Origin of the sequence: Maribacter corallii, from assembly GCF_047345415.1 — a bacterium.
Taxonomy (GTDB): Bacteria; Bacteroidota; Bacteroidia; order Flavobacteriales; family Flavobacteriaceae; genus Maribacter_C.
Genome location: NZ_JBLFEP010000001.1, coordinates 367,015 through 424,685 on the forward strand (window position 1 = coordinate 367,015; position 57,671 = coordinate 424,685).

Here is a 57,671-nt window from a genome sequence, read left to right on the forward strand (position 1 = left end):
ACAGGGTATTGCAAGGAATCGGAATACCGTAAAGGTAAGCTCACCCAATAATCGCGGTCTTCATCGAGGTATTCAGAATGTATGGTATGTGAGATGGTACGGTCTCTACAAAGCGTGTCTTGAGCCGTCAAAACATTCGCCAAGGATAGTATTATGAGTAGCAGGCTCTTTTTCATGAGCATTTCGAGGTGTTAACAGCACTCGAAGATACGTATTTCACCGTCTTAGGTATCGATAAACGACCCCTTTTTCCGGTTAAGGGTTTTTGGGGTCGAATACCGTTATCGGTGCTTTTTTACACTTTATCCGAACTTGGGTCGGTTAACGACTATTTTGTCTGGTTGGGCGAACGAAACCCCGATAAAATAGGGTCTGCGAGTTTTATATATATAAAACAAACAGTCATGAAAACTATCGCAACTTTAATCTTTGTTCTTTTTATCGGAGTAACCGCTCAAGCGCAAACTGCAACTGAAGAGATTACGATAGAGACTATTGAAATGACTGTAGTAGATGCCACCGAAAACAACGAGACTACTTTAGAGACCGCTCAAGAAGTTGCTCGTTTGTACATGTACAGCAACGCCCGTGTAAAGAAAGCTTTGTCTTTTACTACCAAAAGAAACAAAGCTAAAATGGCGTAAGGATATTTTCTTGGAAGGCTTATTATCTCTAATCTTTATCTGCCCAATTTATCTTCGTCGTTTGATCCAGATATAGTATTGCGTCGAATGCCTTACCGATTGATCCAGTTTCAGTGTCACTATTTCTTACTTGTGCACCAGCGCCCGACATGGAGGTCAGTGGCAGGCTCAAATAATAATGTAATGATTCATTTTCTTTTGCTTGCCGCAGATTAACAAAAGTGTTGGGGCTTCCGAAGGACCTCAAACATTCCGTAAACGTTCCCGCAACTATTTTATCCCTCTTATGAACTTCCATTTTCCAATCTCGGGAAAACGCAACATATTCCCCGAAACCAAAATCGGTCGCTATGTTAAAATAAGATTGTCCGTACATTTTTCTTAATTGGTGTCCAGCCACATCAACGATACCATTATTCACCCAATCACCCACGTGGGAATTATGTGCCCAATATAGTGATCTTGAACTATTTCCATGATACTCCATTATCCATTTGATGTTCGCACCCATATAAATATCTCGAAAATCATGCTTTCTTTGTTCTAAGTTTTGATTTATTGCAGTAGAAAATTGTCCAAGTACCTCAACGTGTTGCAAAGCCAATTCAAATGCCTTTTGGGATGAATTTTTCACGAAATCAACTTGGTTGTCCATAAACAGACGTTTTAACTTAAAATAGGAGGTGAAATAGGCCATTCGTTCATCATCTGAGATTTCTTGCCATAAATGCTTTTCAAAACCCGTAACCTCATAATCAGAACCTACACGATCTAAGTACTCCTTGATTTTATTTACATCTGAAATTACATACTGCATCTCGCAACCATAAATCGATATGTTTTCAGCATTTTGACGGTTGTAATCTCGAAGCCAATTCATTAAATCGTAGAATTCAGTTGTGCGATATCGCCAAGTAGAATTATGCGCTTCCAGGATTGATCTTAAGTCAGGGGATTTTCCTTGAATATAATCGTTAAGATATGCACCTTCTCCAAAACCTGTCTCTATTATTAGTATTTTGAACCCGTGATTTTCAGCAACATATTCCATTAGTTCTTTTGCGAGCACAGTGAATTCAGAGGTTCCGTGCGTATCCTCACCATAACCCAAAATCCGAACATCACTTAAAAGGTCGTCCAAGAATGAAAACGACGCAGAGGTCAACTGATTAAATCCAGTGCTGGATTTTTTAAGTTGTTCATTACACTGAGAAGAGCAATAAATAGAAAATAATACTATAAAAACAGTTAACGTTTGTTTCATTGTTTTGTTTATTTAATACTGTTCGAAGTCCTTTTAAGGAACCTGAAGGTAAATGAATTCAACAAATTACTTCGGATAATTTTATACCGCTGTATGCACGAAATGGAATAAGTGCGATATGCGGGTGAGATATGGGATGAATTTAATTTTGTCATGAGCAAAGGGGTCCTATAGAATCCGGTTCGTTCAGCCGCTTTTTCATAACAAGTCCACTTTCCTAGGTGTTTTTCTATCGTTCATAGCGTAAACAGATACTGTAAACGCGGTGATTATTTTCATGGCGTACTTCCGCTTTCCGAATTAAAGAGTGTCGGGCTTAATCCAATCCGCATTACGCACAAAAAAGATGTATTGCGCATAGTCCGTTGTGGATGTCCCCTCTATGATATCATAAGCATCCCAAATCGTTATCAATTTCTTTACTTTAGTGCCTCTTGTTGAGTTTAAGTAAGGTGAATTCTCCGCATCTAATTTTATCAAACTTATGGAATTCGGTTTCGTCACTTTTTTATAATCCGCTATGCCTTGGATGTACAAAAACAATCTATTGTCCTGAGAGTACCTAAATCTTGTAAACGCTTTCCCTTTATCTTGCATAAACCTCGGTAATGCGTTACTGTCCGCTGTTAGTCTTGAATCAACATATAGCGTGTTCATACTTACCATTTTGTCGGCATAAGGTAATGTGGTGTCTTTTTTAATTCGTCCGGCCAATGAATAGCTATAGGCCTGAAGTGTATGGAAAAAACCAAAGTTTCCATAAATATTCTTGCTTCCCCATTGATTTTGATTGAACAGCCTCTTGAAATTTTGATGCATGAACGTATCCCTATTCCTTGATTTGTCATAGTTGGAAAGATTGTATTCTATATTCTCTAGTAGATTAGTGGTATTGGTGTCAAATTGAGATTTCTCATGCTCTAGAATTGTGCTAAGCTGGTCCTTGGACCAAGCGATCAATCGGTCCTTCTCTGCAGGTAGATCTTTGTGGTATTTTTTCGGAAGTTTTTCTGTCAACAACTTTCGCGTTAGTTCAAAGTCAGCCGTTTTATCAATTCCGACGAGCTTAAATTTTCTGGCTTCAGGAAGTTGCGCATAGTAGTCCCTCAAGTTTTTCCATTTATCCCTGTATTGCTCAGAAATGCTTCCTATAAACACCGCCCATTTCTTGAGTATGTTTTCCAGTTCAAGTTCATCGGAACCCCTTAAATATTGTCTTAAATAATAGGCTTGGGCTATATCCATTTCGGCTAAATAAATATCTATGTTTATCGCTTTATCAAGCTGGGTAAACATGGCATAATCGATTTTTGGAGAAGATTCAACCTCATGCACTTCGCCTACTAAAAAGAGTTTGTTCTTATAAAAGTCTTCAGCAAGTGAATTAAACTGAAGTGAGTCTGTCGTCACCGTTTCCGTATTGCTCCTCAAATAATTTACATATCTGCTCGAAGAACAACTGGCAAAAAGTGCTAATGATACTACACTAAAAAGGGTACTTGTTTTCATTTGCTTTGTTTTAAAGTTCCCAACAAAGAGAATACATAAAAGCAAAGGCGAAAATAAAGTGTGACCAACCTGAAGATTTTGGTTTGAAAATGAAAGGTCTGGGCTAGTTTTGAAGTTCTTGGGGCGAATTTGAAAGCCTTTTTCCCAGGGCTCTGTAGTATATCTGGGAAATTGGAATGGTTTCTTCGGTTTTTGAAATTTTCATAAAACGCTTTCTGGCATTCCCCTCTACAGCTGTAAGATAATCTAGGTTTACCAAATAAGAACGGTGTACCTGCCAAGCCGTCGGCAATTGTTTCATGATATTGGATAATGTACTGCGAAAAGTCTTTTGCTGCATTCCACTTTCCGTGTTGAAGTAAATATCTACATAGTTCTGCTGGGCCCTCGCGAAAACAAAATCTGACTCAAAAATGGTTAACGTCTCAGATTTATTGTTTCCTGTGATCGTAACAGATGTACGCTTTTTATGGTTTTCCTTATCGTAAAGAGGTACTTCGATTACGCCATATTTAGAACGTAAATAGACCCATAAAGGCACTACAATCGGGATGAAAGGTACTCCGTAGTCTTTTATGAAGTCCCAAATAGAAGCAAAAGTAAATGACGATAGCCCACTAACGACATAGAAATGATAAAGAAAGGAAAAAAGGAATATGATAAAAAGTGTTGACACTACGTACAAAATCTCATTGATGATATACCATCGATTGGTTTGAAGTGTATAGAAATAATTTTCAATAGGGTGGACAAGAAGAACAGGAATTAGGATGCAAAGTGTATATCCTGAAAGGATGAAATACTTATTTGAAAAACTATTACTATTATCGAAAGGCTCCAAAGTGATCAACAATAGCGAGAGTAACACCCCTAATACTAAGGCAATCCAAAAGGTAGGCTTCCAGTTTTTGGTATATGCAATGGTTTTATTTAGTGAAATAGTCATTTGGTCAAACGTCTCTAGCTGGCCTGAAAATAAACTAATTCAACCTTTTCTTAAACTAAAAAAAGAGAATCTTGTAAAAAGATAAGTCTTACGCATATTTCTCGGAGCCATGCATCACTACTCTTGAGATCACAGCGCCTTTTTGCGCTAAGTGGTCGGTATTGATAAAATATCCTAAAGAATAAAGTCAGGTCTTTCTTTTATTCGCTATTTGAACCTTTGTTTTTCCTTGAGGTTATGGTTCCATTTATGGAGTAGGGACAAATTCTTCGGAAGTAAAGATTTAACGTTTGCAGGCGCCCATTGTGTAGTCGTCTATACCGCTACATGCTGCTGTAGAAGGATTTTCATAGGTAACACCATTGCATCCGCAAACCGGGTTGAGTTCAAACGTAACCGAACAACTTCCTTTCTTTTTCTCAACACAATTATCTTTGTTGCAGAAAATTAGCGACAAACATACTATAGTTACCAATACACCCTTTTTAACTCCCACAAATTCTAAATTTTAGATGTTTGCCTACTCATGTAGAAATCGTTTATTTGAATCTTTTCAACTAAAGAGACCATGGTTTTCTAAAAAGATACTAACGCCTATTACAACAAACCAAAAGAGTAAGCCTAAATAATAAACCTTCATTAATCTCGATTTATCTTCAACACTACCGCCCAAATTGGCAAAGTATTGTCTGCCCAGAATCGTAACGAATACAATCCCAAAGAAAAACATGATAATTTGCTCTTTTAGGCTAAGTGAGTGATTTGCTTTCTTTCGATTCAACAGTGCCTATCCTTTAGTTGAACTTTACCATTTGCCTGATCTTAACCGCTTTCTCGAAGTGGTCAAGCTCATTTTCGGCAATCCACCAAGTGGCTACCTCCATTAAGCGTTTTGGATTGTCATTTTTGTTCTTGAAAAATGCATAAAATGACAGCCCCACATGCTCTCCTTTGGCTTGTATTTTACTATCGCAAACGTCAATGATCTTCTTTCGCATTGCTTTATCCATGCTTTATTAAATTTTGCTTTCCAAATTGTTTTTATAAGATAATAGCCGTTTGATATATCTCTTGTATTTAAATGTCATAACAAGATAAATCACAGGGATGAATACTAAAGCGCATATCGCAGCAAATAGTACACCATCGAAGTAATCACTATCGTCAATCCAACTATCCCCATATCTTCCAGGTAGAATTGGAAAAAGCAAGATGAATACTAAAGAAAGCATAACCATCATAAGTCTACCCTTCTTGAGTTTTTCCAACTTAGCCTGATAGCGTACAATCTCCGTATTCGTTTTCTCTATTTCCTCAAATACGTTCAATCTAAGTAGTTTTGCGTAAGAAATATATTTCGGAGCTCATTAATCCTCATAATTGAGCTCTTATACCATTATGTTTCATTTGGAATTAAATTTAATAGTTCTATTATCGATGGAAGCTGCTAACCTAGGTGCATCGGGATGTTCTAATTCCATCGGTGTTGGAGAAACAAAAGTACTTTCCCTACCTTCAATCGAAATATGTCCTGATGGGTCGATGGTAAGGAAAGCGAATACCGAATCTTTGTATATCGCCATACTACCATCAGAACCATATCCTTCTCCTGCCCAATAATAGGAAGCACTGTTCATCTGGAAATAATGAACATTGTTTATAAAACTATGGTCGTCTAGGTGATGGTGTCCACAAAAACAGGCGATCACTTTTTGAAAATCGCTGCGATTGTTGGCATCATCGATTACTTTTCGAACAGCAAACCTACTGGGTGATGACCAACCGTCCCAAATTTCATCGAACGCCTGATGTGATATGATGATGCTCTGCCTGTCCGTAGCGGCCAAATCTTCCCTTAACCAAGCGATTTGATCCGGATGTACAAGACTGCGGTTCTCTTGGTCTATATAAAAATTACCATGGGCATAGTCCATGTATTTCCCTTCCTTTAAAATATAGTTTCCGTCAAGTATCACAAAATGAAAATCACCCTTGTCGAAAGAATAGTATTTATCTGTCATTCCCCAAAAAGACATCGTATCCTCTTTCGTTCCTTTGTCCATATCATGGTTCCCCAGAACGTGGTACTTTGCTCCTTTGTAAGAATTCCACAAATCAATGCACTCCCTTCCCGCTTCGGTGGGATGGCAGAAATCACCACCTTGGATGATGAAATCAAGATCTCGTCCCGAGGCTTCCTTCAAAAAAACCTCTAAACGCTTAAGCGCATCGGTGCAAAGACCGTGATGGATATCGGTAATAAAACCAATTTTCAGCGAATCTTTCTGTTCGAGATTACCCTTAGGGGCAAACGCGAACAAGGTCGAGTTGCTGACGGCAAAGGCGGCAGTACCTAATCCGAACTTCCTTATAAAACTTCTCCTATTCTCGTGCTCTTTAATCATTTCTTGTTTTCTTCTCTAAAATAAGCCTTGTTCAATAGCATCCTTTAAACTCAATACTACTACTTTTCCCTTTGTAGGCATCATATGTTCCCACACCCAGTTGTAATGTTCAATTACCTGTTTTGATGTCAAATGAGGTCGTTCTCCCGTTGTATGCCCATCAGAAATTACAGTAACATGAAAATCCTTTGTCAGTGCGGACTGTATTGTGGACTCCACGCAAAAATCAGTTGCGCATCCGGTAACTATTAATTCGGTAATATTCAGCTTTTCTAGATTTGACTCCAGTTTTGAATTATAGAAAACATCGTTTGCATATTTGTCAATCAACATATCGGAGGGTTCTATCTCTAGATTATCCAATAATTCCCATTCCCATGTATGTTTTTCAAATTCTCCGGTGCCAGATCCATCATGTTGAATAAAAACTACTGGCAATTTCATTTTTCTGAATAGAGAAGAAAGTTTATTTATTCGATTTACTACACCATCAGCATCGAATCTAGGGGTTGCTTCTGTAAAAGACCCCTTTTGCATATCAATAATCAATAAGGCTTTATTCACTTCATCCTTTATTTGAACTTTCAAGTTTACTTAAACAAAATATATGCTCCTATTCTGGGCGTATCGCTTCATTCAGCTAGTCGTGCAATTTGATTTTTTATTTTTTGGGCAAGTGGACTAGCGCCACCATCATAATTTGACATTACGACTACAACATAATCCTTATCAAGAAAGATATCCAGATTAGAATTAATGCCGGGAAAGCCGCCACTATGTCCGACCACCTTACCACCGCCCCCTTTTCCTAATGAGAAACCATAGCCATACCATGAATTTGAGTGGTCTGTCCAGAGTAGGTCCAATGATGGCTTTGAAACAAGTTTTTCATTGACCAAGGCCATTGCAAATCTGTGTAGGTCGCCTACCGTGGAGAAACCTCCTCCGGCGGGCCCTCCTTTGATTACGTGTTTGTAAAGATTGTTTTCCCACCCAGAGCTATTGGCAGCCGGTGAATATCCGATGGCAAGATTTTCAACAGGTTCATCCATTTCATAGGCGTCGGTATGGGTCATCCGCGCCGGTCGAAAGATGTTCACATCAACATACTCAAAATAATCCGTGCCGGTTACTTTTTCAATAATGACTCCCAACAAAAGCATCCCTGTATTACTGTAACTGTATCGCTCTCCCGGCTCGAACGCTGGGGTTTCTCCTTTGACCAGTTGCTTAAAATCATCCACATTCCTATATGACGCCCGTGAAGCATTCCAAAAATCCTTATTAAAATAACTTCCTAAACCACTGGTATGGGTAAGTAGGTGATGTATGTTGATCTTAGCGGTGATTTCCGAAGGGAGCCAACTTTCATCCACATACTTGCCAATAGGATCTTGTAGCGCTATCAATTTTTTTTCTACGAGCTGTAAAATGGCTACAGCAGTGAACATTTTATTCATTGATCCCAGATTGAATTTGGTGTCCGTATTGTTCATCACATGAAATCTTTTCGAAGCCTCACCACGCGCCTCCTGATATAAAATAGCATTCCCTTTCGCAATAAGGACAGCTCCCGAAAAAAGGTCTTGTTGTGCCAACCGATCTACGGTTTGTTTTGTTTCTTCAACGAATGCTGTTCTTGAAATTTCAGATTCCAGAATGCCACTGGGAATCTCAGCGGGAGAAATGCCCATCCCTTTTATTATAAGGTCTTTTTCGTTAGCAAATGAGAATGTTATTTTCTGCCATGAATCATAGTTTACATCTTTTAAAATAAGAACATTTTCTTGCGGATTTTCAGGGGTATAGGTTCTCATACTATGAAAGCGCACCCCCCCGGTTTGCCGATAATAATTTAAAAAAATATCCTGATGGGACTTCATAGGGGCGATATTTTGAAATTCTTCCGTGAATGAGTTTTCGATAAACGCCTTTATCTTATCTGGGTCGTTGGAATTTATGGCATTGATAATCGTTTCCGTTACTGTGCCTAAACGCCCTTTGGGAGTTGCGGTATCGTCTTTGTAGTTAATCTTATCAGCCTGTGCGTGACAGAGTATTGAGAAACTGAAGGCCAGCATTAGTATATAAAACTTCATAATTATTGTATTAAGGTTCCTAGTAAAGACTGCATAAAAATCTATAAGTTTCAACTATTTTGGTTTCTAAGACGGTCATTTTAAATGACGTATTTTAATGCTTCTATTGAACTTTGGTTAGTATTTCTTTAATTGCGTTTATAACCAGGTTTGGTTCATCCAACTGAATGAAATGACCGCTCGCTTTTGTTGAAATAAGTTTGGTCTGAGGTACTGATTCTTTAAAATCACGATAAAGTCGTTTCTGAATTTCAAGTAACAACTTACCCTCTTCGTCACCCTCTTCCACTTTGTTGGATTCTAATAAAGTGACCGGAATATCTGTTTGGAGCTTGATAGTTTTCAAAATGGAATCATGCTGGCGATATGCTTTTACTTCCATTTGAAATCCTTTAGATACCTTCTGAATCTGTGCAGCAAGTAGACTATCTTCTTTCTCTAACTCGACTTCCGATCTAATTTTTCTCCATTCGTCCTCCAAATATTCACTTCCCGGATCCACCAATACCAATCCTAATACGTTTTCAGGATAGAGATGAAGATAAAATCGGGCTACCGCACCTCCCATAGAATGTCCAACCAAAATTAGAGGGGTGCCATCGATGCTCTCTTTCTCAATTAAAATTCTTAAATCTTCGGTTACGTTCTCAAGTGTTCTTGGAATATTTATCAGTTCTGATTTTCCAAGTCCAGGCTTGTCATAAGATACCGTTTTTGTGGTTTTAGAGATTTCCTTTTGTACTGGATTAAAATCTTTCAAAGTACTTCCTCCACCATTGAGAAAAACAACTACAGGTTCACCTTTACCCCATGTTAAGACGTGTTGCTTCTTACCCTGAATTTCAATGAAGTGATAATTTGCTTTGTTGCCGCATGAGTAACAAACAGCCAATATAAGCAACAATAAAAATTGGTAAGTCTTCACACTATTTTTCGGTTTTTCAGTAAGAGTAAAACATCTTTTATTAGAATTTTTAATTTATAAGAGAGAAGCTCAAAATACTCAATGTAGCTATTACAATTCCTAAAACAACAATACATCCACTACCACCAGAGCTGTTTGATGACCCGCCACCAGAACTAGATTGTTGCATTTCCTTGTTTGCTCTTGCCCATGCGGCTTTTGTATCTCTTTTTTGTCTTGCTTCGTGCTCTCTCTTTAGCTGTTCATTTGATTCTGCCCCCATTTTTGTTTTATTTGTTGTTATCCTTTAATTGAACTTTGAGGCAAAGGCCCTTGTTTCAATCATCAAAAATTTGTGTTTCAAACCCATCAATGCTTTCCGTATTTTTATCTTTCCAATAGTCTTTAATCCTAGCTTTCCCTTGTTTGACAGCCCAAGTATTCAGGGTTGTTCGCTCTTCTTTGAAGTCCATAAAGGGTACGGCGTAACCACAAGAAATTTGTACTAAACTAATATCCATTTCAATGACTTGTCTAGAACCTACGTTTTCGGGAAACAATTCTAAATATTCGTGGAATTCGCTATCCCTTTCATGATAGATTTTAGATACTCCGTAGAGTCTTAAAATCATAGGTTTGCCTTCAAAAGCGCAGAACATGATCGTCATTCGATTGTTTTTTGCCAAATGAGCCGCGGTTTCGTTTCCGCTACCGGTCAAATTCAACCACACAATTTTAGTTTCGCTAATCACCCTGAAGGAGTCAGTGCCTTTTGGAGAAATATTAACGGTTCCCTCATTTGCAGCTGTTCCGACAAAAAAGATCTTTTGATTTTCAATAAATTTTTTGAGTTCCGGTGTGATATGCGCTAACCTTTTTCCCATTTGTCCAATTCGTTATATCGTCCAGGTAAATTTACAAAAGCGTACGTTTCTTTACGCGCACTCCAACCGTCATATGTAGTAATCCTGTATTCGAACTTTAGGAATTGGACACTTGTTTTGACAAGGGCCTTTACGGATTCGTATTTATTCCGCCACAAAACTATCATTGTCTTTATTTTCAATCCAATGATATTCAATTTCTTTGGCAACTTTTCTTGCAAAGTCAATGCCATGTCTATCCGCCAAGAATCCTAGTGACATATCCATCCCTGCACTGACTCCTGAAGAAGTATAATATTTTCCGTCAATGGCCCATCTCGCGCTCTTATCCCAATTAACCCTTGTATTTTGTGAAGCAACCCAAGAGAACGCTCGCTTATTTGAAGTTGCCTTTTTACCGTCTAGCAGTCCTGATTTTGCAAGAAGGGCACTACCTGTGCAAACGGTAAGCACATAGTCACTCGCTTGGGAAAGTTCTTTGATCCGTTCAATGAGGGGCAAATTATCTACTTCTTTTCTTGTCCCCATGCCACCAGGTATGACAACTATTTCAGGTGGAACACCCATGACATCTAGTTTTTCAGTCATAATCGGCACTTTATGCCTATTTGATATTATGCCCCCTTCCAGTGAGTAAAACTTGATGCTATAGCGATCTACTAATCGACCAAAAATTTCCGCAGGTCCGAAAACGTCTAGCGTTTCATAATCATCGAACATAATGAACGCAATTTCCATAATGGTATCTTTTTTAGTGGCATCGACCTCTTTCTGGGCATTTGCCGTACGCACTGTACTAAGGGTGAGCGTCAAAATGAGCGAAAGGGAAAATACTCTTTTCGAATTTAGTGTAAAATTCATCTCTTTTCTGTAGTCTTTATGTTCATCAATGGTTTATGCATCCTTGATTTGAACGTCGATGTCATAGACCAATTACTTATTTGATTTTGCATTGTTATCAAATGATTTATCAGGATATGGCGGTGGCGCAGGTACTTTACGGGGGTCTTGCTTTATCAATTTTTGAAGGTGCTGAATGGCAGCATCCAATTGTGCATCTTCACCCTTAAAAGTGGCATGCGGTAAATTGTCAACTTCAATATCAGGAACAAAGCCGTGGCCTTCGATCAACCATTTTCCGTTATCACCGTACACCCCGAACATTGGAGCTCTTGCAATTCCATTATCACTGAGTCTATTTTGGCTATGTAGCCAAATTTCACCACCCCAAGTTCGGGTTCCAATAGTGGTGCCCAAACCAAGTTTTTTGAAGCCATCGGCGAAGGCTTCCCCATCAGAGTATGTATTTTCATTGACGAGTACCACAATATGGCCTCTAAACGCATAGGGCATATTCCAATAGGGCTCTCCTGCTCTGGCTTTCCAGTACATCCATGCCTTTCTCAATAGTTTTTCAAGAATGAAGCTGTCAATATTACCCCCAAAGTTATAGCGGACATCAACTATCAACCCCGATTTATTAAAAACTGGATAGAATTCACGATAGAATTGGCTAATATCATTATTCCCCATGGCGCGTAAATGCAAATACCCTATTTCATCTTCACCCTTTTGCTCTACATGGCGGCGTTTGCCATATTCCCAATCACTGTACCGAAGGTTATATGCACTGCCTATTGGTTTAACAATGATATCTTTGACGATGGCACCTCTTTTCATACGTAATCGTACTTGCTTGCCCACTTGGTTTCTGATAAGAGCTCCGATATCAACCGCGGACAAAGCGTCGACTCCATTTACGCTCGTAATGACATCACCGGTACGAATATCTAAATAGGGGTCGTCCAATGGCGATTTTACATCAGGGTAGTCCGGGTCGACTTTGTAGATATAATCAATCTTATATCCGCCATTTTCTTCATCACGACTGAAAACACCCCCTAAACTGGCCACAGAAATATTTTTAGCATCACTTCGGCTATCACCGCCTCGAACGCTGGTGTGCAAGGCAGAAAGCTCACCGACAAAACGCCCAATAAGGTCTGAGAGTTCATTGCGGGTAGTGACCCTATCAACAAGGGGCAAGTATTTGGCATGCATTGCGTTCCAGTCTACCCCGTGCATATTTTTATCATAAAAATAATCACGTTCCATACGCCATGCATCGGTGAAAATCTGTTTCCAGTCTTCTCTCGGTGTCATCGAAAAACGCCATCCACTTAAATCGATCTTACTTTTTGACAGGTCTTTGATTTCACTTGCACCAGCTTCGACCATATACAGCGCTTGCTTTTTTCTAACCAAAATATTTTCACCTTCAGCGGTTAACTCAAAATCGGTAATATCGGATATCATTGTTTTAAGTTCGACAGCTTCGTTTCCGATTTTTACAAACGATAGATGGTTTTTGGCATGGAGACCGGTATCGCTCGAAATGAGGTAAATGGCTACTTTATTTACTTCCAGCCCATTGTAGTTTCCCGCCTTAATACGTACTTCTTGAATTCTCTCTTTAATACCATTTTGGTCGATCTTCACGACCACCGCACTTTCTTTGGCTTCGCCTTTATTCTTTTTGTTTTTCTTTTTATCAACGTCTTCGGTATCCTCTTGTTCAGGGGTGCCATTAAGTTCATCAGCTTCTCGAAAGGGAGATCTCGTTCCTTTTTGCAGCGCAACATGGTATAGCTTTTCACTGGCATCAAAATAGGGCTCTGGCTGCCGTGTGCCCCACGGACTGCGGACTAAAGAAGTAAAGCTTCTATCGGATAGGAAATAGATGAACTTCCCATCGGGGCTCCACCTCGGATTTAAACTGTTGGCCCTATCCGTAGTAAGATCGAAGGTGCTATTGGTATCAACATTGTAAATTTTTATTTGCGCCATGGTATTGGCCGCAGTTTGCACAAAGGCCAACCATTTGCTGTCTGGCGACCACTTATAATCCGAAATTCCTTCTTGATTCGTGGAGATTTTTTTGCGCGTGCCACTTTTGATATGTAGTGTGTACATATTATTTTCAAGGTCTGCATAAGCAATCCATTTACCATCTGGTGAGGGCATGCCGGTAAACTTAAGAACATCACCATCTTTGGTAAGCTGTCGTGACGCACCGATTCCTTTTGATGGCATACTTACGAATTCAAACTCCCCACTTTCATCTGATAAGGTGTAGATCTGTTTTCCATCAGGTGAAAAAACAGCATCCCTAAAACGAACATTTTTCTTTTCTGTAAACGAAACAAGACGACCTGCTTTTGTCGGTGCTACGAAGACTCTTCCTCTGGCCGTAATTACGACATGTTCCCCTTTAGCATCAGGATGCACTGAAGTGATATATTTTGAAGGATTATCCTCCCATTTCTCACGCAACTGATCCAAATCCGAGACCAGATGTATCGTAACTTTTTTAGCTTCGTTTGATGCAATGTTATAATGCCAAATATCCGCTCCCATTTGGTATACCAGATTGCCATTTGAACTATTCGCATAGCGTACATCAAAAGCTTTATGGGTGGTATGTTGTTTTAAATCGCCTCCGTTTTCATCGATAGACCAAATATTCATCATGCCGTCGCGATCGGAAATAAAATAAACGCGCCCATCAAACCACATCGGATGGTGACTTTCCCCTGGGTGATCTTGGGTCAACTTTACCGCCTCTTCGTCTCCTTCGGTAAATTTATACAGTTGTCTTGCGGTACCGCCTTGATAGCGTTTGGTCACGTTGTTATGATATGACGGTCTTACGAAATACACCGTATTGCCCGTGCGATTAAAAGAAGCTTCACTAGCCTGCGCTAACGGAATTATGGTTTTTTCTTTTGTTTTTGGGTCAATAGTCACCAGTTGATTATCGGGGACTTTGGAATAGGCCCGTGTCTGATAGACTACTTTATTATCCGGTGTCCAACCATTGACAATCGATGCATCTGCCTCATAGGTCCATCGGATGGGCAGCCCCCCTTGCGTAGGCATGGTGTAGACTTCCGTTGGTCCTTCATAACTAGCGGAAAAGGCAATTTGGCTGCCATCGGGTGAGAAGGTCGCGAAACGCTCTTCTTCTTGATGTGTGGTGAGCCGCTGTGCCAAACCACCCTGCAACGGTACCGTCCATAAATCTCCTTCTGCAGAAAACACGATGGTGTTGTTATGAATATCCGGATATCTATAATATCCTTCAAAGCCTTGCGCATTGGCGATAGCAGCGCTACCTAAAGAGAGAAATAAGCATAGAAAAATGTGACGTACAGCAACAGTATCCATAGTTTTCAAAGTGATCGTTTTAATTAAAAAAAGCCTTGACACTAAATATAACCATTCAAATTGGGTAATTTTTCCTTGAAGTGATTTAAACCATCCCCCAAAAGTGATTGCTACGGCAAGAAGAGGAAACAATTTATGCTTTATTTGAGCTTGAACCTTTAGTGAAAACCAATTCGATTAAAAAGCGACATCGTTTGCTCTTTTATATCCATATAGCTGCATTTTACCGGCTTGAACTTCCAAAATCGAAAAACTATTGTTTTCGAGTCCTTGATGATCAACCATCCCGTTTTGGGTGATGTACTGAATTCCATTTATGCTGCTGTACCTTTCCTCATGCACATGCCCCTGAAGCACAGCCAATACGGTACCGGATTTTTCAAGCAGTCTTTGTGCTTTCTTGAAGTCATTGATGTGAAATTTATAACCCTCCCTACGGAACTCGAATAGGGGGTGATGACAAAAAACCAGCGTAGGTTTACTTGTTTTCTTAAGGTCTTCCTCTAACCAATCCAATTGTTGATCCGTTAGGTTGGTATCTTGCCAATCTGCCCCTTTTAGAAAATAGTGATTTGTTCCGTCTTTGTTGTAATTGGCGTCTAAAACTATGATATGCAACCCTTTGTGGTCAAAGGAATAGTAACTTTTTTCTTTTGGCACACCTGTATTTTCGATATTCTCAAGAAATTGAGTCTTCGTTATACTGTCTACATCATGGTTGCCGATGCAATGATAACGAGGGCCGTCGAAACCGGAGTACACCGCTTCTATTTTACGTAAATAGCGTAGTGTCATCTTTTCATCTTGAGTTTCATCCTCATCCTTAAAATCGCCCATATGCATAACAAAGTCTACTTTTTCTTTGTTCATCACACGTACAAACTCGCCCATTTTGTCTAATGCCCCACGATAAAACCGAGTTCCTGCCGGGTCTCTTTCTGCATAATGGGAATCCGTTGCTATGCCAATGCGGACTTTAGTATCCAATTCCGTTACGAAGCTGGTGTCGAACGGAAAAACCGTTGTACTTAAGGTAAAAAGCCCTGTGTTCTTAATAAAAACCCTCCTTGTTGCCATTTATTGGTATCGTTTTTTCAAAGTGTTACCCTTTAGTTGAACTTTATTCTTAATTTAAATGTCCTTATTCATCAATTTATCAATCTTCCATTCCGCAACATTTCTGATTCTTAGAATCCTTTCAGACAATTCTGGACTGTAGGGGCATCTATCTCTATGAAATCCTATCCAATCCGGAAAATATTTTTTTGCTAATTCAAAAGTTCGTCTACTAAGATTTTGTTCATTTTTGAAAAATTCTTTTGAAATTAAATTAGTTCTATAATTCAGAACATACCTAAATGCATTTTCCAGATCCGGATGACATTCACCTATACCTTCGTCTTCCCAAACTACTGCATCCGCAAGAATATGATAATCCATTTTCGGATTGCTTAAATTAGTTTTGGTTGGCAAACTATTCCTGTATCTTTTAAACACTCTTTTTATAAAGAATTTTTGGTAAGCTATTTCTAATATTCTATACAATGAATTATAAATTTTTACCCTTATTTAACCTGGCATATTATGTTAAGCTAATCTTTATTTAGACTTTTGAGATTGAGCTACAGATTTAAACTTGAGCTTTTGTGTTTGGAAAGTAGCGTTTTAATTTCTCAACCAATTCATAATAATCTTTTTTAACCATCCAATTCTTTTTTAAAAGGTATGATTCGTTTTCACTTCTGAATAAAATAGAATGTGTAGGATAATCTAAAATGGCTATCTCCTTCATCTCGTTTAACAATATTGTAAATGATTTTTCTCCTTTTAAAGGAATTTTCAAGTAGTCCGCTCCAAATTCGAGATTACCCAAATTGATGTTTCTTGAATAGGCAATTATTAACCATAGGCCGTAGACTAAATTAAAAATACAAACAAGTATTATCATTATTCTTTCCCACGATTCAATTTGAAAGAAAATATACCCCATGAAAATAGAAAAGAGTATGGCAAAGAAACCGGTCAGTAATTTTGATACTGGAGGTCTAAAACTATATTCAACCATTGAAAATCATTTATTTGAACTTTGATGGCAAATCAATCCCAATTCTTTATTAACTCCACTACTCCACCTTTCATACCACTATAGAAGTCTCCCTCTCTAAATTTTGGAATCATAATGCTATCAATAATGACCTTGCAGATACTATCTGTAAGAACCCTTTCTGTTTCAAGTCCGGTTGCTATTCCAATTTTCCTTTCAGGTTTGCATAATACCAAAGTGAGTCCATTGTTTTCTTCCTTGGTTCCAACTCCCAAATAGTTAGCCAAATCAGTAGCAAATTTTTGAATATCCTCATAAGAATGTAAACTGTCAATCGTTACAACAACAATTTGTCTAGTCGTTTGGACATTGTAATCATGGATTAGGTTCCCCAATTCACGACGTTCTTCTTGTTTGAAAATACTATCATAATCACTGACTATTCTCCCCAATTCTTTTGTCTCCCTAAATTCTTTGACCTCGGAGAAATCAATCAATGGGATAAGGGTTTTGTTATCGTTTTCTTGACTACGAGATCCGCAGCTTAGAAAAGTTATAACAAAAAAACACGTAATAATTTTGATGTGGTTGGTCATCGTTTATTTATACTTTCTTGCTTTTTTATTTTTTCGAAATTCCTACACCAATCTCGCTTTCAATCCAATCGTGAAAATATATAATCGGTCCAATTAATAGATGATAACCAATGAATATTTGTCTCAATAATTCAGTGGAGCTGTTAGAATACAACCCATATAAAACAGAAACAATATGAAAAGCAGCTGGGAGAAAAAGGCTGACATTTGATTTACTGGTTAAAATCAAAAAAACACAAATGATTTGAAAAAATAACCTTGTAATTTGGAACGGAAGCCGTTCTCCGCCAATTTTATCATATACAGAAACCATTACAACCAATTCAACAATTATAGATAGAATTATTGCGGAAATTAAAACAGATCTTCCTTTCATTAAATATTTTTTAATTCGGGGGAGTGAAAAGTCTGTCTTATACTAAATTTGGGCTACAACTTAATAATGGTTTATTTGAACTTTGGTTCGCCCAATAAATTACCAAACTATTAATACATTCATTCATTACCTTCATACATACGACATTGCTCTCAATTGGACTTGCCGGGCTTTCTATTTACATCATTCTGTCTTACCATTATGATTGGGAGCATTCAAAAAAGCATTGGCAAAAAGGAAAACCATATTCTAAAACTGATAGAACCCTAGGAATATTATTTGCTTCGATACTATTGGTAGTTTCTATATGGATGTTTATCAAATCCTTTATTTGAACTTTTAATTGTTTTCAAGAGTTGGTACGATGACAATAATATTTTCCTTTGAATCCATCATCACGAGTTTCCCATCCTTCTTACGCAATTCTATCTCTTCATCCGAGGGCATTTTTGAAAGCTTTGAGATTATCTCATTAATTAACTTTTTTCCTTGTGGCAAAGGATTCGTAATACCTTTTTCCATCATTTCTTTGCGAAACTTATACAGGCTTAGGTAGTGTTCAACATCTAGTCTTTTCATCCTTTATTTGAATTTTGATTTAAGATTCTGAAATGCATTCTGCTTGGTAAACTCTTTTCGGAAGGTACAATTTGTAAAGAGTTTGCACAAAAGCATTCTTTTTTTGAACTTTAGTTTAACTGGATTCTTTACTGTAATACGTCTTTATTTGTCCAGTCGGTATTTGCCATACTTTATAATCAATCCTTCTGCTGCCCTTATCATCATAGGTTCCGTACGAATAGTCCAATTAAGAGCCCCATCTTTTTCAAAAATAATCCTGACAAAACAAAGGCAGAAGCCATAAAATGTTGGAATATTAAGAAAATGAAACGCGGGTCTAATAATACTTATAAAAAATCAGACATTGAATTTATTTAAGCTTTTGAAACCGCGTATTTCGTACCCTATCAGATGTAATCGCAAAGCCAGTAATTTCATCCTGAGTATTGCGTTCAAACTCAAGAAATCTAAACTGCCAGCTAGAAGCCAAAAAGCCATCTTTTTTTATAGACGACAAGCGTATTTCACCCAATTTTGGATGCGTTATAGTAAGATTTCCATTAATCACTGAAAGCTCATATGTTGTATCAAGATTTTTACTATAATAGCTTCCAGTGAAACATTCCAATTCTTTAGCTTTATATACCTTAGGGGAATAGGGTTCATAAAAATCTACAATTTGATTATTCTCAAGAACACGCATATATTTCTCATTAATTTTTGTGGAGAATTCTATTTTTAAATCAGGGTAATCCCCTAGTTGAAATGTACTTTCTTTTTCCAAGGGGTATAGTGGTGTTTCACGATTATTCTGCTCTGGTCTAGCATAAATAAGTGTATCATTCCGCACAAAAATATTTCTAGTGATATACGTTTTTTGATTTAGATATAAACCACTATACTTTTCTAAGTATTCTCGTGATAACTTAACTTTTTTGAACTGTCTCTGATCAACTGAAGATGTCTTATTAGTTAACTTGAACTTCTTTTTTAAAAATATATTTACAACCTGAAGCGCCAAACCTTGAGCATCAATTGCACTATTGTTGCTTAATAACAAAACAGCGCTATTAGTTTCAGGAAATCTACCTAAAAAAGCACGATATCCCGCTTCACCACCAGCGTGATGTATATACTCAAGACCATTATAATTGTCAACAAATTGTCCTAAGGCATAACCAAACGTATTTCCACTATTTAACTGAGATAACGTATTCATCTTTTCAAAAATAGACTGGCTTCCTATTTTAGGATTAGCAAAATTTAAAGCCCATTTACTTAGATCTAATAATGTAGAATACAAGCCGGTAGACCCATAATAAGAATAATTAGCAGGTGCATTTACATAAGTTCCATTGTCAATTTCATAAGAATTGGCCCTATTTAAGACAATCTTATGGTAATCATCCATTACAAATGAATCTGACATTTCTAGTGGGCTAAATATTTGTTCTTCTAAATATATAGAAAATGGCTTTCCAGATACTTTTTCCACTATTTCAGCCAAAAGAACATAGCCCGAATTGGAATAGTTAAATTCTTCCCCAGGTTTAAAGTTGAGCGCATCTTGTTTGTAAATGACATTTAGCACATCGTTTTTGGTAATGACATTATCTGGTGTGTATCCTTTTTGACCCAATAGATGTCCATGACTTTTTAGACCACTTGTATGTGCTGCAAGCTGTCTTAACGTAATTATTTTGTTATAGTTCGGAAAATGGGGTAAGTACTTTTTTATATCGTCATCTAGTGATAATCTACCTTGCTCTTCTAGAAGCAGGACAGCAAAAACAGTAAATTGCTTAGAAACAGAGGCTAGTGAGAATACACTTTTGGTATTGATTGGGATATTATGCTCCAAATCTGCCATACCATATCCTTTTGAAAAGATGAGTTCGCCGTTTTGAATAAACCCAACAGCTACTCCCGGTGTTTTGAGATTATCATAAGTCTTAAAAATTGTATTGACCTCCTTGAGTAGGGCTGTATCAGTTTTCTGGGCCAGTGTTAGGGTTTGACAGTATAAATAAATTAGAATTGCTGAAATATACTTTTGCATTATTGTGATATTTTTTTCAAATCTAATTATGAAGTTCTCATACTTGCATTTAAGCAGGCTTGAATAAGTGTCGGTTTATAAATAAGGACATATTCCTCATAATGTGCTAATCAAAATAGCAATTGTACAACCTACTTTTATAAATTTCTATGCATAAATAGCTTTTAGAATTATTTGTGGAATTCCAAGTTTGAAATGAACGGAACCTATACTGAAATAAACTATATGGAAATAATTTGCTACAGCTGTGGTCGAGGAGAGCATCCTGAGAATACAATCGAGGGAATTAAACATTGCCAAAGAATAAATGCTGATTGGAGAATTGAAATGGATGTTCAAATGACATCTGACCACCATCTTGTTCTATTTCACGATTATGAAACAAAGAGAACTACAGGAGAAGATAAATTACTAAGCAAACTCAACTTTAGCCAAGTAAAAAAATTGAATGCCGGATACAATTTTAAGATTGACGGTACGTATCCTTACCGACTAGCATCAGTCAAGATTCCTGAATTAACTGAAGTATTCCAAAAGTTTCCGAAGGCAAAATTAATATTGGACATTCATACAAACAATCCAATCGTTGTGGACATTTTAATTGACCTAATAGATACAAAATTTCAGGGTGGTGATTTTATTATAGCAAGCGAGTATGATGAAATTATTAGAAAACTAAAAAGCAGAAAACCAAGTTGGAAATACGGTGTATCTGCGAAAGAAGCAAAACGAATGCTGTACAGTAGTTTTCTGTATTTGGATGGGTTATTCCCAGTCAAATCTGATATTCTAATGTTACCCAAAAAATACGGTCGTATAAATGTGCTTTCAAAAAGGGTTATACATCACGCCAAGAAACGAAACAAACCAATATGGGCATGGATGTATGAGGGTACATACGTAAAAACTATTGAGACCAAAGAAGAAATGGAATTACTAAGAAAAATAGGAATAGAAGGAATATTTGTAGAATTCCCGGAAAAATTTCTTGGTGAAACACGATAGCAAACTAAAAATCATCTTTAATTAATTTAATATTTATGAAAAATAAACTCAAATTTTTATGTGTAGTGCTTTGTCTTGTCTTTATTAGTTCTTGTGCTGATAAAAACGGTTTGAATCAAATTCAGCTAGTTCTTAAAACAGATAAACAAGGAAATGTCATAAAAGGAAGCAAACAGGCTTTAATTGATGCCATACGAAATGGAGCAGATATTAAAGTAGGATGGGGTTCTAAAGGAAAAACACACACTATTGAGCATTTGTCAGAACCTATTTGGCTTGCTATTATGGATGAAAAAGAAGTTGTTGCTAAGCTTCACCCTCAATATTCTGCTACTACAAATTGGGATAGCTTGAGCGCTGACCACTCAAATAGCGCTATACTGCACCAAGAATGGCGGGTTGTATTAACCACTAAAAGTAGTTTTGATGCCATTTGGTATGACAGAAAATTAGATACCATAATTAAAAGAGTGCCTCAGCAGCACCCTATGTCATGGTTTTCAAATCAAACGCCTAGTCCGGAAAAGCCTTCTTTATTATTTAAATAAAACAATTTTTCAAAAATCAGTTCTACTTATTATTTGAATGCTTGTAAGCTGCTGGGGTCATATTCAATTGTTTTTTAAATGCCCTATAAAATGCTGATTTTGATTTAAACCCGGCCTCATTACCAATTGCCTCTAATGTGAGTATATCATTTTCTAGAATCATCATTTTCGCATATTCAACTCTATACTCATTTATCAAATTGGGAAAACTTTTATTTAAACTATTATTGATTAACTCTGATAGACTATGAGAAGGAATTTTGAGTTCTTGGGCCACATCAGAAATTGTAAGGTTTGGTTTCTTAAAAAACTCCTTTTTTGATAGTACATTCCCCAACTTCAAAATCAATTCCGAGGCTAGCTTATCATCTTTTTTCTTTTCTAAATATTTTTGAGCCTTCTTATATAAAACTGATTGTTTTTTTTTTGAAAAAAACAACAGTAAAACTAAAAAGTAAATAAGTAGAGAAAATGAAATTGCGCCAACAATATAGGAGGTATAATCAGCTAAAAAATAACCTATCCATATCATCACATTACCAAAAAATATATTAAGAATCCAAACTTCTATAATTAGTAATGATTCTTGTTTAAGATATGCTTTCTTAACTATTGGAAATAATAGTATTCCGGAAAAAACCATATATATAAACCATTCCAACAAAATAAGATTCATAAGATAGTCAACCCATAAAAGTTTATGCAGCTTGTAAGGATATACGATGCTTAAAAAAACAATAAGGGGGCCTAAAATTAGTATATGATACTTCCATTTTCCAGCAGTATTACTATTAGGTCTTAAAACAGATTTTATATAAAAAAATAGAAAAGGACCAATAAGCACACAAGCTGTTATGCCAACTTGAATGAAAATGTTGGAAAGGTAATTATTGAAGTAAAAGAATACCGATTTTCCCACTCTTATGCTCAAGACTAAAAATAGGATGCCCAAAAAATTGTTAGAAATATGCCTTGGTTTTGCATAAATCAAAAAATACAAAGAGAGCAATATTCCGTTAAATACGCCTAATGCACTGAAAAAAAATAAAATATTAGCGCTCATTTACTTAAAAATCGGTTTTAAATTAACCTAAAAACCTATTAACATTCATTTTATATATATTTATCAATTGTTTATTTGAACTTTTGCTTTCCACCTATAATCCTATATCTTGCTATTCAAACAGAAGAGAATATATCCAAATTACCAAAACCATTATAACTCCGATTAATAATCTTCGTTCAATAAATAATGCATCTGGTGATATTAGTTTTTTCTTATTAAGCCAATAATAAATCAAGCCAGTTATTGCTAAGATCAACCATAACCAAATATCAAAACTATCTAACGATTTCATTGTAATAGGCAAATGGGCGTTCTGTTTGTTTTCAGAATTCGACTTCGAATCCTTTATTTGAACTTTATTTTTTACAAATTGACAAATGGCGATCTTCTATTCTCTTACTACCCTTACCTTTTTTACCGGTCCAAAATTCACCTCGAATAGCTTGATGCCTTGTTCTGCAAACATGCTCTTCACCATCCTTCTTCTCATTTTTAATACACCAATGACTATCTTCCGGAACACGATAGGAACGTTGGAAGACACCGTTGTTATCGAAAAAATCAACAAACTGCCCCTTTTTCTTTTTTTGACAATCATGACCATTTAAATATGTCCATTCAACTTCAATATACACGTTCGAATTCCATTTTCGCCAGTCTAACAGTTTTAATGGGCGTTTAACTCCAAAATCTTCCTCTTTTAAAAGCCAAACATCACCTTCAATTTTAGCCTCTAAGTCTGAGGCGATTACCTCTTCAAATCCTTGAGCAACGTATATAGTATCACTGTCCTTGGTTACATATGCTACCAAATCCTCCTTTTCAATATAATCCATGACCTTCTCTGGAGTTTCGGGATCATGTGGCCACCCGGTAGAAACAGCTTTGCAACCGAAAAGAAAGGAGATACAAATCAATGCTAAAAGCGCTATTATCCTTGATCTCTCGTAAGAACTTAAAGTATTCATGACCCTATCCTTTATTTGAGCTTTGGTTGTAGCACAATTAAGTCAAAATATTTTAAAAATGTATTGTACTTGTAAGAGTAAAAAAACCAACATAAGAATAGAAATTAGAAATACGTCTTTTCTAATATCAGTAAAGGTTTTACCTTCTTTAAGTATCTCACGTCGGAATCTTTTGGAAATCAGCACAACAACAGAGGTGAAAAATGCAAAGATCAATGGCGGAAGCCATTTTACCCCAAAATCCGGATTATCGTAATTTTTAAAAATCTCGAGTATTACCGGTATAAACAACAGATTCCAAATGGCAAAAGCAGCAACTACATAGTTTCTCTTATAAGGTAACTTATCAAAATATTTCTTGATCATTTAGGATTCTTTAGTTGCACTTGGGTTACATTCCAGCGCGGAAGCATAGTATCGGTTGATCAGACCTATGCTTTAGGGCCACTGTTAGCTGCTGGCTTTATTTTTTCATTTCCAAATTCGTTATTGAAGTCCCGAATTCTGTTGCCATTTTTATCATATTCCGCATTCATAAGTATGTCTCTCCAGTCCGTTTTTGCCATTTCAAATATTTTTTCTCGGTTAATTTTACGAATTGTAAATAAGTAGATAATTGACCTTATGATTCTAGGACTCCTTAAAGAATTTTGAGATATAATTAAATTTTGTAACTCACTTATTATTTTTGAATCCGCTCTTAATCCGCCATAAATGAGTTTTATTTTCTCAATAATGTCTTTCGGATATAAGTTTAGGTTTATTAGTTCCTGTTTAATTTTTGGGTCACATTTTAGGTCAGCATTTATAATCTTGATTATTTTTCCGTAACCAATAGTCCGACTTCCTTCGCAAAATTTGAATTCCATATTTTCATAAAGCCGCTTTGCAAAATATTCAGTTCCTAAAATTGCGATTTCTGCTTTGACTTTAGTTCCTAATTCTGCAATTTCTTGTCCGATATAAGTCTGTTGTCCTGACGTTAGATATTCAGGATAGTTTTTAAATTCGATATGCGGGCGATAACCTGAATGCGCAGGACTTTTTCGTCCACTTTGGTCAGTAGTTAAAAAATCTAATTCAGCTATAAAGTCAATTTGTTTCACGATTTTTTTTCAGCTTGCAGGTAACGGTCTTGTATAAGAATAGTGGCGGTTTTAAGACCACAAACTTTTCAGTTTAGACCATATTTTATTATTACTGTTCTTTGTTTCGGCAGAATTTCCGCCATTATTTTTATACGTTGTTGGGCACAGTATTTTATTTTCAACTCTTAAAATTAGTTGCTTTTTACCCAAATTCCGTTCAAGAAAGCTAATCAATCCGAGTAGCGTTCCATATTCATCCATAGTATTATTCCGACCCGATATTTTAATCCAATTTTGATAGTCTTCTTCAAGTTGCTTCAAGTCAATGTTTTTTCCGATTAGTGTACTCAAATCGTAAACTGAAATGTCCTTAGATAGTCGTATTTCGCTAAATTCCATTTTCACTTCGAATAGGAACTCGATCAGTTTTCCTATATTTTTGTTTCGGTCAATAACCATTGATTCCAAGCAATAAAATCCTTTATCGTTTTCGGCCATATATTTGACCAACAATTCATCTTCGTTTATTAAGTCAGATTGTTTATAAGAATCAGTTGCTATAAAAATTAATTCATTTGCAACATCTCCGAAAGATTCTATTAATTCTAATTCAACTTTTTCATGCTTTTGGGAATCGGGAATTTCTTTGCTTGTTATATTATGCTTTGTTGTCCACTCTAAACCAAGATAAATTCCATACTTCTTGATTATTTCTTCAAGGTCAACACCTTGTTCCATTGATTCAGAAATTTGCTTTACGAACGAGGATTCTCGGTAATTAAAATTAAGTAAATATTTAGGCTCTTGATTCTGATAAATTACCCATTCGTCAATAGATAATTCAAAGAAGGGAATGGCTCTAAATTTTCCATTCTCCCCATCATATAAATATGATTCTGTATCTAGGCTAATTTTTTTCATTCTCAATTTCCGAGTTATCAATAAAGTCCCAAGGAATTTCTTTTTTGAATATTGAAATACATTCTTCCATTAATTCTAATGAAACATTTTCTTTAAAGACTGTAACGGTTCTTTTTTTGTCTGTATCATCTCTGAAAATTTCGACAGCTAATTTATCATTTCGGTATACTTCAATTCCGATTCCATCACGTTCATTCACGTCACTTGCAATAATCACTCTGTCTTTTTTTAGTTCCATTTAGTTTGTTTCGGATATTGTGACCAACTTGTTTATATCACCGTAAAATACATCTTTATACCTCCCTATGGCTATAAAACCGATGAAAGCCCCTGTTCTTTATTTGAATGATGAATTGAGGTGCTGAAACTCTTTGCGGAAGGTGTGATTTGTAAAGAGTGTTAGCGAATTTCATCTTCTTTAGAACTCTACATATTTAGACTAAGTGTCAAATTAAGAAGAAACATTACCAAACATTTGACTGTTTTAACTATCGATGGTGACTATTGTTTTTGGCGGCGAACACGAATAGAACTTCAGCTAAATATGTTCAGCATATTGTCCAATTGCTTTATCGAGATTCCTTTTCTGAAATTTTTATTTTTTTAGATTCCCTCTTTAAAAATCAATCACCCTTTTTATGTTTATGTTTTTTTAATGGTGGATAATCTTTCTTTTTTGTTGGGGTCACTCTTCTTCTTTTATCCAATGAGCCATCCTCTTTTTTTGGTTTTGGACCTGGCTTAATAGCTTCAACTTTATTCATAATTTTCCATTTGAAAAATTCAATAGTATAAGGTATTGAAGTGATGGCATAATTTTTTGCGGTAATCAGTAGCGATTTAAAAATTATAATCAAAGCCATCAGCTTATCTCAGGGTTATTCTAAGCTCTCACATGGTTCTACATGATTATCAATTATCGTCTGAGTAATTGGCCTTAAGGTTCTTCCGTTGATGGGGTTTATTCCATAATAAGTGAAATATTCCATCCTATTGTTAAACTTATCATACCAAATAACCGGATCATACTTTTTGAAGAAAGTCGTAGTATCACAAATTTCTATTTTTCTAAATTTTTCCAACTCTGTTTCATTCAGTGCAAATTCAAGTGCCTGCCCACTGCAATCGCTCTTCTCATAATGGTCATTTACCCAAACCATACAATTCTTCTCTTTATCGATAAAACCGATATAGGTCAAGTTTCCAATAATTAAAGCAATAAAAGCAATCCAGACATTTCTTGATTTAAACTTTGTGCTTTTGTTGGTGACTTTCGTTCTTCCTTTGTCTCTATTCAATTCACCTAAGTCATCTCCATTACGTGTGATATAGTCTTTATAATTACTATAGTTTAAATATTCTGCAATTTTATCTAGCACTGCTACTTTTGGCTCAGATTCTCCTTTTAGATATCTTATTAAGGATTTTCCAGACACAGAAACTTTAAAATCTTCGCGTAGTTCATATTCAAGATGGGCAGCCCGACCACTATCCGTTTTATTGGCTGTCTTTTTCCCAACTTCCTCAAATGCTTCTTCAAATAATTTTGTAATCATAAAGAGTTCATATTTAAGCTCTTAAAATAAAAATTCTTAGACAGTTTTTAGACATTTCTGTCCAATAGATTTTGGACAAACCTTTCCAGGTTCTGACCATAATTGTCCATCGGTTCATGAATTACTTTGCCTTGTGATTGATGATAGCTTTGACATGCAATTAAAGCAACGTACAACTTTAATCACTGCGGAAATCCACATTGTGGTTGGTCGATAACCACCGGGAAGTAGTTAGAAGCTACCGCATGTGATTTCTACTTCCCAATATAGGGGGTATTCCCAAAACTTAAGTGGGTTGCTGAAACCCAAAAACTCTTTCTGCCGAAAGCGCGGACAGCAACCCTTTTGTCTAATTCTAAATTTTTTTATTATGAAAAAAGTGTTTTTAGCCTTAATGGCCCTAGTATTGAATGTGTCTTTAATTTCTTGTACATCCGATTCGATTGCGGAGAATGATTCTTTGTATGACACCCAGGCAACTGAAGGTGATGATGGTGATACGGATGACGACCCAGATGCTTAACTATTGGAAAGGTAGTTCTTATTAATAAGGACTCTTTTTTACTATTTTAGAGGGATGAAGCAGTGTTTTGCCTTATCCCTCTTTTTCATTTCCTTTTTTCTTCTAATGAATTGCTCAAAGTCATCAAAAGAAAAAAGTAAGAACACGAACCAACCTAATTCTTCTTTTCCACATTCCGTTGATAACAAAATCAAGGAGTTAGCAAAAAGAAAAAAATATGATAGCGCTATATTCTTTTCACAAAAAATACTCAAGTATTCTGTTTCCCAAAAGGACACCGCCAATATCGCTAAATCAAATTTCAGAATTGGATTCTACAATAAAAAACTTGAGAATTATGAAAAGGCATTTATGTATTATAATGAGGCATTTAAAAACTATCGAAATGTAAAAGATAGCATAATGGCCGGCGGAATGCTTAGGTCTATGGCAAATATCCAAAAAGCCTTAGGTGATTTTGCTGGTTGTCAAACGACCGCGATAGATGGATTGAACTTTCTCCAAAGCTCCTCTGACCTTAACAAAAAAGCTGGCTTGAGCCATATAATTTCAGTTACATTTAAAGAACAAGGCAATTACCAAGAAGCTCTAGAGTGGAATTCTCGGGTAATGCAATTGATACGAGATTCCCCTAAAATCAAACAACTAGATATTACCGTTTATAAAAATAGCAGAGCTAATATACTGGCAAAACAAAAAAAGTACTCAGAAAGCACTACAATTTTAACATGGCTACTGCAGGACTCTATATTACCGGGAAATAAAACTGAATTCGCTAGAGTATTAAGCAATTTAGGTCGCATCAAGTGGCTAGAAAATCCGAATAACCTTGAAAGTGAAAAACAGTTAATCGAAGCACTTGAAATGAGAAAAGAAGTTAACTCAATTTCCGGTTTAATTTCAAGCAATACTCATCTTGCAAATTACTATTCTAACAGGGATTCCAAAAAAGCATTGACGTATTCTGAAGATGCTTTGCTCAACGCACAAAAATTAAATAACCCTGTTTCAATTCTAGAAGTTTTAGATCTAATGATTCCCATAAAAACAGAACTGGGGCTTGAATTGAAAGAAGAAGCAAACCTATATTCTAATACGCAGAAAGAACTCAACCAAACTCGTCAAAAAATCAGAACAGTTTATGCAACAACAAAATATGAGAACGACAAACTTATAAATGACAACTTAATTCTTAAAGCCGATAAGGCTGAAAAGGAGAAGACCAATGCAATGATGTGGCTCGCCCTATTTTCGATAGTTGCATTGTCGGGCTTTCTCATTTATCGTAAAAATCAACAAAAGAAAAGAGCCAAATTAGAGGCAACATACGAAACAGAAATTCGTGTGGCCAAAAAAATACATGATGAAGTCGGTAACGATATTTTCTATTTAATGACTCAGATAAAAAACAATCCAAAAATTCTAAAGGAGAATAACGGATTTGTTGTGTTGGAGGGCTTGGACAAAGTTTATCAAAAAGCTCGGGATATTTCTAAAGAATATGCTCCAATCAAAACCGATGAAACTTTTGGAAAAGAACTTATGGCACTACTGAATTCTTATGGCAATGACACCATCAAAATCATAACGAACCAGTTGGATAGTACCTTTTGGGATGCACTTTCGAAAAATAAAAAAATAGAATTGTTTTGGATTGTTAGAGAACTAATGACCAATATGAGAAAGTATAGTAAAGCGACATTTGTCGGAATTACTTTTTTAAAAGTTGACAACTACCTTGAACTAAATTACAATGATAATGGGGTTGGCTTTGTAAAAACACCAAATAATTGGGGAAATGGCCTGAAGCATGTGGAAACCCGCATTCAAAACTTGAAAGGGAATTTTAATTTTGATTCCGAACCAACTAAAGGCGTTACTGCGAAAATCATGTTTCCTATTTAATTTTTGTATATGAAGTTCACTAAAGTTTTGGTCGCTGAAGATACGGATAGTATCAACTTTGGGATTGTCGCAAAACTAGAAAGCATAGGCATCAAAACCATCGAACATGTGCAGTATTGTCATGATGCACATTTGAAAATCAAAAAAGCCCTTTTTGACAAGGAACCTTATCAACTCTTGATAAGTGACCTTTCTTTTATAAACCCATATAGAAAAAGTAAATTGAATTCTGGGGAAGAATTGATTGCTGCTGTCAATGAAACCCAGCCAAATTTGAAAGTCATCGTATTTAGCGTTATCGATAAACAAACCGTCATTCAAAATCTTCTAGATGACCTCGAAGTCGATGCCTATGTTTGCAAAGGTCTTAACGGACTCAAAGAACTGGAAAATGCCATTGACGCCCTCAGCCGAGATCAAAAATTTACTTGTCCCGTAGCGACGGCCGTGCTAAAACAAAATAATGTGCTCGCGCTGACTTCATATGAGCAGAAGTTACTTGAGCTGTTAGCTAACGGACACAAACAAAGTGAAATTAGCGAGTATTTCAAATTAAAAAAAATCACACCCAATAGCATACGTTCAATAGAAGCAAATATTTGCAAGCTTAAGGATACCTTCAATGCTAAAAACTCCCATCAGTTGGTTCATATGGCGACCAACTTAGGCCTTATCTAAAATCTTCTTTAAAATTTATTTTTCCACTGCGGATTTCCGCAAGGTTATAGTCCGGAAACGTTTTACGTTTGGAGTAAGAATTTTAAAATCTTATGAAAATGGCAAAACAAAGAAAAACAAGCAAGTCTGCAGCTTCTGCAGCATCAAAAGTCTTAAAAGACAAAAGAACTGGTAAAAACAGCAAAAAAGCTGCGGGAAGCGCTTTATCTCAGAGGGCACCAAAAAGGAAAAAACAATAAGCTATGCCAAAGTATTGTGTAAATAAAGAAACGGATAATAATGGAGATCACGAAGTCCATAAAGAGAACTGTCCATGGTGGCCAAGTGATAAAAATAGACTGGATTTAGGATATCATGATAGTTGTGAAAGTGCTGTTGCTGAAGCAAAAAAGCATTATTCAAATGTCAACGGACATAAGCACTGCTCACAAGACTGCCATACCTCTTAAATATGGGATTTCGATTTCAAAAAAGAATAAAACTCGGAAAAGGTTTTGGGCTAAACATCAGTAAGTCGGGAATCTCTCCGAGTTTAAAAACCAAAAGTGGTTCTATCAGTTCAAAAGGATATTCAATAAGAACAGGTATATCAGGTTTCACCTATCGTAAGAACTTTAAAAAATCGAAAAATAGCGGATGTCTAGTAGTAATGTGTATACCGTTCTTTCTTGTATTATTCGTGTTTTCTTGTTCTTCTGAAAGTGGTTCAACTCCCTGTCGTGATACCAATTGTGCCAATTACACTTCACAAGCAGCAGCACAAGCCGATTTCAATGCAGATCCTGATTGCCGAAATGACTTGGATGCCGATAATGACGGTATTGCATGCGAAGAGCCAGGCAATATTGTAAAGGACTGTGTAAGCACATCCAATTGTGGCTGTTCTGGAAAGAACAAATCACCTTGCGCGGCGGACCCATGCTGTCAATGGATTGTGGGGGAAGGCTGTAACTGCGGGTAACCTGATTTCATCTTATTTTGAAAAAACAAATTTATAACATATTACATTCGGTTCCGGCAACAAAGTTTATTTACGGACTTATTCTGATAAACGTTATTGCCCTAGTTCTCGAAACAAATAGAGAATTGAGATTTGATTATAACTCTACATTTGAGTTTATAGAATACTTTTCTATTGGGATTTTTACTACGGAATATATATTACGAATTTGGACGGCAGACTCACATAATGATATTAAAGGAATATTCAATTCCAAAAGAGCAAGATATATCTTCTCGTTCTACGGACTTATAGATATGATAGCCATTCTTCCTTTTTATCTACCTCTCATCATTCCTTTTGATTTAAGAATTATGAGAATGCTTCGGCTTTTTAGACTTTTCAGAATACTTAAACTAGGCAGATATTCAAACTCATTTAAGAGTATAAAAAAAGTCTTAAATGAAACTAGGCCCCAACTAATCATTACTGCTTTCATAGCCAGTATCCTACTACTCTTGTCCTCTACTTTAATGTTTTATGCTGAAACAGAAGCGCAGCCGGAGAAATTTTCAAGTCTTTCAGATTCCCTTTGGTGGGCGGTTGCCACCTTGACCACGGTTGGGTATGGAGACGTCTATCCCATCACTCCTCTTGGCAAATTCTTAAGTGCTTTCATTGCATTAATCGGGATCGGATTTATAGCTCTCCCCACTGGAATCTTGAGCTCTGCCTTTATTCAAAATATAGAACCTATGAACGACTCCAAAATGGAAAGATGCCCTCATTGTGGAAGGAGTTGAAACTCAAAGAATATGAAAATTTTAAATCCCTATACATATAAACTTTTGTTTGTCTGGAATTTTCTAAAATCTATACCTACAATCACCTCACGTTTTCTAAGGCTTCTTATTCGAAGAAAAAGAATCCGATGTAATAGTTTTAAGTCAGGCAGCTCTTATTGCATAGAAGGAACACTTAATCAATTAATCTGGGAAGTTGAAAATGCTTTGTTCATAACAGTTAGTAATTCCTCAAAAATCTTCTTCGATTCTTATGAGCTACTATTTCAAGCGAACAGTACACAAACTCAATTTGAGTTGTGTGCATATGGAATAGGTTATAAAGAAAAGCTTAGAACACAAATTAAAGTTGTGGTTCTTGAGAAGATTGATTTAACCAATGTTGTTCTAAACTCGAATAATATAGCTGTTGAATTCAATAAGATTCTACATAATCACAATATTCGTTTGCAACACATCCAAAATCACTCTATTTCCTTCCAAAAATCTTTAATGCCGAAATCACCAGAGAAAAGAAGAGTCCAATTTCAACGATCTAAATTTCTAGACCAATATTCAGTAGCTCTTTTCAATACCCATTCAATAGAAGAAGTACAGAGACTAAGAGAGCTAATCAACAATAATCAAGAAGTAGTCTATCCATAAACACCAAAAATAATCAATCATGAAAAGAGAGTATTATGAAAGCCCCAAACCAGGTAGAGTCATGCGTCTTTTATGGAAAGCTGCTGGTTCAGATGGCTATATTTTAAAAAGAAGCACTTACTCTGATCAAGTAAAATATGCTTGTCTAGGTGGTATTGTAGTTGCCACTGGTTTTATGGCAGCTGTAGCAGGGGGATACGCCATATATACCATTTTTGAGCCGAAAGGTTCTGCCCTTGACGGAGGTACCCATACGCAGACAGCAATTATGGCAACCATCTTCGGGGTGATTTGGGGACTCATCATTTTCAACATTGATAGATTCATCGTTGCCGCCACAGGAAAAGGTGACGGTACCGAAGCAATTACTTGGGGAGAATTCGTCAATTCTGTTCCAAGGATTATCATGGGATTGGTCATTGCGATAACTATTTCCAAACCTATGGAAATTCGTATGTTCAAATCGGAAATCGATGCTGAACTGCACCAAGCTCAATTAGAGAAAAGAAAAGTTTACGAAGAGAAAACAAAAGTAAATTACGAGGGTCGGTTCGAACTAATTGAAAAAGATCTACAAAAAATAGAGGAGGAACGAGATGATGTAGTTGAAAGAGTAAAATTAGCAGAAAAAGAATATACCGATCAATTGCAAGGTAGAGCAGGAGCAGGAGCAGGAGATGGACCACTCGCCAGAGCTTTAAAACAGCAAATGGATAAAGTCGAAAGAGATTTAGATGGCTACGATCTAGCACATCGAGGAGAACTGGAAAGATTAAATGGGGAGAAAATCCAACTTACCGAAGAACTTGATAATGAACTGGCAAAAAACGAAGTAGTAGCGAATGGATTAGATGGACTATTGGAGCGCATAAAACTTGCTCATAAAATTGCGGGTACATGGATTACATTTTTTATTACACTTCTTTTTGTAGTCATAGAATTGACTCCCATCTTCTTCAAAATGATGCTGATTAAAAGCCCTTATGATTTTATGGGAGACAACATTCAGGAACTACTAAAAGCCGAAGATGGCATTCAAATCAAATACGATTACTACAAAGACAGAGAAGGACAAGAAAGGGACTTAATCATTAGCCATAAAGCACAACGAAAAATAGATGAAAAAATCGCTTTGATGAAAGCTCAAACAGAACTGAGCGATTACATTATAGAGCGCTGGAAAGAAAAAGAAAAGAAGAATATCGACGAAAATATAGAACACTATATTTCTGAAACATAGATGGCTCGAGGAAGTAAATATGGTCTTTTTTGGAAATTCTCGGGTGAGGATAGACAAATACTTAAAAACTGTTCAGCAGGTATTCAGTTACGGTTTGCGGCTAGCGGGTTGATTATTTCCCTGCTCTTTGTTTCTGGGGTCATTTCATATCACCATACTTTTTTTCAAATTTTCAACATCCCCTATTTATCATGGGTATTGGGAGTGCTTTTTTCGTTGATGATATTCAATATTTATAAACTCAACCTTATTACGATTTCGACAAATCCCGATAAAAAAGGAATTGGATATTTCGTATCACTGAGCTGTAGAATCTGTTTTATGCTTTTACTAGGACTAACTATTATTAAACCCTTGGAAACCCTGATTCTTAAAAGAGCATTGGACTTGGAATTAGCATATCTAAAAGTTGGAGAAATCGACAAAGCAACTCGTAAAACAGCGGCTCATTTCGATGATGCGATAGATGTTAGTGACAGCGATATAAAAGCGTTGAAGGAACAATTAGTTAGTGGTAGAATTCGAATTAGCCAAGATAAGCTAGATCAAATTGAATCCAAAAAACAAAAATTGCTCAATGACAAAAAAGCTCTAATCGAGGAAACGGAAAAACGCATTGATGAATCACCTCATTATATAAGAGGTTTGTTATTGTTGAATTCAAAATTTAAGTGGGTCTGGTACATTTCCATTGGGTTCTTGTTTTTATTTCTATTACCCTTGTTTTTAAAATACTTTATGTCTCGTACAAGTACTTATGTCAGAAATATGACTTTACTAGATAAAAAAATCATTTTAGAAGAATATGAAAATTTAAAATTACAATATCCCTTAGTTTTTGAAAAAGCCATAGGGGAACAAATACACTTGGAAGAGCGATATGAGGATCCGCCTTTCAACTTGGTTCCAATTACTATTGAACTTAAAACTGGAGAAGAGGAAGACTTCTTGAATCACCTGTATGGGCCATAAGACCGTAACGTTTACAAAGGAAACAGAGCAAAGAACCTATGTTCAAGGAGAATTCACGGGAAAATATCATGGTTCTTTAAATCAGGAAAAATGGTATTCCACTTTTGAGTTTTACGACATCCATATATATCATGGGGAAATTAATAACCTCAAAAACGAAAAAGAGCATCGGGAAACAATTAATGAAACCATTTACAATTCGATAGTATCGGAGACACAATTAACTCAAAAAAGCTTTGAAAATGTCCTGGTCAGTTTAGACTCTCCTTATGGAGATTACAACAATTTCAGACTTACTATCAATGACCCCAAACTAGAATCTATTCAAATTTATGATGTAGTAAAAGATGGTAATCAGACCTTTGGAACTCTTAGTTGTTTTGTAAGCGGTTATCTTTCAAAAGTTTCCAAAGAAACTAGTGAAATCGAAGTTGAAATCTGTGATTATTGTGACCGGTTTTTAGAAGAATGCACTTGTATTGAAAGTAAATCATCTGAGGTTGCCGTTGTTAAAGATCCGGTTTCACACTCTACCATTGAAGAATCCTTTTGGCCAAAAAACTTTGGTACATGGACAAACAGCAATAAAAATTGGGGCCGGGATTTCTTTGATAATTCTGGTTTTGGTTGCCTTAGAGCCCTGGGACTATTGGCGGGTGTTCTTGTCTTGATTTCCTTTGGGCCAATAGGTCTATCATTTGGTGCAATGATCTTTCTAATATATGCAATCGGTATTGTGCTTACTAGAACATTTCCAAATCTGACCAGAAATTCGAAATGGTTATTGTACCTTTCTATAGGACTATTGTTTTTAGGGTTACTTTGGCATATTAGAGACCAAAACAATAAAGTTAAAGTTTCACCGGAAACGATTGACAAGCCTAAGAAATCAGAAACTCAGAAAATTGAAGAAACCAAAAATGTCATCATTTCATCTCCATCAAATGCGGAACCTCAAAACGAAAAGAGAAATGGTTCAATAAAACAAAATCCAACAATTGGACCAAATACTATAGAGAATGTATTCCAAGAAAGCTTCGAAAAACAAAATACCCAACAACCAGGCACATCGTTTTTAGATTCTAAAACTCATTTCGAAGAGCCCGACACCTCTTATGAGGATACTATATTGTTACTCCCCAAGGAAACAAGTAGTTTTAGTAAATCGACTTCTGAACTTCCAAATTTTCAACCCAATAATACCTCCATTAAGGAGGATGAAACCTTGAATCAAGCGAAAGCATTGGGCCCTAGGCAAAAGCAATCGAAAGCAATAGAAATTATGTCTGGGATTGAATTTCATGAGGGAGGTGTCTACATATGTAATGGAAAGTCTAGTAAACGGTATCACTTTAATCCTAACTGCCCTGGTCTTTCAAATTGTTCCACAAGCATTTATCAAATTAATATTCCCACAGCGAGAAGGAAAGGACGTACTTTATGCAAAATAGAAGAGTAAGTTTAATCAATTGCTTATATAAGTTATCAAAAAAGTATAAACTTCAGATAATCAGAATTCTTTAAAAACCCGGGTATATTTTCCCCTTTTGAGCCGAATATGATTTTCAACCAGCCCATGAACCATAGTAGGGCAGTACACGTTGTTTGCAGCCAATTTTGACTGTGGCGGGAAATTCAGAATTCTGAATTAGTTACTCTAGAATGAAAATGCTCAGAACGGACCTCAGGCTAACACAAAAGTACCTCATGAGAACACACGACAGCCATTCCACTTCAATCGCGTTTCAACCTAAAAAGTTCAAAGGCATCGGCTTTTGGCGCATACCCCACTTTGGTGATGGCTTCGGTTATCGCCAGTCTTTTGTAGCGATTGTCAGAGATGGCGTTCAAGACTTCATATTGAATACCTTCGGTTTCGATACATCGGACCAAGAGTTGATTTAGGTCATCGGGGTGCAGGTAGGCACTGAGATCACGGGCATTCATTTCAGTGAAATCTTCTGGAAATTCATAGGCCCCGATCCGCAAGCAAATGGCGGAAATCCCTTTGTTGTACGCATAATAGGCCGCCAAGGCTTCTCCGAAACACTTTGAGACCCCATAGGTGTTTTTCGGCTTCACCACCATATTTTCGGTGACCTGCACGTCGGTCGGGTAGCTTTCTATGGTTTGGGCACTGCTGGCAAAAATTACCCGTTTACATCCGGCTGTTGCCGCTGCCTTAAATAGGTGTTGGGTGGTTTTTATATTCGTTTCCAACAGCGCATCGGATTCCGAAACGGGGTCGACGATGCCCGCCAGATGGAGTACCGTATCGATTCCCTCACATAGTTTTTCGCAAACGGCGTAATCCATTAAATCCGCTTGAACAGTCGTGACATTCCCGGGAAAAGCAGCGTCATTCGTTACCAGATCGGCAATCTTGATGTCGTATGCCGTATGGAAGTTCGTTGCGAAATAGCTGCCTATTTTCCCCAAGCCTCCCGTTATCAAAATTTTTCTCATCCGTGCTCTGCTTCGTTTAGGTCTTTCAAAGGAAAACTAAAATGGCAGGAATATCAACTCCGGACACCACTATTTCAGATTCCCGAAAAAGTTGGGTTTTACGACCCCATGGGCCGCTCCCTTCTATAGCACCTCAAAACCTTCGATTTTCTTCTTCCCCAGAGGATTTGCGCTGGTAATTCGACTGCTTTAATTTTCCAAAATTATAGGTCGCCACAAACCGAAAGTATTGGGTATTGTTCACTCTATCGAACAAGATCAAGGTGTTGCCTAGATTATAGTCTCCATCGGGCTTGTTGGTCTGAAATATATCATTGGCCACCAGTTGCAGTTTTAAGGTGTTCTCGAAGAAGTCCGTTTCCAACCCTAGGGTAATCTCCGCCTGATTTTTTCTGGCATAGATGCCATCGTAGCGATTGCTTAGGTACCAAACGATACATTGCAAGCGCAAACCTTCGAATAAGGAGAATTTATTGTTGGTATACAGATAGGCTTGAGGCCTGGTCTTCCGAAAACCGAAGGACGATCGGGCATCGATCAATTTGTTATAGCTTAGGGTGGCCGAATTCATGGAGGTCCACCAATTGGTATTGATTGGCAAACTCAAGCTGGCAAAGACATCGTGTTGTCTGGTGCCATTAAAAGACTGCAGCACATAGGTTTTGGGGTCTTCTCCTTGTATCGCCCCTCCGACCAAGGGATCGATGGTATAATTGTACCCCACCTTCACCACGTATTTTTTGGTGCTTATCCCCGTTTCAAGGGCGTATATTTTTTCCGGGATCAAGTTCGGGTTCCCTTGAATGGAGGTAAAGGCATCTTGGTAAATGATGGTTGGGTTCAGCGATTGGTACGACACCCGCGCTATTCTCGAGGATAACGCGGCAAACCACGCTTTTTTGTCATCCAGATCAATGCCCAAGGTAGCACTCGGAAACAGATTGAAGTACCGATCTTCTATGACCTCGGTAGCATCCGGGGCCAGGTCATACCGGGTCAATTCGCTTCGAAGACCGAAACTGTACTTGAGTTTATCCGATGGGGTTCTTTTGTAATTGATGTATGCGGCATAAATCTGTTCGTTGTATTCAAAATCTCGGGATAGGCCTTCATCCAAGGTGAAATCGATCGTATTCTGCGAGACCAAGAAATCGGAAAAGGAGGTATTGCTCACACTTCCGAATTTGATTCCCGTTTCCAATTGGTCCTGTTTTGAAAACACTTTGGTCACATCAAATTGGGCGCTCAAAATCGGAATTTCACGGTTGACCAGGTTCTTCAATGTTCGGTCAGCGCGTTGCCCCTCACGTACCGATTCTTCATTGATCACATCATCTATAAGCGTTCTGAAGCGGGAATATTGGGCGCCGAGGTACAGCGATGTGCCCAACGTATCCAAGGCTTGCGCATAGTTGAGAACGAACGCATGCTGGGTGGTGCGGTCATCTTTATTGACCACACTTTCAAACTGTTCGAGTGCCCCATTGAAGGTGATGGTGTTGTTGCTGCTTTCCGTACCGCCCAGCTTATTGGTAAGCCCATTATAGGCGATGGAAAAATAGCTGTCCGCGTCAAAATTGTATTGTAGCCCGATGCCGTAATTACCAAAATACTCTTGGTCCCAGACCCAGTCGGTGGTGATATCCGAATTGAAAAAATCGCCTTCCGTTGCCCTATTCCGCGTGGTATTCAATAGAAAACGATAGGCCCCGAGTTGCATTCCATAATTTCCGGTTACCGAAAGCTTCTGTTTTCTGTAATCCAAGCTCAACGTGGTACTGGTATTCGTCGGTGAAAATTCAGAAACGCTAAGGTTTTGCATCAGTGTGCCCTTTACGCCTTCCATTGCCGCTGTTCTTGTACTAATATGGATGACCGCCTGCCCTTCGGCATCATACTTGGCGGAGGGGTTCGATATGATTTCAATCGTCTTTATTTCAGAGGCCTGAATGTTCGCTAACTGTTCGCTCAAAATACGCTGCCCGTTCAAATAGATAATGGCCGCCCCTTTACCGAAAATGGAAATTCCTTCGTCCTCCACAATGACATTTGGCGAACGCGACAGGATTTCCTGAACGGAATTACTGGTCGCCAGTATCGTATTTTCCACATTGACCTGTACCGTTCCGTCGGCCCTGGTCTCGAAGAGGGGCAGATTTGCGACCAGAACAACTTCTTCCAATTCGTTCAGGGCTTTCGCTACCACGATGTCACCCAAGTCGATTTCCGCATCACCTTCATAGTGTACCGTTAGCAGGGTGTCTAGGAACTCCAATGAAGTGAGCTTCAAGAGCACTTCTTCGCTATTCAAATTCGAGAGCTCAAACCTTCCATCGAAAAAACTGGTGCCCGCGATAATGGTCGAATCCTGAGGGGATATCACCAAAGCGTTTCCTAACTTCACCTGAGCATCCGCATCGATAACCCTACCTGAAATAGAGTGGATCCGCTGTGCGTTGGCCATGGTTTGTATGAAAAGAAAGAGTAGAATGAATAGGGTGATTTTTAATGAATCGTTCATGACAACTACGGTTTGTTTCTTCAAAACTACCTTTGGAGTCCCCTGGTTTTTCGGAAAGTAGACGAACTTCCGACTTTCGTATATGGAGGCTACATTTGGTATTCATAGCCCATTTTCACCCATTCGTCTACTGCCTTGCCCGTTTTGTAGACAATAGGTTCCGAACGGCCTAATAAAGATTATTTTTATCATTTTGCGACGATGAGACAACTGCTTGCCTATTTCGAAAACCCGGTATTAAAACACGTACTGTTTTGGGTCATGGTGTACCTGTACTTCGTGCTATCGGTAAACAACATCAGTAGTTTTGGGGGGTACCGGTTTCTCTTCGAATCGTATGGGGTTATTGTCGTCGTACAGATGATCACGGCCTATGTCTGTATCTACTGGTTGATCCCAAAATTTCTGAACCAGAAAAAAACCGGACTTTTTATCTGGTGGATGTTCATATTGCTGGTGGTCCTATTTGCAATCTACCAGGCCGTTAAGACCTACTATTTTGATGTGGAATACTTTGATACCTACAACGAGATACAACGCCAATACGCGGTAGAATCCTATGGAAAACGATTGACCTATTTTTCGGTTTTTCTAAGTAAGATCATCTTGTACCTCACCCCAACAGCCCTGCTGTTAATGGCCCGTTTTTATAAGAACCAAAAGAAGTTCTTGCAGTTAAATGAGCAAAAAAAAATAGCGGAATTGACCGCCTTGCGGAATCAACTCAATCCACATTTCTTGTTCAACACCTTAAACAACCTCTACTCCCTAGCACTGGATAAGTCAGATAAAACCCCGGAAGTCATTGAGCGCCTTTCCGATATCCTAGATTACATTCTATATCGTTGCAAGGATGATTATGTTCCTGTTCAAAAAGAAATCGAATTGATCGAAAACTATCTTTCCTTGGAAAAGGTACGCTATGGGGAACGTGTTTCGGTCCAGTTTGCACATGCGATCCCTATTGAGGTGAACATCGCTCCGTTACTACTATTGACTTTCGTAGAAAACGCCTTTAAACATGGGGTGGTACAAGAGTTGGGAAGCGCAGAAATCAACATAACATTAACCATGGATGCTAAAAATATACTATTTTCAGTATCCAACTCAAAACCCAGTACTGCCATTGAAAAAACAATGGAAAAAGGGGAGCCGCTGGGGCTCAAAAATGTCATACAGCAATTAGACCTGTTATACCCTAATGCGTATGAACTGACCCATGATGACCAAAAGAGCAGCTATACCGTTGTGCTAAAGCTAGAACAAAAATGAAGTATCGATGCATCATAGTCGATGACGAGGAACTTGCGAGAAACCTGATTCAAAAACATTTGGCGCAGTTGGATGATTTTGAATTGGTCGCCAATTGTGCCAGTGCCATCGAGGCCAATACCGTTCTTAAAAACGAAAAAGTAGACCTCCTATTTTTGGATATCGAAATGCCCGTTCTCAAGGGAACGGATTTTCTCAAAAACCTACTACACCAACCCAAGGTCATTTTTACTACTGCCTATCGCGATTTTGCCTTGGAGGGGTTTGAATTGAACGCGGTGGACTATCTCTTGAAACCCATTTCCTTTGCCCGTTTTTTCAAGGGAATCGAAAAGTTTCTAGAGCAGACCCCTTCACCTACCGCTCCGGTGAACACTAGGGAGGAACGTAAAATCGATTCCATTTTTGTACGCAAAGACAGAAAACAGGTCAAGCTCTTATTTGCCGATATCCTCTATATCGAAAGTGTGAAGGATTACGTAAAGATCATCACGGAAAAGGAGACGCACCTGACCAAGTACAGCCTCTCCGCTTTTCAGGATTCTTTGGATGATCGATTTATCAGGACCCATCGTTCGTACCTTGTCAACTTGACTAAAATTACGGCCTATACGAACCATGATGTCGAAATCGGAACATTTGAAGTGCCTATCGGGGATAGTTATCGCGCAGCGGTACTGGACGCGTTACGGCATTGAAAAAGAGGTGTGTTTTTCCATAATCCGTTCCACTGGGAATCATTTGAACGGTCTTCTAAAACAGACATTTTACGAAAGTGCTTTAATGAAATTGCCAACACTCCTTTAAAGGTTCGTTCTTGATTTATTAGCGTGGATTCCCTTTTCGCTTGCCGACGAATAGCCCTCTTCGACCATTTACTGTTGTCATACGACCACTTACTAGTTTGGGCAATTACAATCCATTTAGATGGCTGATATTCAATCTTTAAAGTTATTTTCTTGATTTGCATTGAATGGAAATTCATTACATTTAGAGAAGCTTCCCCCTAACTAAAGCGATTGCCATGAAGCCAAATCCACTACCCTATTTCATTCTTTTTATCGGTATGATTGCCTGTGCGCCAATTCACGCGCAAAATGAAGTAAAAATCGATAGCCTGAAACTAACCCTTGAAACCGGGCAGACCGATTCAACCAAGATAGATACGTCGATAGCACTCTATCATGAATTGGTCAAAAAGGACACCACAGCAGCGCTGAAGTATCTAAATAACTCCATTTCGTTAAGTGAACAAACAGCTGATGTCAATCGTCTTGCACAAGCATATCTAGCGCTTTGCAACCATTATTGGAAACGTGGCAACCTGCAGCGTTCAAAGGAAGCGCTACAGCTGGTAGAAACAAAAATACCCCTGATCAGTAACAAGGAGATTGTTGCAAAATTCTATTTGGAAAAAGGTATTGTACGACATCGGGAGGGAATTTACTTAGAAGCGATCACCAATTTTCTTGAAGCAAAAAGTCTTTATGAAGTGTTGAAAGATACCCTAGCGACCTCCAAATGCCATAACAATATCGGTGGAAGTTATTGGGAAATGGACCAGCCCGATGAGGCTTTGGAAAACTATCTGAACGCCATGAAGATCTTAAAATCCACCAAGGCGTACAATGAGGTTTCCTTTTCTAGAATACTGGGAAACATCGGCTTGATCTACAGACAGAAAAATCAATTCAAAGAGGCCTTGGTCTACTATGAAAAATCATTGCGCCTCAATAGAAAAAACAACATGAAACTAAGCGAGGCGATCAACCTTCAAAATATCGGGTCTTTGTATAACAACATTAAGGATTTTGATAAGGCGCTACCCTATTTTCAAGAAGCAAAAAAAGTAGCGACCGAAATCGATGATAAAATCGGGATTTTATATGCCAACCACAGTATTGGAAATCACTACAACAGTTTAGGAGCCTATGCTAAAGGTATTCCTATTTTAAACGACAATCTTGTATTGGCCCAAGAGCTAGACAGTAATGAGGAAATCAAAAACCTCAATAAGGATATTTCGGAGGCCTATGAAAAAAAGGGGGATTTCAAACAGGCCTTAACGTATCGGAAAACGTACGAAAAATGGGATGATAGCCTTACCAATACAAGTCATTTACAAAAGGTCAAAGAGCTTGAACTACGTTTTGAAACCTCAAAAAAAGACAAGGAAATTGCAGTACTGACCAAGGAAAATGAGGTTCAGGAGGCCAAATCGGAAAGGGAAGCCACCTTGCGAAACGCCCTCCTAGGCGGCCTTATTTCATTGATCATCATAGGCTTACTCTTATTCTATACCATGCGACAACGCCTAAAAAATCAAAAAGTACTTGCTGCAAAAAATGAGGAAGTCAACAAGGCCAAACTTTCGGAGAAACTACAGCATCTCGAAATGAAAGCGCTTCGCGCCCAAATGAATCCGCATTTCTTGTTCAACAGCCTGAACTCGATCAACACCATGATTCTTAACGATGAAAACGAAAATGCGAGTAGGTACCTTTCAAAATTTTCCAAACTCGTACGCTTACTTTTAGAAAATTCGGAACAACCTATGGTATCGCTCAAAGATGAGATGGATATGTTGGAAACCTACATTCAATTAGAGGCACTTCGGTTCAACAACAAATTGGACTATGCCATCACTATCGACAAAAACGTAGATCAAGAAAATACGCTGCTGCCCTCGATGGTCATGCAACCTTTTGTAGAAAATGCCATTTGGCACGGCCTGTTGCATAAAGAAAGTAAAGGGCTATTGACCCTGACGATCAAAGAAGAGGCGAACACCTTGCATTGTAGCATTGTCGATAATGGCGTGGGCAGGGAAAAATCGGTAACCTTAAAAAAAGAAGGGGGACTCAAAAAGAAATCGATGGGCATCAAAATAACGGTCGATCGCCTTAAAATTTTGACCGAACAGAAAATTCAAGATGTCATAAATATCATAGATTTGAAAGACGAGAACGAGAATGCGCTTGGCACTCAGGTCAACATTCAAATTCCTATTGCATAAAACCCATGATTAAAGCCATACTGATCGATGATGAAGCAAAGGCCCGACAAGGGCTTCGCCTGGTATTGGAAAAGTATTGCCCTGAAGTAGAAGTGCTCGCACTTTGCGAATCGCCCGAAATCGGGCTTGAAAAAATCGCGACACTACAACCCGACCTTGTATTCTTAGACGTACAAATGCCCAAGATGTCCGGTTTCGATGTATTGGAAAAAGTCCGGGATATCAATTTCGAGGTCATTTTCGTCACTGCCTATGACCGGTACGCCATCAAGGCCATCAAATTCAGTGCGCTCGATTACCTCTTGAAACCTGTTGATGTGGACGAACTGGTGGCTGCGGTCAACAAAATTTCCAGTAAACAACACGATAAATCCCTTCAGTATACCTCGCTGTTCAACAACGTAAAATCGGATTCGGAAAAATTAAAGCGATTGGCCATTCCGTCAGATAATGAAATTATCATGCAGCCCATTGCGGATATCATCTATTGTGAGGCGGCCAGTAGTTATACGACCCTATATTTGACCAATAAAAAAAAGATAACCGTCGCCAAAACCCTAAAGGAATTCGAAAATATACTACCGGAGAGCGATTTCTGTCGCATTCATCACGGTACCTTGGTGAACCTGGCCCATGTGGTTAAATACGTCAAGGGTGAAGGCGGTTATGTCATTATTTCAAACGACCGGCACCTCAACGTTTCCCGAAGAAAAAAAGAGCGTTTTCTACAACAGTTGTATCAAGCCTGAATCCACCTACTGGATCTTAATTCTCACTTACTTCCTTAGGCATACCACTTACTAGTTTGGCCTAAATCCCCTGAGGTTACCGACCTATTTTTACCCTCAGAATTACGAAGGTACGCGTAGTCTTGACCAAAACTACCGTATTGATTCAAACCAAAATCAGCTCCCCCTAACACGAACAACATGTTTTAAAGGCTATTCCCCAAACTGTAATGTGAAACTAAAATTTAAAGTCATGAAGTACTTGAAAAAAATCAAACCCGATTATCTATTTCTTTTGTTGCTGGTCATTTTGTTGGCAGCCTTGAATTCGTGTAGTGAAGACGATATTATGAAAGACCTTGAAGACCCGGCCCCTATTGGTCAGAACGACCCCGACCCTGACCCCGATCCCGACCCGGACCCAACCCCAGATCCGACGGGCACGGTAGACCCTGATGCGAATAAGGTTAGTGAAAGTTTGATTTTTAGAAATGGAGTAAAGCACGATGGCCAAATGCCAACTTCTTCAAATATAGTTGATATTGCAATTGACAGAGAGCAAATTGTTTTGGTAGAAGGTGTAGAACCAGGAATACTTTTTCGCAAGCCACCTGGCATGGTTCTACAAACTCTGTATACCTATATTCCTGGCAGTGATTCTTACCAGGAAGCTGAATTTGAAATGGAGGTAGAAAATGATACTGTCGTATATTTTAATTTTGCCTTTGATACAAGCGGCTGGGAGCTTCCTGTAGCTTTCGAACTCGCCTTAGCGCCAATTGACGACACTGGAACACCGGTAGATGCATTTGTTGTACCAGTAGTCGTAGTTGAAACTACAGATTATAGTTCAGGGTGTTCAAACCCATTTGCCGATGGTCCGTTGCACTTCTATTGGCGCTATCGTAAAGATCTCAATACCAATGAACATATTTACAACGGTCAGGTCATTTCATATCCCACTACTCCTACAGGTTGTTGCGGTCCTAATGGGAGCTACTTTCATGGCTGCGATCCAAAAGGCAACCAAGCACAGGAAATCAATGCCGTGATTAAATCATGGGAACCAGAATTGGAATCCATTACTTTCTATCCTGATGGCACGGTTACCGGATATTTATTGAATAAGGGTAGTAGAAATATTGACCAAATCAATTCCGACTATTGCAATTTAATTCCCACTTATTTGCCAGAAACAAGAGTTGACAACGTGTATAGCGGCACTTATACGTTCAACCCCAATGATTGTACCATCACCATCGACCAATTAACCGGACAGGTAGAAGCTGTGTATAGTGAGTTTAACGGGGATTATATTGGAGATTGGCCTAAATACATAGGTGCGGGTTTTGGATCGGGAACGACCTATCAAATTGAAGATTTTGAGCTTAATTTCCCTCCATTAGGAATAGAAATTTTTAAGAAGAACGATTATCTCTATGAACGTCGGAATAATCCCGAAACCGGTCAACCTGAAAGCTTTAGATGTTGGATAAATACGGACGGCGCCGATGCAGACCTTTGGTTCACACGCGCTAGAAAGTACGACCCCGCAGATCGTGATGGTCTTCCAACAGACTAAGTTATTTGGATAAAAAGTCAATCTTAAGTTGCATCAAGTTGTAAAAATTAACATTATGAAAAATAATCTATATCCATTTACCCTATTCATTTTCTCATTACTCATCTTGCAAACCGCCTGTAGCAAAGACGATGCGCCACCACCACCTGAAGAGGAAGAGGAAAAAGAAAACCCTGACAACCCAGACGGAATCGTTGACCCAAATCAAGACCCTATCGAGTCCGCCGACTATCTGGCCCTCAAAGCCCTTTACGAAGCCAATGATGGCAATACCTTAGGGTGGAATCTAGATGATCCTAGCATGAGCAGTTGGCAAGGAGTCGGTCAAGAAAACGAAAGGGTCGTTCGTTTGGATGCGGAGGATAAAGGGTTGAAAACCTTGGTGCCCGAAATCGGAAGTCTTGACATGCTCGAAGAGTTGAATCTTGGCAGTAACCAGTTTGAATCGATTCCCGCAGCGATGGGGCAATTGGGCAAACTTCAATACCTGCGCTTGCAAGAAAACCAATTGGACTCTATTCCTTTGGAACTAAGTGATATCACTACCTTAAAACAGTTTGGGCTGGCCAACAATAGGTTGAAAAAAATTCCTGACGAAATCGGAAGCCTTATCAATTTAGAGGTATTGAATTTGAGTGATAATGAACTGGTCACACTTCCGGAAACCATTGGAAATCTGGTCAATCTTACTCTTTTGAATATCAAAAACAATGACCTCGCCCTGATCTCGCAAAAAATCTGTGATCTTGAAGAAAATGGATCGACCATGATCAACAAAGACAACAGGGCGCGCTGTGATTTGGTTTCTGTTCATTATGAAGCCCTGTTCGCTCTTTACGTCGCAAACCCAGGAAATACCCTTGGTTGGGATCTTGCGGATACCAGTATGCAAAGTTGGACCGGACTCACCTTTTTTCCTGACGGATCTGTTTCCCAACTCAGATTAGCCTTCACAGGGGTGACCCATATCCCAAAGGAAATCGGGGATCTTAAGGGGCTGGAATCTATCGACTTCGGTGATTTGAATATTGAGTACATCGCTCCCGAGATAGGAAACCTGACAAGTCTTGAAACCCTTTCGGCCCCCTATGCCAATATCAAGGAGTTACCAGCGGAAATTGGGAATCTTGTAAACTTGCGTCAATTGAGTCTTGATAACAATCAGCTCAAAGAACTGCCGGAAGAACTAGGCCATTTGCCAAAACTGGAAGGACTTAATCTGCAAGACAACCTTTTGGAATCCATTCCTGATTCTTTCAGCAATCTCATGGCGCTTCATTCAGTGGCGTTATCGAATAACAAGCTCTCACAAGTACCCGAGGCATTTATTCAACTACCGGAACTCACCTCAATTTATTTTGAGGGCAACCCTCTGGCCAGCTCCTTATCGACCGCGCTATGTGACTTATATATTTCAGGGGTGTTGGCGCTTGATGCCTCACAAATAGCCACGTCGGGCTGCCCGACACCGTAATGATTCAAAAAAATTGAAATGAAACAGCTATTGATCAGCTATTGCTTATTGGTTTTGGTATCCGTATTCGTTTTTCCGGAACCATTGAACGCTCAACGTACAGTAGTAAAACGTTCTAAAGTGGTCCGCAAAAGAGCCTATGTTCGCCCGGTTCGGGCAAGACGGGTTGCCCATTATCGCTATCGCGCCTTACCACGATGGGGGAGAACTGTCAGAACTGTTGGTGCAGGTGCTATTGGAATACGATTTGGTGGAATCGGGTACCGTTTTCATAAGGGTATCTGGTACCGACCAAAAGGGAAGAGATTTATCGTGGCTAGAGCACCCTTTGGCGCCCGCGTAGGTATGGTACCTGTAGGACACCTGAAATTGGCCGTAGGCCCCAATACCTACTTCTACTATTACGGCACTTACTATTCACCAACCATCGATTCAAAGGAATACCAGGTCGTAGAAGCCCCAATAGGTGCCGAGGTAGATGCCTTGCCCGAAGGGTATACCATTGTAAAAATCAATGACAAAGCATACTACAAATTCGAGGACGCCTATTACGAGCCCCAAATGGACTCAGCGAATACGGAGCGTTATGTAGTGGTAGCATCACCTATAGCAAATTAAAACGATGCACTGGATACTTCCGAATATACTTTGACAGTAGTTTTATGAACCTCATGACCGCATCTTTTGAAATGGCATCTATTTAATTTTATGCGCTGTTATTCCTGTTTCAATTGCTCTAATACTTTCTTTCCATTTTCATTTTCCGGATTCAGTTCAACCGATTTCCCGTACATTTTGATGGCTTCCGCTTTTCGATTCGCTTTCAATAGCGCTTCGCCATAACTGTCATAGGCATTCGAACTTTCCGGATACAGCATCGTATTTAATTTAAAGACTTCCAAGGCCTTTTCAAGTTCTTCATTCCCCAGCAAGGCATAGCCCCATTCATTCAAATCATTTTCCGAATGTTTATTTTCTAGTTCTATTTTTTTCGCCTCGATCGCTAGTTCGATGGCATTGTCCTGGGCTTTTTTTAATAACGCAATTTGCTCGTTTTCGTCAAGTGTTTCCGAGTAAGCCTTTATAATCGTGTTGATGATCAACCCAGGGTTATCCTTAAAGATATAATGACCGCTTCCCTCCGCAATAAGTTCAACTCGATTGGATTCGGCATCCACAAAATCTTTATGGACTTTTTTGATGAGGGCCCAATATTCATCAGGAAACCCTCTGTTGATCGGTGAAATAATATCGATCACGGGAACATTCGAAGGAAAATCGATTTTGCGTAGTACCTGAACGGTTTCAGGATAGTTTTTTACCAAGTAATAGATGCCTAGCGTTTCAGGACTTTTCGGAGGGGCTTGCTCCGCCGCCATTATTTTCAGTACCTCGTCTGTATACACGCCTACCAAATTTGCATCAATGCGTACCACATACTTCACCTTGTCAGGGTGGCGTGAGGCATAAAGCGTTGTATAGAACCCCCCGTAGGAATGTGGTACTAGAATGATTTCTTTGTCAAAACCCAGTTTTGAAAGACCGGTCTCCAGTTCTTTCATCCCATTTGCAATTCCAAAATCCGAATCGTTTTTCAAATTTGGATTTAATTCACTTGTTCCAAATCCGGATCGATCATAGGTAATCAATGTAGTACCGGTCACCTGATGGATTTTTTCCAATATATTGTCCCAAATACCACCATCATTACCGGCACCCGCCTCAAAAAGAATGGGAGTCCCCTCCCCCTTCAATAGTTTAAAATGCATGTGATAGCCCCCAACATCTACTAATGTATCTAAGCTTTGCGCATGTAGTGTTAGGGATAAAAAGAAAAACAATAGGAATTTAACATAGAGATATCTCATCTGGCCTGTGGTTTAAAGTTTAATTGCTATACGACAAGTGTTCTCCATAAATCTGGGAACACTATAGGAAATTAAAGCCCACACATTTAGTGCCACGATTGTAGCGGGTCTACAATGTTTCACCAAACGGCAGGCAATCAAGACGAATGGAGAAGGGCATTACACTCCTTACTATTCCTCTTTTTAAGGGCATTTCAAAAGACTACGTCTACTTCGCGAGTCGTTCAATCACCATTGAAGAAAAATAATTCACGCCTGTTTTAATGCATTCTTCATCAACGGCGAAATTGGGGGTGTGCGGCATCGCCATCATTCCTTTCTCCGCATTTGATCCGCCCAAAAAGAAATACACCCCAGGCACGGATTTCTGAAAATAGGCGAAATCATCACTAAATTGAAGTGGGGCGACCCCATATAAGGGAATCACACTTTGCTTTCCATAGATATTGGAAATACTTTTCATCGCGTCATTGGTCAGTGCCGCATCATTCATTGGGGTTTCCATAACGGGCAGTCCTTCCTGTAAATTGAACCGAACGGAAAGTAAGTCTTTAGCATAGGTCGAGGCTTCGATCTTGTTTTTGACCATCGGCAAAAAGGCATCCAACTGTTCTTTGGAACTTGTATTGAGCACTACTCGTATGGTCAAGGTATCGTCCGATTTTTGAACCTGAAAATCACCGATTAAGGCCGTATAATCTGTATAAATGGTATTGGGGCTCGTCACGCCTAACGCTGGGCTAAATAGGCTGTTATTATCCCAAAAAGCAGTGTCCGGTCCATAGGTTTGCAGACTCCCCATCACTTTTTTGGTGAAATCGACCAGATCCTCTTGGTTCTCGGATACGTTGTACACGATTTCGGCGACCGTAATGTGAGCAAACACATTTTCTGATTTCGTGGCTATCGTACCAACCGGATACGGAGACATATGCAGCCCATAAATTTCATCAGGTTGAATCAGATCGAATAATCCATCTGCAATCATTCCTTTTGCACCCTTGTTGATTTCTTCCTCAGGTTGAAAAACAAAATAGAGGGTGCCGTCCAGTTCTTCCTTTTGGTGGGCCAGCACATTGGCGATTCCCATTCCTATGGTGGTGTGAAGGTCATGACCGCAAATATGTCGTACGCCTTTGTTTTTTGATGGAAAATCTACCACATCGGGTATCTCCGTAGGTATGGCATCGATATCGGCCCTCCAAGCGATTCGTTTTCCGGGTCTACCCGTATCCAAGATTCCGATAACACCATAGCCTCCCACACCAGTCTTCACCTCTAGCCCTAAGGCTTGTAAATAAGCGGCGATCTTTTCCGAGGTCCTTTGTTCTTTTCCTGAAACCTCCGGATGTTGGTGAAAATCCCTGCGAATCTGTACTAGACTATCGAAAATAACCGCAGTGTGCTGTTGTACATTTTTATGAATCGCGCGTTCATTTGTGGTATGCTGACCAAAAACATAGGATCCCAATAGAAGAACTAGTACGCTTAAGGTGATTTTTTGTGACTTCATGATATTTTATTTAATGATTATGGGTGCAATATCATTTTTTCAGTGGCTCAAGGGAAGTCGTTTTTTCTGAACTATCGCAATGGGTAGTTGAACTGTAACCACCGGTCTCACCTATTCATCCATTCCTTAAATTCAGCGGTCTTTGGTCTGCTGACGATGAATTCTTGATCTCGTGGATTTGCAACGGAGAGTTTGACCCGATGATTGAAATAGGGATCTATTTTCTGAATGGAGGTCTTCGCTACAATTTGACCGCGATTGATCCTATAGAAGGCATTTTGATCTAAAGAGCCGAACAACTCGTCAATGGTTTCATCGATGATAAAGCGCTTGCCGGCAGTAACACCAAAGGTGATACTGTCTTCAGAGTAGCAGTACAGCAGCTCTGAAATCTTGATTTGAACAAAACCGCTTCCTTCTTTGACCAAGAGGCCCTCACGCTTGGACGTTACTTGCAGGCTACCGAGTAATTGTTGCAAAACGGAAGGGGTCAAGGTAGCCGGGGTGCTCGATTTGGTGAATTTATCCAAGGCAGCGCTCAAATCGTCTTTTTGAATGGGTTTGAGCAGGTAATCAACACTATTGACCTTAAATGCCTGTATGGCGTATTGGTCGAAGGCGGTGGTGAAAATGATAGGTGCGCTCACCTCGGTCTTCTGAAAAATCTCAAAACTTAATCCGTCGGCCAACTGAATATCCATAAACGCCAGGTCTGGGGGTGTATTTTCTTGAAACCACTGCACGGCATCTTCAACCGTATCGATGATTCCCAACAGTTGAAATTCGAAACCACAGGTGTGTAACATGCGCTGCAATTGGCTCGCGGCCCGCTGCTCGTCTTCAATGATCAATACTCGCATCTTTGTTCTTTTTATCTAATGGTGTTAATAATGGGAGGGAAACCACAAATCGATTTCCGTCGTTTTTGATCTCAATTGATGTATCGGATATCAGTGCATACCGCTTTTCGATATTTGCAAGTCCGACTTTCGTCGAGGGCAATTGGGTCGATTTTGGTGCTATTTTATTGCCGACGACCAATTGCTTATCGCGAACGGCTACATCGATGATCAAGGGTTTGGCTTTGGAGATTACATTATGCTTTATCGCATTTTCCAGTAAAAGCTGAAGACTCATAGGCACGACCATCGCCCCTTGGGAAGCTTCCGGGATATCCCAGTTCAATTTCAAGTTATCCCCGAAACGCTCCGATTGGATATGAATATATGCTTTCGCAAATCGCAACTCATTTTTTAAGGGAATCAGATTGTCGTTGCCGGCTTCCAATAAAAAACGATAAATATCCGATAGCTTGTCAACAAATTCCTTGGCATCCTCCTTTGAATTTTGATCGATGATATCACGAAGGGTATTCAATGTATTAAAGAAAAAGTGCGGTTGGGCTTGATTCTGCAAAGCATCTAGTTGTGCCTGTATTATAATCCGTTTTGATTGCTCTTCTTCCCTAACCGATTTTTTGAGACGTATGTTGTAATAAATGGCTTCGTAAATCGCCATGATCATGATCGTTAAAAAAACAATGGACAATAGTACTTTAAGTCTAGATGTATAATCCAAGGCGCTCACACCTGGAATTAAAGTCAAAAGGGAGGTTCCTGTAAAATCCACCACAATGACGGTGCAGACCACGGCTAGAAAAAACAGCGTAATACGCTTTGCATCGTCATGAAAAGCGGGGTACTTTTTGCGTAAGGAAATCATGATCGCCCTGTTGATAAACCAATCAATGATGGTAAACAAGAGCCCAACACCCCAACTCAAAACCGCCTCGGTCATAGTAATAGCGTTAAATGCGGGGTTGAACAGATAAAAGGTTGCAAAACTGATGATCAGAATTCCAATAACGGAAAACCAAGAATCATTGAACCCTAAATATTTGATACGTTTTTCTTTGTTTACTAGCATTATACTATGGTTGTTTTGTACTGATCGACAACACCTCTTTTACTTGTGGTATTTAAACCTGTTTTTGCAAAAAGAACAGCATTACGAAGTACTTCAAGGATATGGTCTGGTTTCGAGTTCAAGTTCACGTTTTTTTAGCAAGGTTCATAGCACTACTGATGGAATTTTTAAAGGTTGTACCATTCAAAGTACCCGATGCCCTACCACATTTTTTTTCTATTCGAACCGCTTCCACTATTTTGGTACGTACCTACACGATTCGAGCTGCGCTCTTTACTCTAACTTCCCGTTGCGTATAATTTGGATCTCATTTCGATACAACACTAGCGCTAAACCGGTCGCAAAAACCACGCAACTGGCCAACATGAGATACCCATTGTTCCAGATAAAATAGGACAAGCCCACAAATGGTCCGCCTAGGAGTACCATAAGAGCGCTTATCGGGTTTGTTTTTATAAAGTTCAACGCGTGGGCCGCGAGGCCTATAAAGAGCATGGAAGGCCCAATTATAACAAAGGGATATAGAATTAAGGGGGTGTTGCTTATTTGTTCCCGTAACGCATTTCTTCCGATAACATCGTCGCCAAAACTCCACATGACAAAATCAATGGTGCAGAGGGCGATATGGGCAACAACGCCGATCCCGGTCAGCACAGCGGCTACGGCATGTAGCTTGTTTTTTTTGGGAAACACCTCATTAAAGGAACATAGGAAAACCGCCCCGATCAAATTGAACCAATGGGCCAAATCGATATATTTTTGAGCACTCAACGAACCTTGGGAAAAGAACACGTAACTCGTTACGAAGCATAGTAATCCGAGTACACAGCGATTTCTTGTTTTCATACGTTTTTGAATTAATGAATAGTCCCGCAAATATGCGTTTGAAAGCAGGCACATGAAATGACTTCATGTTCAATCGTCGCTAAAGTCGGTTGGATTGTCGTTTGTGTGCGTTGATCTTGAATATTGGGAACCGCGGTAAAGGAATCATCAGGAAATTACAGGCATTTTCTGCCTTAATCAATCCAAAAATCTGGTCTGACATTACTTCCCAAGGCTCTACAATCACTACACCCTAAGGGTTTTACCAAGTATGGCGCCCGCTCAGGGTACAAGTCTTGACTCGATTGATCATAGTCCGGATTCTGGGCATAGAAACCGATTTGCCCGGATAAAATACCGTCCATTAACGGAGAGTTTGAAGCGCCATCCACCTCAATATACCCATGAATCGCAGTGGCATGAAAACCTTCGGTATATAACTCAGGCTTGAAAATTCGTTTGCAATTGACCGGGTATGGGGGTAAGGGACTATCCGGGAAAAAATCGGTATAACTAAGAAAAAGCCGTTTTTCACTATACGAACTCAAGTCAAAATAACCAATGGCGATCGTATTGCCATTTTCACTGTTAATATTACTTTCAACAGCCCCTGGCTGAATGCTATGAAATACGCTTTCAAAATCGGAGAACGAATCGATGGTATTATAAAATGTATAGGTATCAGGGTGCAGACTGTATTGCTTTACCAGAATACTATACCTATTGGAAATGACATAATTGTCTTTTGATAGAAATCTGAATTCGAAATTACCGGTAGCATCACTATCAAAAAGTTCCGTTGACGCCAAGATGATATCATTGGATTCGCCCTTACCGTAACATATCCTAGATTCTTCCCGTTCTAGTTTTATAGTGACCTCCCAACCATCTCCATCTCCGAAATAGTCATAATCAACTTCGTCCCAGGTTACACCGTTGTACTCGGGTGCGATAATCTGGTACGTTTCGTCATATTCATAGCGAAAGTAAGAAGGGGATTGACTTTTCGACTTGATTTGTACCGCCACCGAGACACCTTCTTCGCCCGAATCATTGCTGACTTTCTTAAATGCCATATCGCTTAGGTCATTCCTTTCAGGCAACGACTCCCAACTCGATTTGTACTTCAAGTTATCGCGGGTTTCTATTTCGAGTCGATAGGCCCTATCATGGGATAATTCAAGAATAGTCGCTGACGTATATACACCAGAAGATGATTCCAAAAATAGGATCCTATTTCCCGCATCATCCACCAGACGAACATTAGCGCCGACCTCGTTCTGTGAAGAATCCGATAATAAGGCAGATGTTCTGGAGAGAAAAATCCGCTGTTGTTCCACTTTGTCGGTAAGCTTGGCCTCTACGACCAGTATGTCTTCGAAATTCAAGGTTTCCGCCGTGAATTCTTCCACACAGGAAACCACCATACTCAAGGAAAACAAAAGCGTTACCATCAATGGATTGCGCGGCATAGATTTGATAGACTTTAGCATCATGACGACAGCATCAAAATTTACATTCAATAAAGTGAAGTTTTTCAAATGAAAGGTACTGCTTCATTAACCCGTACCTGATTGGTACTCGTCTTCCGTCAAAAAACCGTTCCTGTCGATAGAAAGTGTTCTCTTCGCCTCTGGAGTATTGTCTGAGTTCAGGGGGGCGTGAACTCAGAAGAGTTATAGAACGCTAATGCATCCCTATTGGTGGGTGATACATTGATCACCAACGATATCGGGCCATTGGCCGTTTCAACGTTCCATTCTCCAACGTACCTTCCCGGTGCAAGCTCCAGATGTACGTCCTCCGCTTTACTACAAACCTCCTCTTCTTCGCTTGAACAACAAAAAGAAATTAGTGTCAAAAACGACTATGCTACTCATTTGACCTCCTTAAAAAAAATGTTCTTTTTCATAACTATTGATTACATTTAAGATAGCCTAGCAATGGGTATTGCAACATGCGCTTATCCGTAATCTTAATAGGTTTAAAAATAGAATCAAAAAGCCTAAATCAGGTATTTCGAAAGGGGAAAGGTGTATCACAACCGTATTGATACGCTATAATTCGGCGGCGCTGACGCGTGAAACCAAAGTTTTGGCAAAAGCGCTTTATTTTAGTATCCATTTTCATTCTAGGCCGTACTATTTGGCAAAAATACCGCGCTGTATCAAAAAAGTTCAGAATGAATTTCAATTATTTTTGACTGACCATGGAATCACTTTTTTTAGGCATCTCAGTTTGTATCGGACTACAATTCTTGCTGTTGTCGTTTTTTTTGTTCTACAAAAGTTCGCCTAGAGAAAAACTAATCGGGTTCCTCAGTATCATCTTGGCCATCAGTTTTTTGCAAACCGCCTTTCATGAATATGTGTTGGACTCCTTTATTTTAAAATTGATTTTTGCGGGTAAAAAGTTCGTTTTAATACCCCCCTTATTGTACCTGTATATCAATTCTGAAATCATAAAACCCAAAACTATCAAGAAGCATTTTATCTTACCGATAAGTTATATTGTGGCTTTTTATTTCTTACAGCTCGTGCTGACCCCCTTCTATCTTCACTACCGATCGGAATTTAAAATTCTGAATTTTCTGCTGGTCGGATGCTATTTTATATTTTACCTCGTTCTGGGGCACCGAGAACTAAAAAAAGAACTCGCCAATACCCTTTATGTTGATGCTTTGGACAAATACAAAAAGTTCTTTTACTCCTTCAATATCGTAGAGATTTTTATTGTCTTTAGTTTAGCCATTACACTCATCTTACCACATGTATTCACGGATAACTACGCCAATATGTATGAATCCACGGTTTCGTTTTTCAGCTATTTTTCGTTTATATGGGGGGTGTTGTTATTGTTCTTTTTTTTATCGGAATCCCATTTTTTCAAAAGTAGAACGACTCGATTACAAATTAAGAAAAGTGCTGAACTACTTGAAAATTCCAATACCATTGAGACCACCTTACATCACCTCATCATTATTGAAAAACGATATAAGGATCCTGAATTCGACATTAGCTCCGCGGCTTTGAAAATAGGACAAAATCCGCGGTTGATTTCAGAGTACTTTCGTGAGGTCAGGCATACCACCTTCAATGCATACC

58 protein-coding genes (2 of these 58 only partly in view) are annotated in these 57,671 nt (G+C 38.6%); 22 read left to right on the forward strand and 36 right to left on the reverse strand.

Annotation, left to right across the window (positions count from 1 at the left end):
- Window positions 1–176: the start of an alpha/beta hydrolase gene (locus tag ACKWCA_RS01675; RefSeq protein WP_413976397.1), read on the reverse strand. It extends 634 nt beyond the left edge of the window; the window shows 176 of its 810 coding nt (coding positions 1–176); the start codon lies at window positions 174–176; its stop codon lies beyond the left edge, outside the window.
- A 228-nt stretch (window positions 177–404) separates the two neighbouring features.
- On the opposite strand from ACKWCA_RS01675, the gene ACKWCA_RS01680 reads away from it, so the two are divergent.
- Window positions 405–644 (forward strand): hypothetical protein, encoded by a 240-nt coding sequence (locus tag ACKWCA_RS01680; RefSeq protein WP_413976398.1) that lies wholly within the window; start codon window positions 405–407, stop codon window positions 642–644.
- Window positions 645–672: 28 nt separating this feature from the next.
- Here the strand turns inward: ACKWCA_RS01680 and ACKWCA_RS01685 are convergent, their stop codons facing one another.
- The 19 genes from ACKWCA_RS01685 to ACKWCA_RS01775 form a co-directional block, all read right to left on the reverse strand.
- On the reverse strand, window positions 673–1,908 hold the full coding sequence (locus tag ACKWCA_RS01685) for an erythromycin esterase family protein (protein WP_413976399.1): 1,236 nt from the start codon (window positions 1,906–1,908) through the stop codon (window positions 673–675).
- Between the two features lie 300 nt (window positions 1,909–2,208).
- Window positions 2,209–3,417 carry a hypothetical protein gene (locus ACKWCA_RS01690; RefSeq protein WP_413976400.1) on the reverse strand — a complete coding sequence of 403 codons (1,209 nt, stop codon included), beginning with the start codon at window positions 3,415–3,417 and terminating at the stop codon, window positions 2,209–2,211.
- 103 nt (window positions 3,418–3,520) lie between these two features.
- Window positions 3,521–4,363 (reverse strand): LytTR family DNA-binding domain-containing protein, encoded by an 843-nt coding sequence (locus tag ACKWCA_RS01695; protein WP_413976401.1) that lies wholly within the window; start codon window positions 4,361–4,363, stop codon window positions 3,521–3,523.
- A 794-nt stretch (window positions 4,364–5,157) separates the two neighbouring features.
- Window positions 5,158–5,373, reverse strand: coding sequence for a DUF6500 family protein (locus ACKWCA_RS01700; RefSeq protein WP_413976402.1), 216 nt, complete (start codon window positions 5,371–5,373; stop codon window positions 5,158–5,160).
- A gap of 393 nt (window positions 5,374–5,766) precedes the next feature.
- On the reverse strand, window positions 5,767–6,768 hold the full coding sequence (locus ACKWCA_RS01705; protein ID WP_413976403.1) for a metallophosphoesterase family protein: 1,002 nt from the start codon (window positions 6,766–6,768) through the stop codon (window positions 5,767–5,769).
- 15 nt (window positions 6,769–6,783) lie between these two features.
- Window positions 6,784–7,356 carry a cysteine hydrolase family protein gene (locus ACKWCA_RS01710; RefSeq protein WP_413976404.1) on the reverse strand — a complete coding sequence of 191 codons (573 nt, stop codon included), beginning with the start codon at window positions 7,354–7,356 and terminating at the stop codon, window positions 6,784–6,786.
- Window positions 7,357–7,400: 44 nt separating this feature from the next.
- Complete coding sequence (locus ACKWCA_RS01715) at window positions 7,401–8,867, reverse strand: serine hydrolase domain-containing protein (RefSeq protein ID WP_413976405.1); 1,467 nt, start codon at window positions 8,865–8,867, stop codon at window positions 7,401–7,403.
- Between the two features lie 103 nt (window positions 8,868–8,970).
- A complete protein-coding gene (locus ACKWCA_RS01720) occupies window positions 8,971–9,792 on the reverse strand; it encodes an alpha/beta fold hydrolase (RefSeq protein ID WP_413976406.1) in 822 nt (273 codons plus the stop codon).
- 49 nt (window positions 9,793–9,841) lie between these two features.
- Window positions 9,842–10,054 (reverse strand): hypothetical protein, encoded by a 213-nt coding sequence (locus ACKWCA_RS01725; RefSeq protein WP_413976407.1) that lies wholly within the window; start codon window positions 10,052–10,054, stop codon window positions 9,842–9,844.
- A gap of 55 nt (window positions 10,055–10,109) precedes the next feature.
- Window positions 10,110–10,655, reverse strand: a complete 546-nt coding sequence (locus ACKWCA_RS01730; protein ID WP_413976408.1) for a pyridoxamine 5'-phosphate oxidase family protein — start codon at window positions 10,653–10,655, stop codon at window positions 10,110–10,112.
- 144 nt (window positions 10,656–10,799) lie between these two features.
- The gene (locus ACKWCA_RS01735) at window positions 10,800–11,516 is read right to left on the reverse strand and encodes a DJ-1/PfpI family protein (RefSeq protein WP_413976409.1); all 717 of its coding nucleotides are present in this window, start codon (window positions 11,514–11,516) and stop codon (window positions 10,800–10,802) included.
- A gap of 72 nt (window positions 11,517–11,588) precedes the next feature.
- Window positions 11,589–14,882, reverse strand: coding sequence for a S41 family peptidase (locus tag ACKWCA_RS01740; RefSeq protein ID WP_413976410.1), 3,294 nt, complete (start codon window positions 14,880–14,882; stop codon window positions 11,589–11,591).
- Between the two features lie 177 nt (window positions 14,883–15,059).
- A complete protein-coding gene (locus tag ACKWCA_RS01745) occupies window positions 15,060–15,959 on the reverse strand; it encodes a metallophosphoesterase family protein (protein WP_413976411.1) in 900 nt (299 codons plus the stop codon).
- A gap of 54 nt (window positions 15,960–16,013) precedes the next feature.
- Window positions 16,014–16,427, reverse strand: a complete 414-nt coding sequence (locus ACKWCA_RS01750; protein WP_413976412.1) for a hypothetical protein — start codon at window positions 16,425–16,427, stop codon at window positions 16,014–16,016.
- A gap of 85 nt (window positions 16,428–16,512) precedes the next feature.
- A complete protein-coding gene (locus tag ACKWCA_RS01755) occupies window positions 16,513–16,947 on the reverse strand; it encodes a hypothetical protein (protein WP_413976413.1) in 435 nt (144 codons plus the stop codon).
- A gap of 32 nt (window positions 16,948–16,979) precedes the next feature.
- Window positions 16,980–17,522: a TPM domain-containing protein gene (locus ACKWCA_RS01760; RefSeq protein ID WP_413976414.1), complete on the reverse strand. Its 543-nt coding sequence runs from the start codon at window positions 17,520–17,522 to the stop codon at window positions 16,980–16,982.
- A gap of 25 nt (window positions 17,523–17,547) precedes the next feature.
- Entirely contained in the window at window positions 17,548–17,898 is a 351-nt protein-coding gene (locus tag ACKWCA_RS01765) for a hypothetical protein (protein WP_413976415.1), read from the reverse strand.
- Between the two features lie 339 nt (window positions 17,899–18,237).
- Window positions 18,238–18,477 (reverse strand): hypothetical protein, encoded by a 240-nt coding sequence (locus tag ACKWCA_RS01770; RefSeq protein ID WP_413976416.1) that lies wholly within the window; start codon window positions 18,475–18,477, stop codon window positions 18,238–18,240.
- Window positions 18,478–18,829: 352 nt separating this feature from the next.
- A complete protein-coding gene (locus ACKWCA_RS01775; RefSeq protein WP_413976417.1) occupies window positions 18,830–20,518 on the reverse strand; it encodes a serine hydrolase domain-containing protein in 1,689 nt (562 codons plus the stop codon).
- A 195-nt stretch (window positions 20,519–20,713) separates the two neighbouring features.
- Between ACKWCA_RS01775 and ACKWCA_RS01780 the strand changes: the two genes are divergently transcribed.
- Both ACKWCA_RS01780 and ACKWCA_RS01785 read left to right on the forward strand, forming a co-directional pair.
- The gene (locus ACKWCA_RS01780) at window positions 20,714–21,523 is read left to right on the forward strand and encodes a glycerophosphodiester phosphodiesterase family protein (RefSeq protein WP_413976418.1); all 810 of its coding nucleotides are present in this window, start codon (window positions 20,714–20,716) and stop codon (window positions 21,521–21,523) included.
- Between the two features lie 35 nt (window positions 21,524–21,558).
- The gene (locus tag ACKWCA_RS01785; protein ID WP_413976419.1) at window positions 21,559–22,071 is read left to right on the forward strand and encodes a hypothetical protein; all 513 of its coding nucleotides are present in this window, start codon (window positions 21,559–21,561) and stop codon (window positions 22,069–22,071) included.
- A gap of 22 nt (window positions 22,072–22,093) precedes the next feature.
- Here ACKWCA_RS01785 and ACKWCA_RS01790 read toward each other — a convergent pair whose 3' ends face one another.
- The 8 genes from ACKWCA_RS01790 to ACKWCA_RS01825 form a co-directional block, all read right to left on the reverse strand.
- Window positions 22,094–23,134, reverse strand: a complete 1,041-nt coding sequence (locus ACKWCA_RS01790; protein ID WP_413976420.1) for a helix-turn-helix domain-containing protein — start codon at window positions 23,132–23,134, stop codon at window positions 22,094–22,096.
- 359 nt (window positions 23,135–23,493) lie between these two features.
- The gene (locus tag ACKWCA_RS01795; RefSeq protein ID WP_413976421.1) at window positions 23,494–24,105 is read right to left on the reverse strand and encodes a hypothetical protein; all 612 of its coding nucleotides are present in this window, start codon (window positions 24,103–24,105) and stop codon (window positions 23,494–23,496) included.
- 42 nt (window positions 24,106–24,147) lie between these two features.
- The gene (locus tag ACKWCA_RS01800) at window positions 24,148–24,471 is read right to left on the reverse strand and encodes a hypothetical protein (RefSeq protein ID WP_413976422.1); all 324 of its coding nucleotides are present in this window, start codon (window positions 24,469–24,471) and stop codon (window positions 24,148–24,150) included.
- A 65-nt stretch (window positions 24,472–24,536) separates the two neighbouring features.
- Complete coding sequence (locus ACKWCA_RS01805) at window positions 24,537–25,211, reverse strand: elongation factor Tu (RefSeq protein WP_413976423.1); 675 nt, start codon at window positions 25,209–25,211, stop codon at window positions 24,537–24,539.
- Between the two features lie 51 nt (window positions 25,212–25,262).
- The gene (locus ACKWCA_RS01810; protein WP_413976424.1) at window positions 25,263–26,114 is read right to left on the reverse strand and encodes a hypothetical protein; all 852 of its coding nucleotides are present in this window, start codon (window positions 26,112–26,114) and stop codon (window positions 25,263–25,265) included.
- Window positions 26,101–26,352 carry a hypothetical protein gene (locus ACKWCA_RS01815; protein WP_413976425.1) on the reverse strand — a complete coding sequence of 84 codons (252 nt, stop codon included), beginning with the start codon at window positions 26,350–26,352 and terminating at the stop codon, window positions 26,101–26,103. The genes ACKWCA_RS01810 and ACKWCA_RS01815 overlap by 14 nt, the downstream gene beginning before the upstream one ends.
- A 385-nt stretch (window positions 26,353–26,737) precedes the next feature.
- Window positions 26,738–26,977, reverse strand: a complete 240-nt coding sequence (locus ACKWCA_RS01820; protein WP_413977123.1) for a hypothetical protein — start codon at window positions 26,975–26,977, stop codon at window positions 26,738–26,740.
- Between the two features lie 15 nt (window positions 26,978–26,992).
- A complete protein-coding gene (locus tag ACKWCA_RS01825) occupies window positions 26,993–27,670 on the reverse strand; it encodes a helix-turn-helix domain-containing protein (RefSeq protein WP_413976426.1) in 678 nt (225 codons plus the stop codon).
- A gap of 370 nt (window positions 27,671–28,040) precedes the next feature.
- Between ACKWCA_RS01825 and ACKWCA_RS01830 the strand changes: the two genes are divergently transcribed.
- From ACKWCA_RS01830 to ACKWCA_RS01880, 11 genes are all read left to right on the forward strand, one after another.
- Complete coding sequence (locus tag ACKWCA_RS01830; protein WP_413976427.1) at window positions 28,041–28,193, forward strand: hypothetical protein; 153 nt, start codon at window positions 28,041–28,043, stop codon at window positions 28,191–28,193.
- A gap of 54 nt (window positions 28,194–28,247) precedes the next feature.
- Window positions 28,248–30,098, forward strand: coding sequence for a tetratricopeptide repeat-containing sensor histidine kinase (locus ACKWCA_RS01835; RefSeq protein WP_413976428.1), 1,851 nt, complete (start codon window positions 28,248–28,250; stop codon window positions 30,096–30,098).
- A gap of 9 nt (window positions 30,099–30,107) precedes the next feature.
- The gene (locus tag ACKWCA_RS01840; protein WP_413976429.1) at window positions 30,108–30,776 is read left to right on the forward strand and encodes a response regulator transcription factor; all 669 of its coding nucleotides are present in this window, start codon (window positions 30,108–30,110) and stop codon (window positions 30,774–30,776) included.
- 98 nt (window positions 30,777–30,874) lie between these two features.
- Window positions 30,875–31,015 carry a hypothetical protein gene (locus ACKWCA_RS01845; RefSeq protein WP_413976430.1) on the forward strand — a complete coding sequence of 47 codons (141 nt, stop codon included), beginning with the start codon at window positions 30,875–30,877 and terminating at the stop codon, window positions 31,013–31,015.
- 3 nt (window positions 31,016–31,018) lie between these two features.
- Complete coding sequence (locus tag ACKWCA_RS01850; RefSeq protein ID WP_413976431.1) at window positions 31,019–31,225, forward strand: hypothetical protein; 207 nt, start codon at window positions 31,019–31,021, stop codon at window positions 31,223–31,225.
- A 2-nt stretch (window positions 31,226–31,227) separates the two neighbouring features.
- Window positions 31,228–31,737, forward strand: coding sequence for a DUF4236 domain-containing protein (locus ACKWCA_RS01855; RefSeq protein ID WP_413976432.1), 510 nt, complete (start codon window positions 31,228–31,230; stop codon window positions 31,735–31,737).
- A 17-nt stretch (window positions 31,738–31,754) separates the two neighbouring features.
- A complete protein-coding gene (locus tag ACKWCA_RS01860; RefSeq protein ID WP_413976433.1) occupies window positions 31,755–32,519 on the forward strand; it encodes an ion transporter in 765 nt (254 codons plus the stop codon).
- A 12-nt stretch (window positions 32,520–32,531) separates the two neighbouring features.
- The gene (locus tag ACKWCA_RS01865) at window positions 32,532–33,164 is read left to right on the forward strand and encodes a hypothetical protein (RefSeq protein ID WP_413976434.1); all 633 of its coding nucleotides are present in this window, start codon (window positions 32,532–32,534) and stop codon (window positions 33,162–33,164) included.
- 19 nt (window positions 33,165–33,183) lie between these two features.
- The gene (locus ACKWCA_RS01870; RefSeq protein ID WP_413976435.1) at window positions 33,184–34,404 is read left to right on the forward strand and encodes a DUF4407 domain-containing protein; all 1,221 of its coding nucleotides are present in this window, start codon (window positions 33,184–33,186) and stop codon (window positions 34,402–34,404) included.
- Window positions 34,405–35,376 carry a DUF4407 domain-containing protein gene (locus ACKWCA_RS01875; protein WP_413976436.1) on the forward strand — a complete coding sequence of 324 codons (972 nt, stop codon included), beginning with the start codon at window positions 34,405–34,407 and terminating at the stop codon, window positions 35,374–35,376.
- Window positions 35,366–36,835 (forward strand): hypothetical protein, encoded by a 1,470-nt coding sequence (locus ACKWCA_RS01880; RefSeq protein WP_413976437.1) that lies wholly within the window; start codon window positions 35,366–35,368, stop codon window positions 36,833–36,835. Before ACKWCA_RS01875 ends, ACKWCA_RS01880 begins: the two co-directional genes overlap by 11 nt.
- A gap of 275 nt (window positions 36,836–37,110) precedes the next feature.
- Here the strand turns inward: ACKWCA_RS01880 and ACKWCA_RS01885 are convergent, their stop codons facing one another.
- Both ACKWCA_RS01885 and ACKWCA_RS01890 read right to left on the reverse strand, forming a co-directional pair.
- The gene (locus tag ACKWCA_RS01885) at window positions 37,111–37,842 is read right to left on the reverse strand and encodes an NAD-dependent epimerase/dehydratase family protein (RefSeq protein WP_413976438.1); all 732 of its coding nucleotides are present in this window, start codon (window positions 37,840–37,842) and stop codon (window positions 37,111–37,113) included.
- Window positions 37,843–37,975: 133 nt separating this feature from the next.
- Entirely contained in the window at window positions 37,976–40,363 is a 2,388-nt protein-coding gene (locus tag ACKWCA_RS01890) for an outer membrane beta-barrel protein (protein ID WP_413976439.1), read from the reverse strand.
- A gap of 201 nt (window positions 40,364–40,564) precedes the next feature.
- On the opposite strand from ACKWCA_RS01890, the gene ACKWCA_RS01895 reads away from it, so the two are divergent.
- The 7 genes from ACKWCA_RS01895 to ACKWCA_RS01925 all read left to right on the forward strand — a co-directional run bounded on the left by ACKWCA_RS01895 (window position 40,565) and on the right by ACKWCA_RS01925 (window position 49,053).
- Window positions 40,565–41,635 carry a sensor histidine kinase gene (locus ACKWCA_RS01895; RefSeq protein WP_413976440.1) on the forward strand — a complete coding sequence of 357 codons (1,071 nt, stop codon included), beginning with the start codon at window positions 40,565–40,567 and terminating at the stop codon, window positions 41,633–41,635.
- Window positions 41,632–42,333, forward strand: coding sequence for a LytR/AlgR family response regulator transcription factor (locus ACKWCA_RS01900; protein ID WP_413976441.1), 702 nt, complete (start codon window positions 41,632–41,634; stop codon window positions 42,331–42,333). The genes ACKWCA_RS01895 and ACKWCA_RS01900 overlap by 4 nt, the downstream gene beginning before the upstream one ends.
- 326 nt (window positions 42,334–42,659) lie before the next feature.
- Entirely contained in the window at window positions 42,660–44,651 is a 1,992-nt protein-coding gene (locus tag ACKWCA_RS01905) for a tetratricopeptide repeat-containing sensor histidine kinase (RefSeq protein WP_413976442.1), read from the forward strand.
- Window positions 44,652–44,656: 5 nt separating this feature from the next.
- Window positions 44,657–45,400 (forward strand): LytR/AlgR family response regulator transcription factor, encoded by a 744-nt coding sequence (locus ACKWCA_RS01910; RefSeq protein WP_413976443.1) that lies wholly within the window; start codon window positions 44,657–44,659, stop codon window positions 45,398–45,400.
- Window positions 45,401–45,632: 232 nt separating this feature from the next.
- Window positions 45,633–46,961, forward strand: a complete 1,329-nt coding sequence (locus ACKWCA_RS01915; RefSeq protein WP_413976444.1) for a hypothetical protein — start codon at window positions 45,633–45,635, stop codon at window positions 46,959–46,961.
- Between the two features lie 55 nt (window positions 46,962–47,016).
- On the forward strand, window positions 47,017–48,435 hold the full coding sequence (locus ACKWCA_RS01920) for a leucine-rich repeat domain-containing protein (protein ID WP_413976445.1): 1,419 nt from the start codon (window positions 47,017–47,019) through the stop codon (window positions 48,433–48,435).
- An 18-nt stretch (window positions 48,436–48,453) separates the two neighbouring features.
- On the forward strand, window positions 48,454–49,053 hold the full coding sequence (locus ACKWCA_RS01925; protein ID WP_413976446.1) for a DUF6515 family protein: 600 nt from the start codon (window positions 48,454–48,456) through the stop codon (window positions 49,051–49,053).
- 98 nt (window positions 49,054–49,151) lie between these two features.
- On the opposite strand, the gene ACKWCA_RS01930 is transcribed toward ACKWCA_RS01925, so the two are convergent.
- From ACKWCA_RS01930 to ACKWCA_RS01955, 6 genes are all read right to left on the reverse strand, one after another.
- On the reverse strand, window positions 49,152–50,303 hold the full coding sequence (locus ACKWCA_RS01930) for an alpha/beta fold hydrolase (protein ID WP_413976447.1): 1,152 nt from the start codon (window positions 50,301–50,303) through the stop codon (window positions 49,152–49,154).
- 208 nt (window positions 50,304–50,511) lie between these two features.
- On the reverse strand, window positions 50,512–51,816 hold the full coding sequence (locus ACKWCA_RS01935; RefSeq protein ID WP_413976448.1) for a M20 metallopeptidase family protein: 1,305 nt from the start codon (window positions 51,814–51,816) through the stop codon (window positions 50,512–50,514).
- Between the two features lie 107 nt (window positions 51,817–51,923).
- Window positions 51,924–52,676 (reverse strand): LytR/AlgR family response regulator transcription factor, encoded by a 753-nt coding sequence (locus tag ACKWCA_RS01940; RefSeq protein ID WP_413976449.1) that lies wholly within the window; start codon window positions 52,674–52,676, stop codon window positions 51,924–51,926.
- Window positions 52,657–53,742, reverse strand: coding sequence for a sensor histidine kinase (locus ACKWCA_RS01945; RefSeq protein ID WP_413976450.1), 1,086 nt, complete (start codon window positions 53,740–53,742; stop codon window positions 52,657–52,659). The genes ACKWCA_RS01940 and ACKWCA_RS01945 overlap by 20 nt, the downstream gene beginning before the upstream one ends.
- 273 nt (window positions 53,743–54,015) lie before the next feature.
- Window positions 54,016–54,588: a hypothetical protein gene (locus ACKWCA_RS01950; RefSeq protein ID WP_413976451.1), complete on the reverse strand. Its 573-nt coding sequence runs from the start codon at window positions 54,586–54,588 to the stop codon at window positions 54,016–54,018.
- A gap of 173 nt (window positions 54,589–54,761) precedes the next feature.
- Complete coding sequence (locus tag ACKWCA_RS01955) at window positions 54,762–56,039, reverse strand: DUF4249 domain-containing protein (RefSeq protein ID WP_413976452.1); 1,278 nt, start codon at window positions 56,037–56,039, stop codon at window positions 54,762–54,764.
- Between the two features lie 737 nt (window positions 56,040–56,776).
- Between ACKWCA_RS01955 and ACKWCA_RS01960 the strand changes: the two genes are divergently transcribed.
- Window positions 56,777–57,671, forward strand: the 5' portion of a protein-coding gene (locus ACKWCA_RS01960) for a helix-turn-helix transcriptional regulator (protein WP_413976453.1). Its footprint extends 167 nt past the window's final position; only the first 895 of its 1,062 coding nucleotides appear in the window; its start codon is at window positions 56,777–56,779; its stop codon lies off the right edge, out of view.

Bases quoted from the DNA above. Each gene is read 5' to 3' on its own strand.
- ACKWCA_RS01780 (WP_413976418.1), top strand. From the start codon at position 20,714: ATGAACGGAACCTATACTGAAATAAACTATATGGAAATAATTTGCTAC.
- ACKWCA_RS01845 (WP_413976430.1), top strand. From the start codon at position 30,875: ATGGCAAAACAAAGAAAAACAAGCAAGTCTGCAGCTTCTGCAGCATCA.
- ACKWCA_RS01680 (WP_413976398.1), top strand. From the start codon at position 405: ATGAAAACTATCGCAACTTTAATCTTTGTTCTTTTTATCGGAGTAACC.
- ACKWCA_RS01820 (WP_413977123.1), bottom strand. From the start codon at position 26,977: ATGGCTTTGATTATAATTTTTAAATCGCTACTGATTACCGCAAAAAAT.
- ACKWCA_RS01775 (WP_413976417.1), bottom strand. From the start codon at position 20,518: ATGCAAAAGTATATTTCAGCAATTCTAATTTATTTATACTGTCAAACC.
- ACKWCA_RS01905 (WP_413976442.1), top strand. From the start codon at position 42,660: ATGAAGCCAAATCCACTACCCTATTTCATTCTTTTTATCGGTATGATT.
- ACKWCA_RS01870 (WP_413976435.1), top strand. From the start codon at position 33,184: ATGAAAAGAGAGTATTATGAAAGCCCCAAACCAGGTAGAGTCATGCGT.
- ACKWCA_RS01785 (WP_413976419.1), top strand. From the start codon at position 21,559: ATGAAAAATAAACTCAAATTTTTATGTGTAGTGCTTTGTCTTGTCTTT.
- ACKWCA_RS01865 (WP_413976434.1), top strand. From the start codon at position 32,532: ATGAAAATTTTAAATCCCTATACATATAAACTTTTGTTTGTCTGGAAT.
- ACKWCA_RS01760 (WP_413976414.1), bottom strand. From the start codon at position 17,522: ATGACCAACCACATCAAAATTATTACGTGTTTTTTTGTTATAACTTTT.
- ACKWCA_RS01855 (WP_413976432.1), top strand. From the start codon at position 31,228: ATGGGATTTCGATTTCAAAAAAGAATAAAACTCGGAAAAGGTTTTGGG.
- ACKWCA_RS01800 (WP_413976422.1), bottom strand. From the start codon at position 24,471: ATGATCAAGAAATATTTTGATAAGTTACCTTATAAGAGAAACTATGTA.
- ACKWCA_RS01935 (WP_413976448.1), bottom strand. From the start codon at position 51,816: ATGAAGTCACAAAAAATCACCTTAAGCGTACTAGTTCTTCTATTGGGA.
- ACKWCA_RS01830 (WP_413976427.1), top strand. From the start codon at position 28,041: ATGAAAAAAGTGTTTTTAGCCTTAATGGCCCTAGTATTGAATGTGTCT.
- ACKWCA_RS01705 (WP_413976403.1), bottom strand. From the start codon at position 6,768: ATGATTAAAGAGCACGAGAATAGGAGAAGTTTTATAAGGAAGTTCGGA.
- ACKWCA_RS01930 (WP_413976447.1), bottom strand. From the start codon at position 50,303: ATGAGATATCTCTATGTTAAATTCCTATTGTTTTTCTTTTTATCCCTA.
- ACKWCA_RS01695 (WP_413976401.1), bottom strand. From the start codon at position 4,363: ATGACTATTTCACTAAATAAAACCATTGCATATACCAAAAACTGGAAG.
- ACKWCA_RS01795 (WP_413976421.1), bottom strand. From the start codon at position 24,105: ATGAATACTTTAAGTTCTTACGAGAGATCAAGGATAATAGCGCTTTTA.
- ACKWCA_RS01950 (WP_413976451.1), bottom strand. From the start codon at position 54,588: ATGAAAACAAGAAATCGCTGTGTACTCGGATTACTATGCTTCGTAACG.
- ACKWCA_RS01945 (WP_413976450.1), bottom strand. From the start codon at position 53,742: ATGCTAGTAAACAAAGAAAAACGTATCAAATATTTAGGGTTCAATGAT.
- ACKWCA_RS01730 (WP_413976408.1), bottom strand. From the start codon at position 10,655: ATGGGAAAAAGGTTAGCGCATATCACACCGGAACTCAAAAAATTTATT.
- ACKWCA_RS01755 (WP_413976413.1), bottom strand. From the start codon at position 16,947: ATGGTTGAATATAGTTTTAGACCTCCAGTATCAAAATTACTGACCGGT.
- ACKWCA_RS01890 (WP_413976439.1), bottom strand. From the start codon at position 40,363: ATGAACGATTCATTAAAAATCACCCTATTCATTCTACTCTTTCTTTTC.
- ACKWCA_RS01770 (WP_413976416.1), bottom strand. From the start codon at position 18,477: ATGAAAAGACTAGATGTTGAACACTACCTAAGCCTGTATAAGTTTCGC.
- ACKWCA_RS01955 (WP_413976452.1), bottom strand. From the start codon at position 56,039: ATGCCGCGCAATCCATTGATGGTAACGCTTTTGTTTTCCTTGAGTATG.
- ACKWCA_RS01840 (WP_413976429.1), top strand. From the start codon at position 30,108: ATGAAGTTCACTAAAGTTTTGGTCGCTGAAGATACGGATAGTATCAAC.
- ACKWCA_RS01715 (WP_413976405.1), bottom strand. From the start codon at position 8,867: ATGAAGTTTTATATACTAATGCTGGCCTTCAGTTTCTCAATACTCTGT.
- ACKWCA_RS01920 (WP_413976445.1), top strand. From the start codon at position 47,017: ATGAAAAATAATCTATATCCATTTACCCTATTCATTTTCTCATTACTC.
- ACKWCA_RS01850 (WP_413976431.1), top strand. From the start codon at position 31,019: ATGCCAAAGTATTGTGTAAATAAAGAAACGGATAATAATGGAGATCAC.
- ACKWCA_RS01700 (WP_413976402.1), bottom strand. From the start codon at position 5,373: ATGGATAAAGCAATGCGAAAGAAGATCATTGACGTTTGCGATAGTAAA.
- ACKWCA_RS01735 (WP_413976409.1), bottom strand. From the start codon at position 11,516: ATGAATTTTACACTAAATTCGAAAAGAGTATTTTCCCTTTCGCTCATT.
- ACKWCA_RS01900 (WP_413976441.1), top strand. From the start codon at position 41,632: ATGAAGTATCGATGCATCATAGTCGATGACGAGGAACTTGCGAGAAAC.
- ACKWCA_RS01690 (WP_413976400.1), bottom strand. From the start codon at position 3,417: ATGAAAACAAGTACCCTTTTTAGTGTAGTATCATTAGCACTTTTTGCC.
- ACKWCA_RS01910 (WP_413976443.1), top strand. From the start codon at position 44,657: ATGATTAAAGCCATACTGATCGATGATGAAGCAAAGGCCCGACAAGGG.
- ACKWCA_RS01885 (WP_413976438.1), bottom strand. From the start codon at position 37,842: ATGAGAAAAATTTTGATAACGGGAGGCTTGGGGAAAATAGGCAGCTAT.
- ACKWCA_RS01745 (WP_413976411.1), bottom strand. From the start codon at position 15,959: ATGGCAACAAGGAGGGTTTTTATTAAGAACACAGGGCTTTTTACCTTA.
- ACKWCA_RS01875 (WP_413976436.1), top strand. From the start codon at position 34,405: ATGGCTCGAGGAAGTAAATATGGTCTTTTTTGGAAATTCTCGGGTGAG.
- ACKWCA_RS01880 (WP_413976437.1), top strand. From the start codon at position 35,366: ATGGGCCATAAGACCGTAACGTTTACAAAGGAAACAGAGCAAAGAACC.
- ACKWCA_RS01895 (WP_413976440.1), top strand. From the start codon at position 40,565: ATGAGACAACTGCTTGCCTATTTCGAAAACCCGGTATTAAAACACGTA.
- ACKWCA_RS01810 (WP_413976424.1), bottom strand. From the start codon at position 26,114: ATGAAAAAAATTAGCCTAGATACAGAATCATATTTATATGATGGGGAG.
- ACKWCA_RS01925 (WP_413976446.1), top strand. From the start codon at position 48,454: ATGAAACAGCTATTGATCAGCTATTGCTTATTGGTTTTGGTATCCGTA.
- ACKWCA_RS01915 (WP_413976444.1), top strand. From the start codon at position 45,633: ATGAAGTACTTGAAAAAAATCAAACCCGATTATCTATTTCTTTTGTTG.
- ACKWCA_RS01835 (WP_413976428.1), top strand. From the start codon at position 28,248: ATGAAGCAGTGTTTTGCCTTATCCCTCTTTTTCATTTCCTTTTTTCTT.
- ACKWCA_RS01790 (WP_413976420.1), bottom strand. From the start codon at position 23,134: ATGAGCGCTAATATTTTATTTTTTTTCAGTGCATTAGGCGTATTTAAC.
- ACKWCA_RS01740 (WP_413976410.1), bottom strand. From the start codon at position 14,882: ATGGATACTGTTGCTGTACGTCACATTTTTCTATGCTTATTTCTCTCT.
- ACKWCA_RS01825 (WP_413976426.1), bottom strand. From the start codon at position 27,670: ATGATTACAAAATTATTTGAAGAAGCATTTGAGGAAGTTGGGAAAAAG.
- ACKWCA_RS01685 (WP_413976399.1), bottom strand. From the start codon at position 1,908: ATGAAACAAACGTTAACTGTTTTTATAGTATTATTTTCTATTTATTGC.
- ACKWCA_RS01940 (WP_413976449.1), bottom strand. From the start codon at position 52,676: ATGCGAGTATTGATCATTGAAGACGAGCAGCGGGCCGCGAGCCAATTG.
- ACKWCA_RS01815 (WP_413976425.1), bottom strand. From the start codon at position 26,352: ATGGAACTAAAAAAAGACAGAGTGATTATTGCAAGTGACGTGAATGAA.
- ACKWCA_RS01765 (WP_413976415.1), bottom strand. From the start codon at position 17,898: ATGAAAGGAAGATCTGTTTTAATTTCCGCAATAATTCTATCTATAATT.
- ACKWCA_RS01725 (WP_413976407.1), bottom strand. From the start codon at position 10,054: ATGGGGGCAGAATCAAATGAACAGCTAAAGAGAGAGCACGAAGCAAGA.